Source organism: Streptomyces sp. NBC_00400 (genome assembly GCF_036048035.1).
Lineage (GTDB): Bacteria > Actinomycetota > Actinomycetes > Streptomycetales > Streptomycetaceae > Streptomyces.
Genome location: NZ_CP107940.1, coordinates 5692433 through 5750103 on the forward strand (window position 1 = coordinate 5692433; position 57671 = coordinate 5750103).

Annotated in this window: 48 protein-coding genes and 1 pseudogene (2 of these 49 running past the window's edge); 32 read left to right on the forward strand and 17 right to left on the reverse strand. The window is 71.6% G+C overall.

Annotated elements, in window-relative coordinates; translation table 11 throughout:
• The 9 genes and pseudogenes from OHS81_RS24850 to OHS81_RS24890 all read left to right on the forward strand — a co-directional run.
• Positions 1-980: the 3' portion of a S53 family peptidase gene (locus OHS81_RS24850; RefSeq protein ID WP_328386872.1), read on the forward strand. 979 nt of this gene lie to the left of the window's left edge; the window shows 980 of its 1959 coding nt (coding positions 980-1959); its start codon lies beyond the left edge, outside the window; its stop codon occupies positions 978-980.
• Between the two features lie 314 nt (positions 981-1294).
• On the forward strand, positions 1295-4192 hold the full coding sequence (locus OHS81_RS24855; protein WP_328386873.1) for a leucine--tRNA ligase: 2898 nt from the start codon (positions 1295-1297) through the stop codon (positions 4190-4192).
• Positions 4193-4435: 243 nt separating this feature from the next.
• Positions 4436-5281 (forward strand): hypothetical protein, encoded by an 846-nt coding sequence (locus OHS81_RS24860; RefSeq protein ID WP_328386874.1) that lies wholly within the window; start codon positions 4436-4438, stop codon positions 5279-5281.
• A 251-nt stretch (positions 5282-5532) separates the two neighbouring features.
• Positions 5533-6378 carry a DegV family protein gene (locus OHS81_RS24865; RefSeq protein ID WP_328386875.1) on the forward strand — a complete coding sequence of 282 codons (846 nt, stop codon included), beginning with the start codon at positions 5533-5535 and terminating at the stop codon, positions 6376-6378.
• Between the two features lie 647 nt (positions 6379-7025).
• On the forward strand, positions 7026-7757 hold the full coding sequence (locus OHS81_RS24870) for a ComEA family DNA-binding protein (RefSeq protein ID WP_328386876.1): 732 nt from the start codon (positions 7026-7028) through the stop codon (positions 7755-7757).
• A gap of 203 nt (positions 7758-7960) precedes the next feature.
• Positions 7961-10150: pseudogene (locus tag OHS81_RS24875) on the forward strand (ComEC/Rec2 family competence protein); the annotation flags it as partial.
• A gap of 601 nt (positions 10151-10751) precedes the next feature.
• Complete coding sequence (locus OHS81_RS24880) at positions 10752-11462, forward strand: winged helix-turn-helix domain-containing protein (protein ID WP_328391397.1); 711 nt, start codon at positions 10752-10754, stop codon at positions 11460-11462.
• Positions 11462-12784 carry an MFS transporter gene (locus OHS81_RS24885; RefSeq protein WP_328391399.1) on the forward strand — a complete coding sequence of 441 codons (1323 nt, stop codon included), beginning with the start codon at positions 11462-11464 and terminating at the stop codon, positions 12782-12784. Before OHS81_RS24880 ends, OHS81_RS24885 begins: the two co-directional genes overlap by 1 nt.
• A gap of 197 nt (positions 12785-12981) precedes the next feature.
• Positions 12982-13779: an arylamine N-acetyltransferase family protein gene (locus OHS81_RS24890; protein WP_328386877.1), complete on the forward strand. Its 798-nt coding sequence runs from the start codon at positions 12982-12984 to the stop codon at positions 13777-13779.
• A 73-nt stretch (positions 13780-13852) separates the two neighbouring features.
• Here OHS81_RS24890 and OHS81_RS24895 read toward each other — a convergent pair whose 3' ends face one another.
• Positions 13853-14119: a hypothetical protein gene (locus OHS81_RS24895; protein WP_093493720.1), complete on the reverse strand. Its 267-nt coding sequence runs from the start codon at positions 14117-14119 to the stop codon at positions 13853-13855.
• A gap of 96 nt (positions 14120-14215) precedes the next feature.
• Between OHS81_RS24895 and holA the strand changes: the two genes are divergently transcribed.
• Entirely contained in the window at positions 14216-15199 is a 984-nt protein-coding gene (gene holA, locus OHS81_RS24900) for a DNA polymerase III subunit delta (RefSeq protein WP_328386878.1), read from the forward strand.
• 212 nt (positions 15200-15411) lie between these two features.
• Here the strand turns inward: holA and OHS81_RS24905 are convergent, their stop codons facing one another.
• Complete coding sequence (locus OHS81_RS24905; RefSeq protein WP_328386879.1) at positions 15412-16089, reverse strand: hypothetical protein; 678 nt, start codon at positions 16087-16089, stop codon at positions 15412-15414.
• Positions 16090-17173: 1084 nt separating this feature from the next.
• Entirely contained in the window at positions 17174-17440 is a 267-nt protein-coding gene (rpsT, locus tag OHS81_RS24910; protein WP_327156985.1) for a 30S ribosomal protein S20, read from the reverse strand.
• Between the two features lie 238 nt (positions 17441-17678).
• Between rpsT and lepA the strand changes: the two genes are divergently transcribed.
• The 5 genes from lepA to OHS81_RS24935 all read left to right on the forward strand — a co-directional run bounded on the left by lepA (position 17679) and on the right by OHS81_RS24935 (position 26352).
• Entirely contained in the window at positions 17679-19553 is a 1875-nt protein-coding gene (lepA, locus tag OHS81_RS24915; RefSeq protein WP_328386880.1) for a translation elongation factor 4, read from the forward strand.
• 306 nt (positions 19554-19859) lie between these two features.
• Positions 19860-21746 (forward strand): AMP-dependent synthetase/ligase, encoded by a 1887-nt coding sequence (locus tag OHS81_RS24920; RefSeq protein WP_328386881.1) that lies wholly within the window; start codon positions 19860-19862, stop codon positions 21744-21746.
• 370 nt (positions 21747-22116) lie between these two features.
• Complete coding sequence (locus tag OHS81_RS24925) at positions 22117-24333, forward strand: ATP-binding SpoIIE family protein phosphatase (RefSeq protein WP_328386882.1); 2217 nt, start codon at positions 22117-22119, stop codon at positions 24331-24333.
• Positions 24334-24431: 98 nt separating this feature from the next.
• Positions 24432-25664: a radical SAM family heme chaperone HemW gene (gene hemW, locus OHS81_RS24930; protein ID WP_328386883.1), complete on the forward strand. Its 1233-nt coding sequence runs from the start codon at positions 24432-24434 to the stop codon at positions 25662-25664.
• Between the two features lie 109 nt (positions 25665-25773).
• Entirely contained in the window at positions 25774-26352 is a 579-nt protein-coding gene (locus OHS81_RS24935; RefSeq protein ID WP_328386884.1) for a Uma2 family endonuclease, read from the forward strand.
• On the opposite strand, the gene OHS81_RS24940 is transcribed toward OHS81_RS24935, so the two are convergent.
• On the reverse strand, positions 26330-27163 hold the full coding sequence (locus tag OHS81_RS24940; protein ID WP_328386885.1) for a DUF3097 domain-containing protein: 834 nt from the start codon (positions 27161-27163) through the stop codon (positions 26330-26332). The genes OHS81_RS24935 and OHS81_RS24940 overlap by 23 nt on opposite strands.
• 157 nt (positions 27164-27320) lie before the next feature.
• Entirely contained in the window at positions 27321-28055 is a 735-nt protein-coding gene (locus OHS81_RS24945) for an MBL fold metallo-hydrolase (protein ID WP_328386886.1), read from the reverse strand.
• Between the two features lie 193 nt (positions 28056-28248).
• Between OHS81_RS24945 and hrcA the strand changes: the two genes are divergently transcribed.
• The 6 genes from hrcA to OHS81_RS24975 all read left to right on the forward strand — a co-directional run bounded on the left by hrcA (position 28249) and on the right by OHS81_RS24975 (position 33791).
• A complete protein-coding gene (gene hrcA, locus OHS81_RS24950; RefSeq protein WP_159480823.1) occupies positions 28249-29265 on the forward strand; it encodes a heat-inducible transcriptional repressor HrcA in 1017 nt (338 codons plus the stop codon).
• The gene (gene dnaJ / locus OHS81_RS24955) at positions 29266-30402 is read left to right on the forward strand and encodes a molecular chaperone DnaJ (protein WP_328386887.1); all 1137 of its coding nucleotides are present in this window, start codon (positions 29266-29268) and stop codon (positions 30400-30402) included. It abuts the gene before it with no gap.
• Positions 30403-30498: 96 nt separating this feature from the next.
• On the forward strand, positions 30499-31587 hold the full coding sequence (locus OHS81_RS24960) for a nitronate monooxygenase (protein WP_328386888.1): 1089 nt from the start codon (positions 30499-30501) through the stop codon (positions 31585-31587).
• Complete coding sequence (locus OHS81_RS24965; protein ID WP_328386889.1) at positions 31584-32327, forward strand: 16S rRNA (uracil(1498)-N(3))-methyltransferase; 744 nt, start codon at positions 31584-31586, stop codon at positions 32325-32327. The genes OHS81_RS24960 and OHS81_RS24965 overlap by 4 nt, the downstream gene beginning before the upstream one ends.
• Before the next feature lie 192 nt (positions 32328-32519).
• Positions 32520-32879 carry a histidine triad nucleotide-binding protein gene (locus OHS81_RS24970; RefSeq protein WP_328386890.1) on the forward strand — a complete coding sequence of 120 codons (360 nt, stop codon included), beginning with the start codon at positions 32520-32522 and terminating at the stop codon, positions 32877-32879.
• A 6-nt stretch (positions 32880-32885) separates the two neighbouring features.
• Entirely contained in the window at positions 32886-33791 is a 906-nt protein-coding gene (locus OHS81_RS24975) for a ribonuclease Z (protein ID WP_328386891.1), read from the forward strand.
• 83 nt (positions 33792-33874) lie between these two features.
• Here the strand turns inward: OHS81_RS24975 and OHS81_RS24980 are convergent, their stop codons facing one another.
• On the reverse strand, positions 33875-34699 hold the full coding sequence (locus OHS81_RS24980) for an HAD family acid phosphatase (protein WP_328386892.1): 825 nt from the start codon (positions 34697-34699) through the stop codon (positions 33875-33877).
• 219 nt (positions 34700-34918) lie between these two features.
• Here OHS81_RS24980 and OHS81_RS24985 point away from each other — a divergent pair, with 219 nt between their 5' ends.
• Together OHS81_RS24985 and OHS81_RS24990 are read left to right on the forward strand one after the other, a co-directional pair.
• Positions 34919-36004, forward strand: a complete 1086-nt coding sequence (locus OHS81_RS24985) for an S-(hydroxymethyl)mycothiol dehydrogenase (protein WP_328386893.1) — start codon at positions 34919-34921, stop codon at positions 36002-36004.
• Positions 36004-36633 carry an MBL fold metallo-hydrolase gene (locus OHS81_RS24990; RefSeq protein ID WP_328386894.1) on the forward strand — a complete coding sequence of 210 codons (630 nt, stop codon included), beginning with the start codon at positions 36004-36006 and terminating at the stop codon, positions 36631-36633. The genes OHS81_RS24985 and OHS81_RS24990 overlap by 1 nt, the downstream gene beginning before the upstream one ends.
• 251 nt (positions 36634-36884) lie before the next feature.
• Here the strand turns inward: OHS81_RS24990 and OHS81_RS24995 are convergent, their stop codons facing one another.
• Complete coding sequence (locus OHS81_RS24995) at positions 36885-38225, reverse strand: 6-phospho-beta-glucosidase (RefSeq protein WP_328386895.1); 1341 nt, start codon at positions 38223-38225, stop codon at positions 36885-36887.
• A 66-nt stretch (positions 38226-38291) separates the two neighbouring features.
• Between OHS81_RS24995 and OHS81_RS25000 the strand changes: the two genes are divergently transcribed.
• The 6 genes from OHS81_RS25000 to era all read left to right on the forward strand — a co-directional run bounded on the left by OHS81_RS25000 (position 38292) and on the right by era (position 44434).
• Positions 38292-39437, forward strand: coding sequence for a carbohydrate kinase family protein (locus OHS81_RS25000; protein WP_328386896.1), 1146 nt, complete (start codon positions 38292-38294; stop codon positions 39435-39437).
• Between the two features lie 215 nt (positions 39438-39652).
• The gene (locus OHS81_RS25005) at positions 39653-40657 is read left to right on the forward strand and encodes a PhoH family protein (RefSeq protein ID WP_328386897.1); all 1005 of its coding nucleotides are present in this window, start codon (positions 39653-39655) and stop codon (positions 40655-40657) included.
• Positions 40658-40724: 67 nt separating this feature from the next.
• Positions 40725-41222 (forward strand): rRNA maturation RNase YbeY, encoded by a 498-nt coding sequence (ybeY, locus tag OHS81_RS25010; protein ID WP_088797596.1) that lies wholly within the window; start codon positions 40725-40727, stop codon positions 41220-41222.
• Between the two features lie 12 nt (positions 41223-41234).
• The gene (locus tag OHS81_RS25015) at positions 41235-42578 is read left to right on the forward strand and encodes a hemolysin family protein (protein WP_328386898.1); all 1344 of its coding nucleotides are present in this window, start codon (positions 41235-41237) and stop codon (positions 42576-42578) included.
• Between the two features lie 353 nt (positions 42579-42931).
• Positions 42932-43297 (forward strand): cytidine deaminase, encoded by a 366-nt coding sequence (locus tag OHS81_RS25020; protein WP_088802040.1) that lies wholly within the window; start codon positions 42932-42934, stop codon positions 43295-43297.
• A gap of 189 nt (positions 43298-43486) precedes the next feature.
• On the forward strand, positions 43487-44434 hold the full coding sequence (gene era, locus OHS81_RS25025; RefSeq protein WP_443058758.1) for a GTPase Era: 948 nt from the start codon (positions 43487-43489) through the stop codon (positions 44432-44434).
• Positions 44435-44499: 65 nt separating this feature from the next.
• Here era and OHS81_RS25030 read toward each other — a convergent pair whose 3' ends face one another.
• From OHS81_RS25030 to OHS81_RS25045, 4 genes are all read right to left on the reverse strand, one after another.
• Positions 44500-45762, reverse strand: a complete 1263-nt coding sequence (locus OHS81_RS25030; protein WP_328386900.1) for an MFS transporter — start codon at positions 45760-45762, stop codon at positions 44500-44502.
• Positions 45759-47132 carry a GH1 family beta-glucosidase gene (locus OHS81_RS25035; protein ID WP_328386901.1) on the reverse strand — a complete coding sequence of 458 codons (1374 nt, stop codon included), beginning with the start codon at positions 47130-47132 and terminating at the stop codon, positions 45759-45761. Before OHS81_RS25035 ends, OHS81_RS25030 begins: the two co-directional genes overlap by 4 nt.
• Before the next feature lie 105 nt (positions 47133-47237).
• Positions 47238-47504, reverse strand: coding sequence for a protealysin inhibitor emfourin (locus tag OHS81_RS25040; RefSeq protein ID WP_328386902.1), 267 nt, complete (start codon positions 47502-47504; stop codon positions 47238-47240).
• 112 nt (positions 47505-47616) lie between these two features.
• Complete coding sequence (locus OHS81_RS25045) at positions 47617-48705, reverse strand: M4 family metallopeptidase (RefSeq protein WP_328386903.1); 1089 nt, start codon at positions 48703-48705, stop codon at positions 47617-47619.
• Positions 48706-49030: 325 nt separating this feature from the next.
• Between OHS81_RS25045 and leuA the strand changes: the two genes are divergently transcribed.
• The 3 genes from leuA to OHS81_RS25060 all read left to right on the forward strand — a co-directional run bounded on the left by leuA (position 49031) and on the right by OHS81_RS25060 (position 53069).
• Positions 49031-50809, forward strand: coding sequence for a 2-isopropylmalate synthase (gene leuA, locus OHS81_RS25050; protein WP_328386904.1), 1779 nt, complete (start codon positions 49031-49033; stop codon positions 50807-50809).
• Between the two features lie 197 nt (positions 50810-51006).
• A complete protein-coding gene (locus OHS81_RS25055; RefSeq protein WP_328386905.1) occupies positions 51007-52041 on the forward strand; it encodes an SGNH/GDSL hydrolase family protein in 1035 nt (344 codons plus the stop codon).
• A gap of 329 nt (positions 52042-52370) precedes the next feature.
• Positions 52371-53069 carry a TerB family tellurite resistance protein gene (locus OHS81_RS25060; protein ID WP_311625190.1) on the forward strand — a complete coding sequence of 233 codons (699 nt, stop codon included), beginning with the start codon at positions 52371-52373 and terminating at the stop codon, positions 53067-53069.
• A 130-nt stretch (positions 53070-53199) separates the two neighbouring features.
• Here OHS81_RS25060 and OHS81_RS25065 read toward each other — a convergent pair whose 3' ends face one another.
• The 6 genes in view from OHS81_RS25065 to OHS81_RS25090 are tightly spaced (at most 28 nt apart) and all read right to left on the reverse strand, a layout consistent with a single transcriptional unit that may run on beyond the window.
• The gene (locus tag OHS81_RS25065; protein WP_328386906.1) at positions 53200-54435 is read right to left on the reverse strand and encodes a cytochrome P450 family protein; all 1236 of its coding nucleotides are present in this window, start codon (positions 54433-54435) and stop codon (positions 53200-53202) included.
• A complete protein-coding gene (locus OHS81_RS25070) occupies positions 54351-55733 on the reverse strand; it encodes a cytochrome P450 (protein ID WP_328386907.1) in 1383 nt (460 codons plus the stop codon). The genes OHS81_RS25065 and OHS81_RS25070 overlap by 85 nt, the downstream gene beginning before the upstream one ends.
• On the reverse strand, positions 55730-56308 hold the full coding sequence (locus tag OHS81_RS25075; protein WP_328391403.1) for a GTP-binding protein: 579 nt from the start codon (positions 56306-56308) through the stop codon (positions 55730-55732). The genes OHS81_RS25070 and OHS81_RS25075 overlap by 4 nt, the downstream gene beginning before the upstream one ends.
• 28 nt (positions 56309-56336) lie before the next feature.
• On the reverse strand, positions 56337-56699 hold the full coding sequence (locus tag OHS81_RS25080) for a DUF742 domain-containing protein (RefSeq protein ID WP_328386908.1): 363 nt from the start codon (positions 56697-56699) through the stop codon (positions 56337-56339).
• On the reverse strand, positions 56696-57124 hold the full coding sequence (locus OHS81_RS25085; RefSeq protein ID WP_328386909.1) for a roadblock/LC7 domain-containing protein: 429 nt from the start codon (positions 57122-57124) through the stop codon (positions 56696-56698). The genes OHS81_RS25080 and OHS81_RS25085 overlap by 4 nt, the downstream gene beginning before the upstream one ends.
• Positions 57121-57671, reverse strand: partial view of an ATP-binding protein gene (locus OHS81_RS25090; protein ID WP_328386910.1) — the final stretch only. It continues 880 nt past the right edge of the window; the window shows 551 of its 1431 coding nt (coding positions 881-1431); the start codon falls outside the window, past its right edge; its stop codon occupies positions 57121-57123. Before OHS81_RS25090 ends, OHS81_RS25085 begins: the two co-directional genes overlap by 4 nt.

The following is a 57671-nucleotide window of genomic DNA, read 5'->3' on the forward strand; positions in this document are numbered from 1 at the left end:
CCGTCCACGCGGTCGCGCCCGACGCCGACATCGTCTACGTCGGCGGCGCCTCCTGCATGGACGACGACCTGATCGACTCGCTCGGCAAGGTCGTCGACGGTCACCTCGCCGACATGGTCTCCAACTCCTGGGGCGACCTGGAGGCGAACGAGACCCCGGACGCGGCAGCCGCCTACGACCAGCTCTTCCAGCAGGGCGCGGTGCAGGGCATCGGCTTCTACTTCTCCTCCGGTGACGACGGTGACGAGGTCGCCAAGACCGGCACCAAGCAGGTCGACAGCCCGGCGAACTCCCCCTGGGTGACCGCGGTCGGCGGCACCTCCCTGGCCGTCGGCAAGCACGACGCCTACCAGTGGGAGACCGGCTGGGGCACCCTGAAGGCGGGGCTCTCGAAGGACGGCAACGACTGGACCGGATTCCCCGGTGCCTTCAACGGCGGCGCCGGCGGCGGCACCAGCAAGACCGTGGCGCAGCCCTTCTACCAGCGCGGCATCGTGCCGGACGGGCTCGCGAAGGCGAACGGCGGCGGCGCGATGCGCACCGTCCCGGACATCGCCGCGGTCGCCGACCCCAACACCGGTTTCCTCGTCGGCCAGACCCAGACCCTGCCGGACGGAAAGCTCGGCTATGACGAGTACCGCATCGGCGGCACCTCGCTGGCCGCACCGGTGATCGCCGGCGTCCAGGCGCTCGCGCAGCAGGCCCGGCACGGCGTCGCCATCGGCTTCGCCAACCCCGCCATCTACCAGCGCTACGGCACCGCCGCCTACCACGACGTCACCGACCACCCGCTGGGCGCCGGCCGTGACCTGGCCGTCGTCCGCGTCGACTACGTCAACGGCACCGACAGCAGCAAGGGCACCACGACCTCCCTGCGCAGCCTGGGCAAGGACAGCTCGCTGCACGCAGGCGTCGGCTACGACGACGTCACCGGCGTGGGCTCGCCGGGCGCCGGCTACGTGAGCTCCTACCGCCCCTGACGCGGGCGCGCCGCACCGCCTGCCCGCGCCGTCCGTGACCCCGGTGGGGCGGCGGCGGGAGTGAGGTGTCACGGGGGCGGGGCCCGTGTTGGGGGAATCCTCAGCGCGGGCCCCGTACGCCCTGCGGTACCCTGACGCCATGCGTGCCGTACGCCTTCTGCTTAGCGGGCCGCGCTGATCAGTACCGACGGATCACAGATCCCGTCGGAATCGGCGCGGCGTCCCCTCCTGTGCGAGGGGCCTTTTTGTTTCCGGAGTGCCGGGATTGTGGCGCGTTTCCGCAGGCAGAGACGATCGATGGAGCTTTGAGGACGATGAGCGAGACGACCACTGCTGCCGAGGTGGCAGCACCGCACCGCTATACGGCAGCGCTGGCCGCCGACATCGAGGCCCGCTGGCAGGACTTCTGGGAGACGGACGGGACCTACGAGGCCCCGAACCCCGCCGGGGGGCTGGCCGGCGACGCCGCGGTGGCGGCCCGCCCCAAGAAGTTCATCATGGACATGTTCCCGTACCCCTCGGGTGCGGGCCTGCACGTCGGCCACCCGCTGGGCTTCATCGCCACCGACGTCTACGCCCGCCACCAGCGCATGACGGGTCACAACGTCCTGCACACCCTGGGCTTCGACGCCTTCGGCCTGCCCGCCGAGCAGTACGCGGTGCAGACCGGCACCCACCCGCGGGTCTCCACCGAGGCCAACATCGTGAACATGCGGCGCCAGCTGCGCCGCCTGGGCCTGGGCCACGACCAGCGCCGCTCGGTCGAGACGATCGACCCGGCGTATTACAAGTGGACCCAGTGGATCTTCCTGCAGATCTTCAATTCCTGGTACGACCCGGAAGCGGACGCAGCCCGCCCGGTCGACACCCTGGTCGCCCAGTTCGAGGCCGGCACCCGGCAGACTCCCGACGGCCGGCCCTGGGCCGGGCTGAGCCCGATCGAGCGCGCCAACGTCCTGGGCGAGTACCGCCTGGCGTACGCCTCGGACGCGCCGGTCAACTGGTGCCCCGGCCTGGGCACGGTGCTGGCCAACGAGGAGGTCACCGCCGACGGCCGCTCCGAGCGCGGCAACTACCCGGTCTTCAAGGCCAAGCTGCGCCAGTGGAACATGCGTATCACCGCCTACGCCGACCGGCTGCTGAACGACCTGGACGCGCTGGACTGGCCGGAGGCCATCAAGCTGCAGCAGCGCAACTGGATCGGCCGCTCCGAGGGCGCCCGGGTCGACTTCCCCGTGGGTGACGACAAGATCACCGTCTTCACCACCCGCCAGGACACCCTGTTCGGCGCGACGTACATGGTGCTGGCGCCCGAGCACCCGCTGGTCGCCGGCTCCGACAACGGCAACGGCACCGGATCGATCGTTCCGGACGCCTGGCCCGAGGGCACCCACGACGTCTGGACCGGCGGGCACGCCACTCCGGCCGACGCCGTCGCCGCCTACCGCAAGCAGGCCGCCTCCAAGTCGGACGTCGAGCGGCAGGCCGAGGCCAAGGACAAGACCGGCGTCTTCACCGGCGCCTTCGCGACCAACCCGGTCAGCGGTGCGCAGGTCCCGGTCTTCATCGCCGACTACGTCCTGATGGGCTACGGCACCGGCGCGATCATGGCCGTGCCCGCGCACGACAGCCGTGACTTCGCCTTCGCCCGCGCTTTCGAGCTGCCGATGCGCTGTGTGGTCGAGCCGTCGGACGACCGTGGCACCGACCCCTCGGCCTGGGACGACGCCTTCGCCTCGTACGACGCCAAGATCGTCAACTCGTCGGGCGCGGCGATCTCGCTGGACGGCCTGGGCGTGACGGCGGCCAAGGCGAAGATCACCGACTGGCTGGCCGCCGAGGGCATCGGCGAGGGCACCGTCAACTTCCGGCTGCGCGACTGGCTGTTCAGCCGGCAGCGCTACTGGGGCGAGCCCTTCCCGATCGTCTACGACGAGGACGGCGTGGCACACGCGCTGCCCGAGTCGATGCTGCCGCTGGAGCTGCCCGAGGTCGAGGACTACTCCCCGCGCACCTTCGACCCCGACGACGCCGACACCCAGCCGGAGACCCCGCTGTCCCGTAACGAGGACTGGGTCCATGTCGACCTGGACCTGGGCGACGGCAACGGCATCAGGCGCTACCGCCGCGAGACCAACACCATGCCCAACTGGGCGGGTTCGTGCTGGTACGAGATGCGCTATCTGGACCCGCGCAACGCCGACGCGCTGGTCGCCCCGGACATCGAGCAGTACTGGATGGGACCGCGCGACGGCCGGCCGGCCGGCGGCGTGGACCTGTACGTGGGCGGCGCGGAGCACGCCGTGCTGCACCTGCTGTACGCCCGTTTCTGGTCCAAGGTGCTGCACGACCTGGGACATGTCTCGTCCTCCGAGCCGTTCCACAAGCTGTACAACCAGGGCATGATCCAGGCCTTCGTCTACCGGGACCGCCGCGGCATCGCCGTCCCGGCCGCCGAGGTCGAGGAGCGCGACGGCGGCTACTACTACCAGGGCGAGAAGGTCAGCCGCGTCCTGGGCAAGATGGGCAAGTCCCTGAAGAACGCCGTCACTCCCGACGAGATCTGCGCGGAGTACGGCGCGGACACCCTGCGCCTGTACGAGATGGCGATGGGACCGCTGGACGTGTCGCGGCCGTGGGACACCCGGGCCGTCGTCGGCCAGTACCGCCTGCTGCAGCGCCTGTGGCGCAATGTCGTCGACGAGGCGACCGGCGAGGTCACCGTCGTCGACACCGAGCCGGACGAGGCCACCCTGCGGGCCCTGCACAAGGCGATCGACGGTGTCGGCCAGGACCTGGCGAACCTGCGCTTCAACACCGCCATCGCCAAGGTGACCGAGCTGAACAACCACCTGACCAAGACAGGCGGCCCCATTCCGCGCACGGTCGCGGAGCGGCTGGTGCTGCTGATCGCCCCGCTGGCCCCGCATATCGCCGAGGAGCTGTGGCGCAAGCTGGGCCACACGGACACCGTGGTGCACGCGGACTTCCCGGTGGCCGACCCGGCGTATGTCGTCGATGAGACCGTGACCTGCGTCGTGCAGATCAAGGGCAAGGTCAAGGCCCGCCTGGAGGTCTCCCCGTCGATCTCCGACGCGGACCTGGAGGCCACGGCACTGGCCGAGCCCGCCGTGGTCGCGGCGCTGAACGGCGCGGGCATCCGGAAGGTCATCGTCCGGGCGCCGAAGCTGGTGAACATCGTCCCGGCGTAGGCCGCCGGCGGGCGTCCGGGACTGGTTCCGGGCGCCCGCCGGGGGGCTTGAATGTGGTGTCGCTCCGGTGGCCGGGGCTTCTGGTCGCGTGTGGTGCCGCTGCCGCGCCGACGCCATGGGTGGTTTCCCCTAAGGGCAGGTTGGGGGTTCGTTCGGAACCCGTGACCTGCCCGAGCCGTTTACCGTGGAGGGACAAGGGCGCGGGCGAAGAACCGGCGCCGCCGACACGTCTGGGGAGCGCCCATGGAAGCTGCTGTCGCCATCGTCGGGCTGCTCTTCGTGCTGTTCGTCCTGGCAGGCGTGTTCGTCACGGTCAAGGCGGTGACGGCGGCCAAGCGCGGCGTCGACCGCACGGTCGCCCAGGCCCGCAGAACCGTCGAGGACACCAGCCTCCGCGCCCGGCAGCTCGCCCAGCCCGGCGTGGTCGGCGAACTCGCACAGCTGCGGCTCTCGCTGCGTATGTCCATGCGCGCCACCCAGGAAGCGCTTCGCGGCGGCTCCTCCGACGATGCCTCCCTGAGCGAGGCGATCGGGCTCTTCGAGCGGCTGAGCGCCCATGGGCATGAGCTCGACGACGAACTCAAGCGGCTCGAACGCGAGCCCGACCGGGCCACCATTGCCGCGCGCCTCCCGGAGCTCAGGGAACGCCTGGAACGGATCACGCACTCCGCGGAGTCGCTGCGCTGGGCCGCCCGGGACCGCGCCCGCAAGTTCGCGGAAGACGATCTGGCGGCGCTGAGCGACCAGATCGATGTCGAGGCGGGGGCACTGCGCCACTGGACCCGGGTCGAGGATGCCGCGGACCCGCTGCGGGAGCCCGTACACCCGTCTGCGGACGGGCCGTCAGGGGCGCGTGCCGCCGACGGGACCCCGGACGTCGGCGTCCGGGGTGGCCGGCCTTCGGTGTCCGAGGGCGGCCACTCCACGGGGTCGGTCCCCGAGGGTCCGCAGGCGCTCACCGCCCGTGACCCGCGCACCCAGCCGTCCTACCCGTGGGAGAAGGCACCACGGACACGGCCGTCACGGACCTCACGGGCGCCACGGACGGAGGGCACGACCAACGGAGGGCACGACCAGGTGAGGCCGTAAGAAGACCTTGGTGAGGTGAGGGGTGGGTGGGGGCGGGGCGGGGCCCGGGGGAGACGGAGAGGAGAGCAGAAGCCCGGAGCGTCAGCGGCGTCACGCGGATCGCGGATTGCGGATCGCGGATCCGAAGACGCGGACGGGGGCGGGGACGGCATGCTCCGGCGCCCTCTTGGCAGAGCCTTGGGGAAACCTGGAAGATCTTGGGGAGGGGCCCGCACTGTGCGGCGTCCGGATCCCCGGATAACCTCCCAGTCATGTCCCGCCATGTCGCGATCGTCACCGATTCCACGGCCTACTTGCCGCGGACGGCTGTCGAGCGTCACCGCATCACGGCCGTTCCGCTGACCGTCGTCCTGGGGGACCAGGCCTTGGAAGAGGGCACCGAGATCTCCGCGAGATCCGTCGCCCAGGCACTCCAGAAGCGCCGGCCGGTGACCACCTCCCGGCCCGCCCCCACGATGTTCGCGGACACCTACCGCAAGGTCGCGGCGGCCGGTGCGAGCGGCATCGTCTCGCTCCATCTGTCCTCGGAGATCTCCGGTACGTACGACGCGGCGGTGCTGGCGGCCAAGGAGGCGCCGGTACCCGTACACGTCGTGGACACCGGCATGGTCGCGATGGCCCTCGGCTTCTGCGCTCTCGCTGCCGCGGAGACGGCGGAGGCGGGCGGGGACATCGACGAAGCGGTGGCCGCCGCGGAGAAGCGTGCCACTGCCACCTCCGCCTACTTCTACGTCGACACCCTCGACTATCTGCGCCGCGGCGGCCGTATCGGTGCCGCCCAGGCGCTGCTCGGCTCCGCGCTCGCCGTCAAACCGCTCCTTCAACTGGCCGACGGGCGGATCGAGCTGCTGGAGAAGGTCCGTACGGCGTCCAAGGCGATCGCACGGCTGGAGGAGCTTGCCGCGGAGCGGGCCGGCGAGGGCCAGGTCGATATCGCGGTGCACCATCTCGACGCGGCGGAGCGCGCGGATGCTCTGGCCCAGCGGCTCCGGGAGCGGGTGCCGGGACTCAACGAGCTCCTGGTGAGCGAGGTGGGCGCGGTGATCGGCGCGCATACGGGGCCGGGGCTGTTGGGGGTTGTGGTTTCGTCGCGGTGAGGGCGAGGAGTGGCATCTCCTGTGGGTGACGGAGTTGTCCACAACTCGGGCTTCGTCCACCGGAATTGCGGCACCTCAGCGAGATCTGCGCGACGTGCTTAGCGTCGATCGGTATGAACTCGTCTCGATCTGCGTGGGTGGCTTCCCCGGCCTCATCCTCTGTTTCCAGCCCGTCGCTTTCGCCGGCCTTGCCTGCCTTGTGGGCCTTGCCGCATCCGGCGTTCTCGTCCGGTCCTTCGGGCTCTTCGGGTCTGGTGCCCTCGGGCTCGGCGTCCTCGGGCTTGACCTCTTCGGCCTTGGTCTCCGGGACGGGTCCCTCTGCTCCTTCCGCTCTCTCCTCTCTTTCCCCTTTCTCCGTTGCCTCCGTTTCCTCATTCACCGCCGCTGGTTCCCTGGCCCCGTCCCGTGCGTCGGAGCGGCGGGAGGGGGAGCGCGAGCGGGTACGGGACCGGGTCGCGACAATCTTCGGTGATGCGGTCGCGGGCGCGGGTGCAGGCGCGGACGTGGGTGCGGGGTCGGTGGGGCCGGGTGCCGGGCCTGGGCCGGGCGGGGGTGGGCCTGCGATGGCCGGGGGTGGCCCGCCGCCTCCGGGGCACGGCCCGCCGCCTCCTGGGTGCGATCCGCCGGGGCCGCGCCGACGGGAACGGGTGTGGCTTGCCGTACGCGAACGGCTGCCGCTCTGGGTGCAGTTACGGTGCGGCGCCGACCCGAAGATGCTCGCCGCCCTGGTCCTGGTGCTCGTGCTGGCGCTGGGACTGGCCGTACAGCACTTCTGGGCCGGCCGCCCCGAACCGGTACGGGCCCCGGCGGCCGAACGGCCCGCGGCGTCCGGCCCCGCGCCGCATCCGCCGGCACTGCCGTCGTCGTCCGCCGCAGCGATGGCGCACGGTCCGCCGGGCGGTACGGGCCGGCAACTGGTTGTCGATGTCACGGGCAAGGTCCGGCACCCGGGCATTCACCGGATGCCCCCGGGGTCGCGGGTGATCGATGCGCTGCAGGCCGCCGGCGGGGTGCTGCGAGGGGCGAGCACCGGTGGGCTGAACCGGGCACGCCTGCTGACCGACGGCGAACAGATCGTGGTCGGCGCGGCCGGGGGCGCCGCGGGTACCGGGGGCGCTGCCGGGCCCGCCGGCCCGGGGGCATCCGGGCCGGGAAGCGGGTCGCCAGGGGCCGGAGGCGGTGCGGCCGGACCGGTCAGCCTCGGCACGGCGACCGAGCAGCAGCTCGATTCGCTCCCAGGAGTGGGGCCCGTCCTGGCCCGGCACATCGTCGAATTCCGTACCCAGCACGGCGGGTTCACCTCGGTGGACCAGCTCCGTCAGGTGACCGGCATCGGTGACCGCCGCTTCGCCGATCTGCGCCCCCTGGTCCAGCCGTGACCGGTCTCCGTGCCACCGTGCACGCCACGGCGGAGTCGTCGCACGGTGCCTCGGACCCGCATCAAGAGGGCCCGGCCGATCTGCGGCTGGTCGCGCCCGCGCTGGCCGCCTGGGCGGGGGCGGCGATCGGCCTGGGCGTCCCCGGCGGGGGAGCGGCGGTGGTCTGCGGTGCGGCCGTGGCGCTCGCGCTGTGCGCGTGGCGGATGGCTGTGGTCCGGCGCAGGGCGGAGGATGTCCCGGAGCGGGCCGGGCGGCCCTGCGCCGGACCCGAGACGGGAGCTGCCCGGCGAGGGCCGGGGCCGCTCCGGCCGCGCTCTCCCCGCTGTTGGTCCGCCGGGGCGTTCGTGGCCCTGGCCGCGGTACTGCTGTGTGGTGCGGCGGGGACCGCGGCCGCGGCGCTGCATGCGTCGGATGTGCGGCGCGGACCGCTGCCGGCCTTGGCGGAGCACTACGCGGGACTCACGGCGGAGCTGGAGGTGCGTGGTGATCCACGACTGACCCGCCCCAAGGTGCGAGGCTCCCAACGGACGCCCCCGGAGCTGGTGTTCACGGCTGACGCCGTCCGGGTCACGGCACCGGGCGGTGAGATCACGACCGTACGCACGCCGGTGCTGGTGGTCGTACAGCAGCGTGGAGGGGGAGACGGAGCGCACGGCCCCGGGGCACGCGAGAGCTTGTCGTCGGCGTGGCGCGGGCTGCTGCCGTCGACACGCATCCGGGTGGTGGCGCACGCCGTGCCACCGCTCTCGCCGGCCGACCAGGTTGCCGCCGTGCTCCGGGTCACCGCCGAGGCGCCACCGGTCAAGGTCAGTGCCCCGTCCCCCCTGCAACGGCTGGCAGGACACCTGCGTGCCGGGCTGCGCGAGGCCACCGACGGGCTGCGCCCCGATGCCCGCGCCCTACTGCCCGGCCTCGTGGTGGGTGACACCTCACGTGTGCCGCCGGATCTCGACGACGCCTTCCGTGCCACCGACCTCACCCATTTGCTGGCCGTCTCCGGCAGCAATCTGACGATTGTGCTCGCCCTGCTGATCGGGCCGCCGCACCTCGCGACGCGCGCCGAGCGCCGCGGGCTGGCACCACGCCTGGGACTGTCACTGCGCGGCACGGCCGTCATCGGCGGCGCGCTCGCCCTCGCCTTCGTCGTGGTCTGCCGCCCGGACCCGAGCGTGCTGCGGGCCGCCGCCTGCGGCCTGATCACACTTCTGGCCATCGGCACCGGACGCCGTCGCTCGCTGCTCCCCGCCCTCGCCGCCGCGGTCCTGTTGCTGGTCCTCTACGACCCTTGGCTCGCTCGTAGTTATGGCTTTCTGCTGTCCGTCCTGGCGACCGGCGCGCTGCTGCTGCTCGCGCCACGCTGGAGTGCCGCCCTTCAGCGGCGCCGGGTACCGCCCCGGATCGCCGAGGTGATCGCCGCCGCGGCCGCTGCCCAGGCGGTCTGCGCACCGGTGGTCGCCGTGCTGGCGGCCCGGGTGGGCCTGGTCGCGGTGCCCTGCAATCTGCTGGCGGAAGTGGCCGTGGCCCCCGCGACGGTGCTGGGCTTCGCGGCCCTTGCCGTCGCCCCGGTCGCGTTGCCGGCCGCCCGGGCGCTGTCGTGGTGCGCGGGCTGGCCGGCTGAGTGGATCGCCGGCGTCGCCCGTACGGGGGCGGCGCTGCCGGGGGCGGAGTTCGACTGGCCGGGCGGCTGGGGCGGCGGGCTGGTGCTGGCGGTTGCCCTGGTGGCCCTGGTGCCGGTCGTCCGCAGGGTGCTGCGCCGTCCCTGGCTGTGTGTGCTGTGCGTGCTGGCAATGATCTTGGCAGTGTGCCGCCCCGCCCCGTTCACCCGCGTCCTCACCGGATGGCCGCCGCCGGGGTGGCGGGCCGTGGTGTGTGACGTGGGGCAGGGCGACGGCCTGGTGCTGGCAGCCGGGGACGGTACGGCGCTGGTGGTGGACACCGGACCCGAGCCCCAGGCCATCGACCGCTGCCTCACCGACCTGGGTGTCCGCCGCATCCCGCTTCTGGTCCTGACACATTTCCACGCCGACCATGTGGACGGGCTCCCGGGGGCGCTCCGCGGTCGTGCGGTCGGTGCGATCGAGACCACGACGCTGCAAGACCCTCCAGGGCAGGCGCAGTTCGTACGCAGTGCGGCAGCGGCGGCACGGGTGCCGGTCCTCCGCGCCGTACCGGGGGAGCGGCGCCACCTGGGCCCACTCACCTGGGAGGTCCTGTGGCCACCGGCTCCGCCCGCCCTCCCCGGCCCCTCTGGCCCCGCCGATCCCACTGGCCAACCGGTCGGTCCCGACGACCTCGACGGTCCCAATGACGCCAGCGTCACCCTGCTCGTCCGTACGGGCGGCCTGTCCCTTCTGCTGCTGGGTGACCTCGAACCACCCGCGCAGCGCGCACTGCTGGCGGCCCACCCGGAGCTGGGCGGCGTCGATGTCCTGAAGGTGGCGCACCACGGCTCCGCCTATCAGGACCCGCCGCTGATGCATCGGCTGGCGCCGCGCCTGGCGCTGATCTCCTGCGGTGTCGGCAATCCGTACGGCCATCCGGCGCCCCGCACCATCGCGGCGCTGCGCGCCCAGGGCGCCCGGGTGCTGCGGACGGACACCGACGGAGCCATCGCGATCCTGGGCACCACGGCCAGGCTGTCGGCGACGGTCAACGGCCACCGGGGCAAGGCCGCTCCGGTCCCCGGCCGGAGAACCCGGTCCCGCCCGGCAACGGACCGGAGGGCCCCGGCACGTCCAGCCGGCGGCGGTCCACCCGGTGGTGGCCTGCCCGGCTGCCGTCGACCCGGTGGCTATCGGCCCGGCGGCCGCCCACGCCGCGGCTATCGGTTCGGTGGCCATGGAGCCGTGACGTGCCGGGCCGACCGCCGCCGCTCACCTCCCCGTCCCTGTGCTCTCCCTTCCGCCAACCGGCGGATCGGACGCCGCCACCCCGCTCCCACGGCTACCGACCGGGACTCTTGTAAAGGAACCTTTCTAAAGGTGTCTTTACTTCATGTCCCCGAGGTCGGAACGGTCCCAGCAGCAGTCCGAGTCGGTGCGGCCGGACGCGGACGGCGAACTGCGGCTGCAGTCCGATCCGTTCGCCGATTGCACACGGCTCTCCGATCCGCGTGCGCTGCGTGCCTATGCCCACCCCACCCGCATGGAGCTGGTCGGGCTGCTGCGCCGCGAGGGCCCGCTCACCGCCACCCGCGCGGCCGAGCTGACGGGGCAGTCCGTTGCCAGCTGCTCGTACCACCTGCGGATGCTCGCGAAGTACGACCTGGTGGAGGAGGCCGAGGGTGGTCGCGGGCGGGAGAAACCATGGAGGGCGACCGCACAGTTCACGGACTGGCCGGAGTACTCCGACGACCCCGAGGTCACCGAGGCTTCCACGGCCCTGAACGTCGCACTTGCCGAGAACTACTTCACCAAGATGTCGCACGCCCTGGAGCAGCGCGCCGCCCTGCCCCGCGTATGGCAGCAGGCGGAGCAGTACGGAGATGTCTCGCTCTATCTCACTGCCGACGAACTCACCGAACTCGGCGACCGGGTGATGGAGTTGCTCAGCCCCTATGCGGCACGGTTCCAGGACCCGGCGTCCCGGCCGGCCGATGCGCGGCTGGTGAGCTTCCTGCGGGTCGCTTTCGTCCGTCACGCCGAAGCACGGAGCGGCGGTACGTCCCGCACCGGGGACGGCGGCGCGGGCGGCGGCGGGGCCTGATGAATCCGGCGGCCCGAGTCCCCGTCCTCTTACGGGAGCGCACGTTCCGCCGCTACTGGGCGGCTCAGTCCGTCTCCCTCATCGGCGATCAGATCTCCCTGCTCGCCGTCCCGCTCATCGCCGTCCTCGTCCTGGGTGCCGGGGCCGCGGAAATGGGTCTGCTCAAGACCGCGGAGCTGCTCCCCGCCCTGCTGCTGAGTCTGCCCGCAGGGGCCTGGATCGACCGGCGGGCCCGGCGTCGCCGGATCATGATTGCTGCCGATCTGCTGCGCGCGCTGCTGATCATCTCCCTGCCCGTCGCCTACGCCGCGGGCGCGCTCACTCTCGCCCAGCTCTATGCCGTCGCCTTCGCGGTCGGTGCGTGCACCGTCCTCTTCGACATCTGCAACGTCACTCTCTTTGTCGCCCTCGTTCCCAAGAGTCATTTCGTCGCGGGAAGTTCCCTGCTCAACGGCAGTCGCGCGATGGCCTTTGTCAGCGGGCCCGGCGCGGGCGGCCTGCTCGTCCAGCTGCTCGCCGTGCCCCTGGTGCTGCTCGCCGATGCGCTGACCTTTCTGTACTCCGCCATGCTGCTGGCCCGTATCGCGCCGGCCGAACCGCCACCCGCGCCGCCCGCCAAGGGCTATGCCACCGAGGGAGTGCGCTGGGCGTTGCAACACCCCACCCTGCGCGCCATGCAGTTCTTCAACCTCATGTTCCACACCCTTTTCGTGCTCTACGCCACCACCGAACTCGGCCTGACGGCCGGACTCTTGGGGGCGGTACTGGGGATCGGCGCGATCGGCGGTCTCATCGGCGCGGCGGTCGCGGGCAGCGTGGTGCGCGCCCTCGGTATCGGCCCGGCCATCCTCCTCGGCTACGCCGGATTCACCCTGCCGCTCCTGCTCATCCCGCTTGCCGGCGGTGCCACTCCGCTGGTTACCGCGCTGCTCTGCGTCGCCGAATTCCTGTCCAGCGTCGGCGTGATGCTTGTCGACATCTCCTCCGGTTCACTGCTTGCCGCGCTGATACCGGACTCCTTGCGCTCTCGCGTCGCCGGTGCGTCCCGCACGCTGAACTACGGCTTCCGCCCCGTCGGCGCCATGGCCGGTGGTGCGCTCGGCACGGCGCTGGGCCTGCGTCCCACCCTCTGGATCGCCACCGCCGGTGCCACCCTCTGCCTTCTCTGGCTGCTGCCCTCGCCCGTCCCCCGAATACGCGGCCTTCCGGGGGCCGCCACGCCTCAGCAGTCTGCGTCCGGGCCGGACCGCGGCCCCTGCCTGCCTCTCCCCGAACCCAGCGGAGAAGCCACGCAGGCGGCGGCAGCGCAGAAGGCCGCGTAGGCGCGGCGGCGACCTGGGCGACCGGACGGACATGCCGATGGCATCGTGCGGCTCAGCGGGTCGGAGAAGGGCGCCGGCGGGGCTGTGTGGTGCACAAGGCCATGGGCCGAGCAGGCAGCGCAGGGCGGGGCGTAGCACGGATGCTGCTGAATCATGATCTGTAGGATCCCGATCATGAGGATGAGGACCCACCCCTGATGGACACCGCTGCCGCTGACGCCTACCTCGACCGGATCGGTGCCGCCCGCACCGCGGCCCCGGACGCCGAGGCGCTGCGTGCGCTGCACCTCAGCCATCTGCGTACCGTCCCCTTCGAAAACCTCTCCATCCACCTCGGCGAAGAGATCGTGCTCGCGGAGCAGTCGCTGCTGGACAAGATCGTCCGCGCCCGGCGGGGTGGCTTCTGTTACGAGCTCAACGGTGCTTTCGCGCTGCTCCTGGGCGCGCTCGGCTATGAGGTCGAGCTGCTTTCCGCCCGCGTGTTCGGCGCCGAAGGGCCCGGAATTCCGTACGACCACCTCGCGCTGCGCGTACGGACGCCGAGCGGGCCGTGGCTGGCGGACGTCGGCTTCGGCAGGCACAGCCACTTTCCGCTGCGCTGGGACAGCCGTGCCGAGCAGACCGATCCCGGTGGGGTGTTCCGGATCGAGGAGACGAGTGAGGGAGACCTCGATGTCCTGAGGGACGGCGACCCGCAGTACCGCCTCGAACAGCGCCCGCGTGCCTACGCGGACTTCGAGGCCGGCTGCTGGTGGCACCGGACCTCGCCCAAGTCGCACTTCACCCGGTCCCTGGTGTGCTCACGGCTGACCGGGACCGGTCGGGTCACGCTCTCCGGTCGTACGCTCGTGACCACCGGGGCGGAGGGTGCACGGGACGAGCGTGAGCTGGGCGAGGGAGAAGTCCTCACCGCCTACCGGGAGCACTTCGGGATTGTTCTGGAGCGGGAGCCCCGAGTCGGCGCGGTGCGGGTGCCCGGCGGCAGCAGCGCTTAGGCGCACGGCCCCCACGGCCTCCGGCCCCAGGGTCTCTGGCCTCACGGCTCCTTGGCTCCCGCGGGCCCCGCCGTTACTCGGCCTCGCGCCAGCCCTCGTACTCCGCCGCGAGGTCGTGCAGCCGCGCCGGGTCGTGGGCAGCGTCCGGGTCTTCGACCACCACCAGCCACTGGGCGTCCTCGGCGTCGTCCTCACCGGCCAGGGCGTCCCGTACGAGCTGGGGCTCCTCGGCGACACCGAAGCGTTCGGTCAGGGCCTCGGCCACCTCCTCCGCGGCATCGCGGTCGGGCAGTACCAGCACGTGCCGGAGGTGCGGTGGGTGTGGGGCAGCATCATTCACCCGGCCATTGTCCGGCACGGGGACGGCGCCGCTGTCAGGCAGGGGCCCGGAGCGGTCCGGGCCGGGGTGTCAGTGGGGCGTGGGATGCTGGACGCGATGGCCAGGAAGACAGCTCAAGACGACCCGCTCGCCCCCGTCACGATCGCGGTGGGCCAGGAAGACCTGCTGTTGGACCGCGCGGTGCAGCAGGTGGTGGCGGCCGCCCGGGCGGCCGATGCGGACACCGATGTGCGCGACCTCACTTCCGATCAGCTCCAGCCCGGCACCTTGGCCGAACTGACCAGCCCCTCGCTCTTCGCCGAGCGCAAGGTCGTCGTGGTGCGCACCGCACAGGACCTTTCCGCGGACACCGTCAAGGACGTCAAGGCGTATCTCGGCTCGCCCGCCGAGGAGATCACGCTGGTGCTGCTGCACGCCGGCGGCGCCAAGGGGAAGGGGCTGCTGGACGCCGCCCGCAAGGCCGGGGCGCGCGAAGTGGCCTGCCCCAAGATGACCAAGCCGGCCGACCGGCTGGCCTTTGTGCGGGGCGAGTTCCGTGCGGCCGGGCGGTCGGCGACGCCCGAGGCATGCCAGTCGCTGGTCGATGCCATCGGCAGCGATCTGCGTGAGCTGGCCTCGGCCTGTTCGCAGTTGGCCGCCGATGTCGAGGGCACCATCGACGAGGCCGTCGTCGCGCGCTACTACACGGGCCGGGCCGAGGCGTCGAGCTTCACCGTCGCGGACCGTGCCGTCGAGGGCCGGGCCGCCGAGGCGCTGGAGGCACTGCGCTGGTCCCTCGCCACCGGCGTCGCCCCCGTCATGATCACCAGCGCGCTCGCTCAGGGCGTCCGCGCCATCGGCAAACTGGCCTCCGCCCCGCGCGGCGCCCGCCCCGGCGACCTCGCCCGCGAACTGGGTATGCCGCCCTGGAAGATCGACCGGGTGCGGCAGCAGATGCGCGGTTGGTCGGCGGACGGTGTGGCCACGGCGCTGCGCGCGGTGGCAGCGGCCGATGCGGGGGTGAAGGGCGGCGGGGACGATCCTGCGTACGCCCTGGAGAAGGCCGTCGTGGCGGTTGCCCGGGCGGCCCGTTCGCGGTGACACCCGGCTCCCCGTTGTCGGTGCGGGCGTTCGGCAGCGTGATCAGATCCTGCGCGGCGACGGCGTCGGTTTCAGCGGCGGTGTCGGCGTGGGTACCGGCGCCGGTGTCGGCATCGGCGCCGGTGTCGGTGTCGGTGTTGGTGTCGGCATTGGCGTCAGCGTCGGCCCGTGGGCGGGCCGGCCACCGTCATCGAAGGCGGTCGTCGGCGTGATCAGCGCTCCGGGCGCAGTCGCCTGAGAGTCTCCGTCGCGCTGGTCTTCAGCATCGTGGCCACTTCGGTGGCGGTCGGCTGCTTGCCGCTGCCGCTGCCGCTGCCACTGCTCGACGCATAGCTCGACCACGTCGACTGGTACGTCATCCAGCCGTCCCGGACGCCGAGGATCACGTACGAACTGCTGCTCGTGCTGCCCTCGTCCTTCCGGGTCACCAGATAGGCCTCGTCGCCGATTCCCGGTACGGCCTCGACCTTGTAGCCGACCGAGGTGTCCTGCTTCTCGTACGAGCGGTAGCCGTCGGCGAACTCCGGCGTCGGGTCGGCCTCCTTGTGCAGCGTGGCGGTGTTGTAGAGCCAGGTGGAGGAGTAGGCGGAGGTGCTTGCGCCGTCCTGCTCGAACGAGATGTTGCACGTCATCGTGTCCAGTGACTTCAGCTGGGCGCCGCTGTGCTGCGGATTGGCATCCTTCGAGGCCGTTCCGGTGCTCGCCTTGGTCTTGTAGTGGGCGTCCTCGAAGGGGGTCATCGAGGTGTCCGCGCACAGATCGCTCGTGTAGGCGTAGCCCGCGGAGTCGGGGCTGGGTTCGGAGGAGAAGCCCCCGGTGGCGAACAGCAGCGAGGCCCAGATCGCGGACGCGGCGACCACCCCGCCGACGGCCCAGAGCCAGCCGGACATGCCACGGCCCGCGCCACCGGGTGCGGCAACGGGTGCACCCGCGGGTGGCCCTGTGGGCGGGGCCGGTACGCCGGGCGCCGGATAGCCGTATCCGCCGGTCTGCCCCGGAGGTATGGCCTGCTGTGGGTAGGGATTCTGCGGTGCGTAGGGATTCTGCTGTGTGGGCACCGGATTCTGGGGTGCGGGCACCTGGCCGTATGGGTTCGGCTGCGGCTGGGCGTGCGGATTGTTTTGTTCCCCCGAATGAGACATGGCCGCAGCGTAGCGGACCCGGCGGAAAGCGAACCCGGATCTGCGGTACGGAATTCCCCCGCAGGGTGAGCAGACCGAAATGCGGCCCATCCGCCCGCCATCCGCCGGCCCCCCGACCCCACCCCGCAAGCTCATGTCACCTTCGCCCCCTGCCACGACCCCGGGAGCTGCTGCCTCAACTGCCCCAAAGTGATATCCCCGCAGCGATGGCACCGCCGTAATGACGTCGCAGCAATGGCCCCACAGCGGAGCCCCCACAGCAGGAGCCCGGCGTGGGAACACCACAACACATTCCGTCGCCCACGGCTCTCTGCAACAGAACCCCACAAGAATCCCCGTAAAGAAACCTCGCGCAGAACCCTCGTGAAGGACCCTCGCAAAGAAATCTCGAAAGGGAACTCCACAACGAAGGCCCCATGGGAAAGCCCCGCACCAAAAGCCCCACGCAATCCCACCCCGGCAAAATTCCCACCGGCCAGGCCCCGACCGCAGAGGGACCCCCACCGGCAGGGAGACCCCCACCCGCAGCCCCCCCCACCGCCACAGCCCCCGCCGCCCCGCCCCCACGAAAGAAAGAAGACCCCGCCTCACCCCTGGGGAAGGGGTGAGGCGGGGCCTTCGTATCAAGCTGTTGCGGCTCGGTCGGCGGGGTGCGCCGAGTGGGCCGGGTGTGCCGCACCCGCGTGGCGAACGCAGGCCGTGTGCGGCACGGTGGTGCATCGGTCAGGGAGCGGAGAGAGGGGCCGCTGGGTCCCTGTCGACAGGGGTACTACGGGTGCTGCGGTGGAGGAAGGTCAGACCTGGACGGCCGATGACCTCCTCCGGAGGGAGGTCAGGCCTTGAGGGACGCGACCTTCTTCGCCAGCGCCGACTTCTTGTTGGCGGCGGCGTTCTTGTGGATGACACCCTTGCTGACGGCCTTGTCGAGCGTCTTGGCAGCGGCGGCCTGGGCGGTGGTGGCCTTCTGCAGGTCACCGGCCTCGACGGCCTCGCGGGTGCGACGGATCGCGGTCTTGAGAGTGGACTTGACAGCCTTGTTGCGCTGACGAGCCTTCTCGTTGGTCTTGATCCGCTTCATCTGGGACTTGATGTTCGCCACGAAAGAGCCTTTTCAGGTTCGTTGGAGTTTCGAGTGGCGCCTCGTACGAGAGAGGGCACGAAGCGCAGTGGACCAGGCTACCAGCAGGGTCTGCGGCCGCCCAAACCGGACCGCTGCCCTCGCCCGAACCGGACCGGCGCCCTCGCCCGAAACGGACCGGGCCCCTCGGTCATGGGACCATGGGGGAGACGTCATATACCCGAGTCCCGCCTACCCGCGTTCACTGAATGGACCCTGCGTGCCCGCGACCCCTACGAACGTGCCGGAGCCGAGCCGTACCGATCCGGCCCTCCTCCGTAACTTCTGCATCATCGCGCACATCGACCACGGCAAGTCGACGCTCGCCGACCGGATGCTCCAGCTCACCGGTGTCGTCGACCAGCGGCAGATGCGCGCGCAGTACCTCGACCGCATGGACATCGAGCGCGAGCGCGGCATCACGATCAAGTCCCAGGCGGTCCGGCTGCCCTGGGACCCCTCCGAGGGTGAAGAGCGAAGTGGGACGACCCACATCCTCAACATGATCGACACCCCGGGCCACGTCGACTTCACCTACGAGGTCTCGCGCTCGCTCGCCGCGTGCGAGGGCTGCATTCTCCTCGTCGACGCCGCTCAGGGCATCGAGGCCCAGACCCTCGCCAACCTCTACCTGGCGATGGAGCACGACCTCACGATCATCCCCGTCCTCAACAAGATCGACCTGCCGGCCGCCCAGCCCGAGAAGTTCGCCGCCGAGCTGGCCAACCTGGTCGGCTGCGAGCCCGAGGACGTGCTGCGGGTCTCCGCCAAGACCGGCGTCGGCGTGGCCGAGCTGCTGGACAAGGTCGTCCGCGAGGTGCCGGCGCCCGTCGGCGTCAAGGACGCCCCCGCCCGCGCGATGATCTTCGACTCGGTCTACGACGCCTACCGCGGTGTCGTGACCTACGTGAAGGTCGTCGACGGCACGCTCGGCAAGCGCGAGCGCATCAGGATGATGTCGACCGGCGCCGCTCACGAGCTGCTGGAGATCGGCACGAACTCACCCGAGATGAAGGCGGCCGACGGGCTGTCCGTCGGTGAGGTGGGCTACCTGATCACCGGTGTGAAGGATGTCCGGCAGTCCAAGGTGGGTGACACGATCACCCAGCTCAACAAGGGTGCCGAGGAGCCGCTGGGCGGCTACAAGGACCCCAAGCCGATGGTGTTCTCGGGTCTGTATCCGCTGGACGGCTCCGACTACCCCGAGCTGCGTGACGCCCTCGACAAGCTGCAGCTCAACGACGCCGCGCTGGTCTACGAGCCCGAGACCTCCGCGGCCCTGGGCTTCGGCTTCCGCGTCGGCTTCCTGGGCCTGCTGCACCTGGAGGTCATCCGCGAGCGCCTGGAGCGTGAGTTCGGCCTCGAACTGATCGCGACCGCGCCGAACGTGGTCTACCGCGTCGACATGGAGGACGGGACCGAGCACGAGGTCACCAACCCGAGCGAGTTCCCGACCGGCAAGATCGACAAGGTGCACGAGCCGGTCGTCCGGGCCACGATCCTGGCGCCCAGCGAGTTCATCGGCGCGATCATGGAGCTGTGCCAGAACCGCCGCGGCAACCTCCTCGGCATGGACTACCTCTCCGAGGACCGGGTCGAGATCCGCTACACCCTCCCGCTCGCCGAGGTCGTCTTCGACTTCTTCGACCAGCTCAAGTCCAAGACCCGTGGCTACGCCTCGCTGGACTACGAGCCCACCGGCGAGCAGGCCGCCGACCTGGTGAAGGTCGACATCCTGCTGCACGGCGACAAGGTCGACGCGTTCTCCGCGATCTGCCACAAGGACAAGGCGTACGCCTACGGTGTCCGGCTGGTCGCCAAGCTGCGGGAGCTGATCCCGCGGCAGAGCTTCGAGGTGCCGATCCAGGCCGCCATCGGCGCCCGGGTCATCGCCCGTGAGACGGTCCGCGCCATCCGCAAGGACGTCCTCGCCAAGTGCTACGGCGGTGACATCTCCCGTAAGCGGAAGCTGCTGGAGAAGCAGAAGGAAGGCAAGAAGCGGATGAAGATGGTCGGCAGCGTGGAGGTCCCCCAGGAGGCCTTCATCGCGGTGCTGTCCTCGGACTCCGACGGCGACGCGAAGGCGAAGAAGTAGGAAGAGCAAGCGGAAGAAGGCGGGAGGCAGGGTGCGGGTCCCCGAAGAGGGGGCCGGTGCCCTGTCGGCTTTCCTCCGGATCACGGCTGCCACCCGGTCCGGTCCCCGGTCCCCGGCAGCCCGCTGCGGGGGCTCGCCGCAGCCCCCTATCGGACATTGCGCGTGCTACCTACACCTATCGCACTGGTCACATCCTTAACCAGTCGGCCGTAGCCTCTTACGCGTCGGCGCCTCGCGCTCTAGTCTGATCACTGCTCAAAGGTTACTCGCGAGTCACCAGCATCGAAGCGGGCCCCGGAGGACGCCGTGACGGACACCCACACGCTGATCGAAAACCGGCCGCCTTCGGTGGCGCATCTCTTCCTGGAGCGGGTCGCGGCCACGCCCGATATCGAGGCCTATCGCTATCCGGTCCCGGCCTCGGGACCAGGACCGGACGACTGGAAGTCGATCAGCTGGGCGCAGGCCGCGGAACGGGTCTACGCCGTGGCCGCCGGGCTCATGGCGCTCGGCATACTGCCCGAGGAGCGGGTGGCGCTGGCCGCGGGCACCCGCGTCGAGTGGATCCTCGCCGACCTCGGCGTGCTCTGCTCCGGCGCCGCCACCACCACGGTCTACCCCAGCACCAACGCCGAGGAGACCGCCTACATCCTGGCCGACTCCGGTAGCCGGGTGCTGATCGCGGAGGACGCCGGACAGCTCGCCAAGGCGCGCGAGCGGCGCGCGGAGCTGCCCGGGCTGGCGCATGTCGTCGTCATCGACGAGGCGGGCGCGGAGCCCGCCGAGGGCGATCCGGAGGGCTGGGTGCTCACCCTGGCCGAGCTGGAGAAGCGCGGCACCGCCTATCTGGAGGACCACCCGGACTGCGTCAGGGAGCGGGTCGCCGCGCTGCGCGCCGACCAGCTGGCCACGCTGATCTACACCTCCGGGACCACCGGCCGCCCCAAGGGCGTGCAGCTCCCGCACGACTGCTGGGCGTACATGGCGCGGGCGATCCCGGCCACCGGCATGGTCACCGAGGAGGACGTGCAGTACCTCTGGCTGCCGCTGGCGCACGTCTTCGGCAAGGTGCTCACCGCGGGCCAGATCGCGGCCGGGCATGTGATCGCCGTGGACGGCCGGGTCGACAAGATCATCGAGAATCTGCCGGTCGTCCGGCCCACGTACATGGCGGCGGTGCCGCGGATCTTCGAGAAGGTCTACAACGGTGTCGCGGCCAAGGCCCGGCAGGGCGGCGGCGCCAAGTACAAGATCTTCCAGTGGGCGGCCGAGGTGGCCCGCGAGTACGCCAAGGTCTCGCAGGACAACTTCCGCCGCACCGGCAACGCCTCGGTGCCGTTCGCGCTCGGCGCCAAGCACAGGATCGCCGATGCCCTTGTCTACGCCAAGCTGCGGGAGGCGTTCGGCGGCCGGCTGCGCGCCGCCGTCTCCGGCTCGGCCGCGCTCTCGCCGGAGATCGGCTACTTCTTCTCCGGCGCCGGTATCCACATCCTGGAGGGCTACGGCCTGACGGAGTCCAGCGCCGCCAGCTTCGTCAACCCCGGCGAGGCCTACCGCACCGGAACGGTCGGCAAGCCGCTGCCCGGCACCGAGGTGCGGATCGCCGAGGACGGCGAGATCCTGCTGCGCGGCCCCGGCATCATGCAGGGCTACCACGGCCTGCCGGACAAGACCGCCGAGGTGCTGGAGGAGGACGGCTGGTTCCACACCGGTGACATCGGTGAGCTCTCCCCGGACGGCTATCTGCGGATCACCGACCGCAAGAAGGACCTGATCAAGACCTCGGGCGGCAAGTACATCGCGCCCGCCGAGGTCGAGGGCCAGTTCAAGGCGGTCTGCCCGTTCGTCTCCAATGTGCTGGTGCACGGCGCCAACCGGAACTTCTGCACCGCCCTGATCGCCCTCGACGAGCCGACGATCATGACCTGGGCCAAGGAGCACGGTCTGGAGGGCAAGACGTACGCCGAGGTCGTCGCGACCGATCAGGCCCGCGAGCTGATCGACGGCTATGTCGAGCGGGTCAACGAGGGGCTGCAGCGCTGGCAGCAGATCCGCAAGTTCCGGCTGCTGCCGCGCGACCTGGACATCGAGCACGGCGAGGTGACCCCCAGCCTCAAGGTCAAGCGGCCGGTGGTGGAGCGGGTGTTCAAGGACCTGCTCGACGAGATGTACGCGGGGACGCGCGAGGCGTAGCCGCAAGGGCACGGCGGTACGGGACGGGTCGGCGCGCTCCGTACCGCCGCGCTCCTACGGGCCGCTCCGTACCGCCGCGCTCCTACGGGCCGGTGTGTCGCGTCGCGCCCGTACGGGCCGGTGTGTCGCATACCGCCGCACCCGTTCGGGTGAAGACGGCGGCCGGCGGGAACCGTGGCCGCCGCCGGGGTTGTCCGTACAGGTACCCCGGGTGCCGCTTGGTGCGCGTCGGCCAACTCCCTCGGCGCGTCAGCCGAATTGGCCGCCGTGACCACCCACTTCTGTGACTCCGTGCTTATGGGTGCGCTCGTTCTGTCACTCTGTCGTTGGCGCATCCGGCGCTGTAGCGGAGCTGGTCGGGAGTTGCTCAATGCGGATGACAACTTCGTCTCCACGGGACGACGGCGTCACGGCGACGCGTATGGCGAGGGCGGGCGGGTCGCGTGGCGGACCCGTGGCCGGGCCCGGGGCCGCCGGGTCTGCGACGGGGCCCACGGCCGGTGCGGCGACCGGACCCGCGGCCGGGCCTGCCGAGGGGGCCGCGGCCCGTTCCCGGTGGGCCAGCCTGCCCGGTGATCCGCAGGCCGCTGCCGCCGCCCGCCGCTTCGTCCGGGCCGCGTTCGCCGACTGGGCCGACCAGGGGCTGGCCGGCGCGGAGAGCCTGACCGGCCGGCTCGCGGACGAAGCGGTGCTGCTGGTCAGCGAGTTGGTGACGAACGCGGTCGTGCACGCCGGTACCACCGTTGAGCTGCGCTGCCGCCTGGAGCCGGAGCGCGAACCCGGCGCGGAATCCCCGGGGAGCCGGAGCGGGGAGCCCCACGAGGGCCGGAGCGGGCAGCCGTACCCGGCGCCGCCCGCGTACGCCCCTGGCGCGGGCCTCGACGGCGCACCCGGCACCGGCCCCGACGGCGCACCCGGCACCGGCCCCGGCCTCGTCATCGAGGTCTCCGACCACCACCCCGCCCAGCCGGTCCGCGCCCACGAGGACAGCGCCGCCTCCGAGAACGGCGGCCACGGCCTCCAGCTGATCAGCGCCGTCGCCGAATCCTGGGGCATCACCTACCGCCGGGCCATGAAGACCGTCTGGTTCCGGCTGCCCGTCCGCGCCCGGGACGGCGCCGGGCCCGAGCCGGAGCTCGCCTTCGACGGCCAGTTGCTGCAGCGCGGGCTGCGGACCGCCGAGCTCCTGGCCCCGGCGCCGCGCCGCTCCGCCCGGCACGGCCACGAGGCCGGCTGGGTCGACAACGGCGCCCTCTCCTTCCTCGCCGAGGCCTCCGACCTGCTCTCCGGCCAGCTCGACGCCGATCAAGTCGCCTCGCTCGCCGCCCAGTTGATCGTGCCGCGGCTCGCCGAATGGTGCGCGGTCTGGCTCTACGACGGCGACAACGGCGCCCCCGGCCGGGGCATCGCCGCCGACGGCGAGGAACAGCGTCTCGCCCGCGTCTGGCACACCTCCGAAAGCCGGACCGACGCGCTGCGCACGGCGCTGGAGAAGCAGCCGCCGGAGCTGCCGGCCGGCGCCTCGCCCAGCGGTGCACCCGGCGCGGTCCCCTGGCCCTGGCCGTACGAGCCGGGCGGCTACGGGCCGGGCGGCGCCGCGCTCGCCTGCCCCCTGATCGCGGGAGGCCGCCGCCTCGGCACCCTGCTGCTCGGCCGGGGCGGACTGCTGCGCTTCCCCGACGAGGTGGTCGGGCTGATCGAGGACCTGGGCCGCCGGGTCGCCCGCGCCGTCGCCACCGCCCGCGCCTACAGCCGCCAGGAGCGCATCAGCCAGGTCCTGCAGCGCCGGCTGCTGCCGCGTGGGCGGGCACAGGTGCCCGGCGTGGAGTCGGCGGTGGTCTACGAACCGCGCGAGGGCGCCTGGGCGGGCGGCGACTTCTGGGATCTCTTCGACGCCGGGGACGGCCGCTGGTGCTTCGCCCTCGGCGACGTCTGCGGCAGCGGCCCCGAGGCGGCCGCGGTGACCGGGCTGGCCCGCCCGGTGCTGCGGCTGCTGGCCCGGGACGGCTTCGGGGTGGCCGCGGTGCTCGACCGGCTCAACAAGACCATGGCACGGGAGGCCGCCGACTCGGTCGCGGCGGTCGCGGCGGCGGTGGCGGCGGCCGGGGCCGGGGCGGAGGCGCCGGTCGAGATCCGCGACGAGGGCGAACAGGCCCGCTTCCTGTCCCTGCTCTACGGCGAGATCGTCCCGTACCCCGGAGGCTCCGGCGGCGCCCGCTGCACCCTCGCCAGCGCAGGACACCCGCTGCCGCTGGTGCTGGGCACGGACGGCAGGGTCCGGGTCGTCGCGGCACCGCAGATGCTGCTGGGAGTGGTGGAGGACGCCGCGTACGTCAGCGAATCGTTCGACCTCTGCCCGGGGGAAACGCTTCTGTGCGTCACCGACGGGGTGACCGAGCGGCGCTCGGGGCGGCGGCTCTTCGACGACGAGGACGGTCTGGCCCTCACCCTCGCCGCGGGCGCGGGCCTGGGCGCCACCGCCCTCGCCGACCACATCCGCAACACCGTCCACGCCTTCGGCCCGGTCCCGCCCGACGACGACCTGGCCCTGCTGGTCCTCCAGGCGGCCGGGCCGGGGGTGGCGTAGGCCCGGGTGCCGTAGCCCGGGGTGCCGTAGCCCGGGGGTGCCGTAGGGCACACCGTGTCCGGACCGGCACCGCCCCGCCATGACGGACAATGGTTCCCATGCCTTCCGCACTGCCCGATGGTGAGCCGATGCCCGAGGACGGGGCGCTGCCCGGTCATACGCCGGCGGCCGCCGCCGGCCGGCCCCTGGGCTTCTATCTGCATGTGCCGTACTGCGCGACCCGCTGCGGCTACTGCGACTTCAACACCTACACCGCGAGCGAGCTGCGCGGCTCCGGCGGCGCCCTGGCCTCCCGCGACACCTACGCCGACACCGTCGTGGACGAGATCCGCCTGGCCCGCAAGGTGCTGGGCGACGATCCGCGCCCCGTCGAGACGGTCTTCGTCGGCGGCGGCACCCCGACCCTGCTGCCCGCAGCGGATCTCGGCCGGATGCTGGCCGCGATCCGCGAGGAATTCGGCCTGGCGCCGGGCGCGGAGATCACCACCGAGGCCAACCCGGAGTCCGTCGGTCCCCGCTATCTCGACGGGCTGCTCGCGGGCGGCTTCAACCGGGTCTCCTTCGGCATGCAGAGCGCCAGGCAGCACGTCCTGAAGATCCTCGACCGTACGCACACCCCCGGCCGCCCCGAGGCCTGTGTCGCCGAGGCCCGCGCGGCCGGCTTCGACCACGTCAACCTCGACCTGATCTACGGCACCCCGGGCGAGACCGACGACGACTGGCGGGCCTCCCTGGACGCCGCGATCGGGGCCGGCCCCGACCACGTCTCCGCCTACGCCCTGATCGTCGAGGAGGGCACCCAGCTGGCTCGCCGGATCCGCCGCGGCGAGGTCCCGATGACGGACGACGACGTGCACGCCGACCGCTACCTCATCGCCGACGAACGCCTCGCCGCTGCCGGTTTCACCTGGTACGAGGTCTCCAACTGGGCCACCACCGACGCCGCGCGCTGCCGCCACAACGAGCTGTACTGGACCGGCGCCGACTGGTGGGGCGCGGGCCCCGGCGCCCACAGCCACGTCGGCGGCGTCCGCTGGTGGAACGTCAAACACCCCGGCGCCTACGCCCAGGCCCTTACCGAAGGCCGCTCCCCGGGCGCCGGCCGCGAACTCCTCTCGGACGAGGACCGCCGGGTCGAACGCATCCTCCTGGAGCTGCGGCTGGCGGACGGCTGCCCCCTGGACATCCTCGCCCCGGCGGGGGCGCGGGCGGCGGCGCGTGCGCTGGCGGACGGGCTGCTGGAGGCCGGGCCGTACGAGGCGGGGCGGGCCGTCCTGACCCTCCGCGGACGGCTGCTGGCGGATGCGGTGGTGCGGGATCTGGTGGACTGAGAAGCTGCTGTGCTCGAATGAGTGAACCAATGCGAGGGGCCCGCGGCCCCGCCTAGGCTGCTCCTAGCCTGTGCCGTATACACGGCGACGGGAAACGGAGGCCATGGAGATGACCGCTGTGGATGAACGCCGGATGACGGAGCTCTTCGAGAACCTTGAGGTTCCCGAGGGCATCAAGATGGAGCTCCTCCGGGGGGAAATCGTGATGATGGCGGGGCCTGATCTGGTCCACAACGAGATCGTCGAGGCGGTTCAGGACCAGATCCCCAGGAAACGCTGGAGGCGCCTCCAAACTCAGGACATCGCGATTCTGAGCGAGAGCAGCGAGCCCCAGCCCGACCTCGCGGTGCTGGAACGCGGAGTCGGACCGGACTCCGGACGGTTGCTGCCATCCGAAATGATCACGATGCTCGTCGAAGTCGTCTCCAAGAACAGCGTTGAGCGTGACTACGGACTCAAGCGCTCGATCTACGCTGCGGGCAAGGTGCCCGGCTACCTGATCATCGACCCCATCGTGGCCCACTGCGTCCTGCTCACCGAACCCGTCGGCGGTGGCGACGAGGCCGACTACACGGTGCAGCGGATCACCAAGTTCGGCGACCCTGTGCCGCTGGAACTGCTCGGCATGGAACTCGACACCAGCGAATTCGGGACCCTCCCCAACGTCAGGCCGCACCGCCGGCCGTGACGAAGTCGATCAGCTCCTCCACCCGCCCCAGCAGCGCAGGCTCCAGGTCCTTGTAGGAGCGCACGCAGGACAGGATCCGCTGCCAGGCGGCCCCCGTGTTCTCCGGCCAGCCCAGCGCCCGGCACACCCCCGTCTTCCAGTCCTGCCCGTGCGGGACGGACGGCCAGGCCGCGATCCCGACCGAGGACGGCTTCACCGCCTCCCAGATGTCGATGTAGGGGTGGCCCACCACCAGCGCATGCTCCCCGGTCACCCCGGCCGCGATACGCGACTCCTTCGAGCCGGGTACGAGATGGTCGACGAGGACACCGAGACGGGCGTCCGGGCCGGGGGCGAAGCCGCGGACGATCGCGGGCAGGTCGTCGATGCCCTCCAGGTACTCCACGACCACGCCCTCGATGCGCAGGTCGTCGCCCCACACCCGCTCCACCAGCTCGGCGTCGTGCCGGCCCTCCACATAGATGCGCCCGGCGCGGGCGACCCGTGCGCGGGCGCCGGGCACGGCGAGTGATCCCGACGCCGTACGCGCCGGAGCGGTGGCCGCCGGCCTGTCCTGGGGGCGTACGAGGGTGACCACCCGCCCCTCCAGGAGGAAGCCGCGCGGCTCCATGGGGAAGACCCGGTGCTTGCCGAAGCGGTCCTCCAGGGTGACCGTCGGGCCCTGCGCCGTCTTCTCGCAGCGGATCACGGCGCCGCAGAAGCCCGAGGTGACCTCCTCGACGACCAGATCGGGCTCGGCCGGCACCTCGGGGCCGGGCCGCTGCTTCTTCCAGGGCGGGGTGAGGTCGGGGCTGTAGTGCCTGTTCTGCATGGGGTGGGGCCTGTTCTTCGCGGGGGTCGGTGTTTCGGCCGGGGGTCCGGGGGGCGTCCCCCAGGGGATGCAGTCGTCGGGAGGGCGGGCGGGTGGTGTGGAGCCTGGGAGCAGCGGTGTGGAGGCGGGAAAGGGGCGGAGTGTCAGCGGGCAGTGGTCAAGAAGGCGCGACGCCGAAGCGGGCCGCCAGGGCGTCGCGTTGGGCACGGACGAAGCGGGCGTCCACCACGGCGCCATGGCCGGGAACGTACTGCGCGTCCTCGCCGCCGAGGGCCAGCAGCCGGTCCAGCGCGCCGGGCCACTGCCGGGGCAGGGCGTCGGGGCCCGCCTGGGGCTCACCGGACTCCTCGACCAGATCGCCGCAGAAGACGATCTCCGCCTCCCCGCCCCGGCCCGGTACCAGGACGGCCAGATCGTGGGCGGTGTGCCCGGGGCCGACATTGGCGAGCAGCACCTGCCGGTCGCCCAGCTCGACGGTCAGCTGGCCGTGCACATGGTGGTGCGGGGCGACGAGCAGATCGGCGGCCTCCGCGGCGGCGTCCCGCGCGACGCCCTGCCTGATCGCGTCGTGCCGCAGCTCGTCCTTGCCGCGGCGCAGCAGCTCGCCCAGGCCGGCCGCGCCGAACACCTCGACGCCCGCGAAGGCGGCCGTGCCCAGCACATGATCGAAGTGGGGGTGGGTGAGCGCGATATGCGTCACTTCCCGGCCCAGCACACCGCGGATCGTCCGGCGCAGATCCGCACCGTCGCGCAGGGTCGCACCGGTATCGACGATCATGACTCCGGTGCTCCCCGCGATCACCCCGATCGTCTCGTCCCAGCCCGGCATCCGGCGCCTGGCGACACCGTCACCGAGTCGTTCCCAACCGGCCTCTTCCCAAGCAGTGCGCATACCGAGACGCTAGCGCCATCGCGATAGCGTTGTCCGACAGATCGGCCGAACACGGTCATCGGGCGGTACTCCGCGCGCCCGCCCTTGCCGCGCCCGTGCTACCCGGCCGTACACTGGCTCAAGGTCTGGCACTCGGCCCGTGTGAGTGCCAGGAGAAACGAAGCGGCGGACGGCCGGAGTGGAGGTGCGCGGGATGCTCAGTGAACGCAGGCTGGAGGTGCTGCGCGCCATCGTCCAGGACTATGTCGGGACGGAGGAGCCGGTCGGCTCCAAGGCGCTCACCGAACGCCACCGGCTCGGGGTCTCCCCGGCCACCGTCCGCAACGACATGGCGGCCCTGGAGGACGAGGGGTTCATCGCCCAGCCGCACACCAGCGCCGGGCGGATCCCGACCGACAAGGGCTACCGCCTGTTCGTCGACAAGCTGGCCGGCGTCAAGCCGCTGTCCAGCCCGGAGCGGCGGGCGATCCAGAATTTCCTGGACGGCGCCGTCGACCTCGACGACGTGGTGGGCCGTACGGTCCGGCTGCTGGCGCAGCTGACCCGGCAGGTCGCGGTCGTGCAGTATCCGTCCCTGACCCGGTCCACGGTCCGGCACGTCGAGCTGCTGGCCCTGGCCCCGGCCCGGCTGATGCTCGTACTGATCACGGACACCGGCCGGGTCGAGCAGCGGCTCATCGACTGCCAGGCACCGTTCGGCGAGACCTCCCTGGCGGATCTGCGGGCCCGGCTCAACAGCCGGGTCGTCGGCCGCCGGTTCGCGGATGTGCCGCAGTTGGTGCAGGATCTTCCGGAGTCCTTCGAGCAGGACGACCGCGGCACGGTCTCGACAGTGCTGTCGGTGTTGCTGGAAACTCTGGTGGAAGAGACCGAAGAGCGGCTGATGATCGGCGGCACCGCCAATCTCACGCGCTTCGGGCACGATTTCCCCCTGACCATCCGGCCGGTGCTGGAGGCCCTTGAGGAGCATGTGGTGATGCTCAAGCTGCTCGGGGAGGCCAAGGACTCGGGCATGACCGTACGCATCGGGCATGAGAATGCCCATGAAGGCCTGGCGTCCACATCGGTCGTCACGGTCGGCTACGGTTCGGGCGACGAGGCAGTCGCCAAACTCGGCGTGGTCGGACCGACCCGCATGGACTACCCCGGAACGATGGGAGCGGTACGCGCAGTGGCACGTTACGTCGGACAAATCCTCGCGGAGTCGTAAGTGGCCACGGATTACTACTCGGTCCTCGGCATCGGCCGCGACGCCTCGCAGGACCAGATCAAGAAGGCCTTCCGCCGGCTGGCGCGCGAGCTGCACCCGGACGTGAACCCGGATCCGAAGACCCAGGAGCGGTTCAAGGAGATCAACGCCGCTTACGAGGTGCTGTCGGACCCGCAGAAGAAGCAGGTCTACGACCTCGGCGGGGACCCCCTCTCGCAGGCCGGCGGCGGCCAGGGCGCGGGCGGCTTCGGCGCGGGCTTCGGCAACTTCTCCGACATCATGGACGCCTTCTTCGGCACCGCGTCGCAGCGCGGACCGCGCTCGCGCACCCGCCGTGGCCAGGACGCCATGATCCGGCTCGATATCGAGCTGAACGAAGCCGCCTTCGGCACCACCAAGGACATCCAGGTCGACACCGCCGTCGTCTGTACGACCTGCAGCGGTGAGGGCGCGGCTCCCGGCACCTCGGCGCAGACCTGCGACATGTGCCGCGGCCGCGGTGAGGTCTCCCAGGTCACCCGGTCCTTCCTCGGCCAGGTCATGACCTCCAGGCCGTGCCCGCAGTGCCAGGGCTTCGGCACGGTCGTGCCGACGCCGTGCCACGAGTGCGCCGGCGACGGCCGGATCCGCTCGCGCCGCACGCTCACCGTCAAGATCCCGGCCGGTGTCGACAACGGCACCCGCATCCAGCTCGCGGGCGAGGGCGAGGTCGGCCCCGGTGGCGGCCCCGCCGGTGATCTCTATGTGGAGATCCACGAGGTGGCGCATTCGGTCTTCCAGCGGCGCGGCGACGATCTGCACTGCACGGTCACCATCCCGATGACGGCGGCTGCGCTGGGCACGAAGTGCCCGCTGGAGACGCTGGACGGGGTGGAGGAGATCGATGTCCGGCCCGGTACCCAGTCCGGGCAGTCGATTCCGCTGCACCAGCGCGGCGTGACCCATCTGCGCGGCGGCGGCCGGGGCGATCTCATCGTCCACGTCGAGGTGATGACGCCGTCCAAGCTCGACGCCGACCAGGAAGACCTGCTGCGGCGGCTGGCCAAGCTCCGCGGGGAGGAGCGGCCCACGGGGCAGTTCCAGCCGGGGCAGCAGGGTCTCTTCTCGCGTCTGAAGGATGCGTTCAACGGGCGATAGCCCCAGGTGAGCCGGGGGTCGCAGCCGTTCCGCGCGGCGGCGCGGCGGCCTCGGCCCGGGTTCGGAACGGCGCGGTGGGCGTGACACGATGTGCTCATGCCCACCGCACTGACCGATCTCTGCCGCCACCCGATCGTGCAGGCCCCGATGGCGGGAGGCGGCTCCGGACCGGAGCTGGCCGCCGCCGTCTGCGGCGCCGGCGGTCTCGGCTTCCTCGCCGCCGGCTACAAAACCGCCGACGGCATGTACCAGGAGATCAAACAGCTGCGGTCGCTGACCGACCGGCCCTTCGGCGTCAACCTCTTCATGCCGCAGCCCTCGCTGGCCGACGGCTCCGTCGTCGAGGTCTACCGCGAACAACTCGCGGGCGAGGCCGCCTGGTACGAGACCGAGCTCGGTGACACCGACGGGCCCATCGACGACGGCTACGAGGCCAAGCTCGCGATCCTGCGGGACGATCCGGTGCCGGTGGTCTCCTTCACCTTCGGCTGCCCCTCGCGCGCCGTCCTCGACTCCTTCGCCGCGGTCGGCACGTACACGGTCGTCACGGTCACCACCGCCGCCGAGGCGCAGGCCGCCCAGTGGTCGGGCGCCGACGCGGTGTGTGTGCAGGGCGTGGAGGCCGGCGGCCACCAGGGCACCCACCGGGACGATCCGCATGCGGACGGGACCGGCTCGGGGCTGGGGCTGCTGGCGCTGCTCGGCCAGGTCCGTGAGGCCGTGCAGATCCCGGTGATCGCCGCGGGCGGGCTGATGCGCGGGGCGCAGATCGCGTCGGTGCTGGCCGCCGGGGCGAGCATGGCGCAGCTGGGCACCGCCTTCCTGGCCACCCCCGAATCGGGCGCCAACCCGCTGCACAAGCAGGCGCTGACCAACCCGCTGTTCACGCATACGGAGTTGACCCGGGCGTTCTCCGGGCGGCCCGCCCGCGGACTGGTGAACCGCTTCCTGCGCGAGCACGGCCCGTACGCCCCGGCCGCCTACCCCGCCGTCCACTACCTCACCTCCACGGTGCGCAAGGCCGCCGCCAAGGCGGGCGACGCGCAGGGCATGAACCTGTGGGCGGGGCAGGGCCACCGGCTGGCGCGGGAGCTGCCCGCCGGGCGGCTCGTGGACGTACTGGCGGTCGAACTGGACGCGGCGCGCGCCGCGTTGAGCCGCCCGGGCGCCGGCGGTGCCGCATGACCGCTCCGGTGTTCCTCGTCGATTCGCTCGCGGACATACGGGCCGGCGGCACGCTGACCCTGGACGGTCCCGAGGGCCGGCACGCGGTGTCGGTGCGCCGGCTGCGGGCCGGTGAGGAGGTCGTCCTGACGGACGGCCACGGCACCGGCGCACACGGCACGGTCGCCGCCGTCGAGGGCAGGGACCGGCTCACCGTCGCGGTCGCCGAGCTGCGCACCGAGGCGTCGCCGGACCCCACCATCACCGTCGTCCAGGCGCTCCCCAAGGGCGACCGCGGCGAGCTGGCCGTCGAGACGATGACCGAGACCGGTGTGGACGCCATCGTGCCCTGGGCGGCGGCGCGTTGCGTCACCCAGTGGAAGGGCGAGCGGGCCGCCAAATCGCTGGGCAAATGGCGTGCCACGGCCCGTGAGGCGGGCAAGCAGTCGCGCCGGCTGACCTTCCCCGAGGTCGCGGACCCGCTGACGACCAAGCAGGTGGCCACCCTGCTCGCCGACGCCGACTTCGCCGCCGTCCTCCACGAGGAGGGCAGTTCCCCGCTCGCCACCGCCGAACTTCCCGCCGAGGGCCGGATCGTGCTCGTCGTCGGGCCGGAAGGCGGGGTCTCCCCGGAGGAGCTGACCCTCTTCGCCGAGGCGGGCGCCAGGCCCTACCGCCTGGGGACGACCGTGCTGCGCACGTCCACGGCGGGCACCGCGGCCACGGCGCTGCTGCTGGGGCGCACGGGGCGCTGGAGTTAGGGAGCCACATTCCAGGGCCGGTCTTCCGGCCCGGGGCGGGGCCGGCGGAGCACGAGGCCGGCAGAGCGGACCGGCCCGGCCGGCGGGGACCGCGCGGCGTGGGGTGGGGTGGACGCCCGGGTACGGCCCGCCCGGTAGCATCCGAGGCCGTGCGCACCGTGCGCAGGACGGATGACCCGGGAGGAGCCACCGGTGGCGGGAGAACCGCAGGCGGACTGCCTGTTCTGCAAGATCGTGGCGAAGGAGGTTCCGGCGACGATCGTCCGGGAGACCGACACCACCGTCGCGTTCCGCGACATCAACCCCCAGGCGCCCACCCACGTCCTGGTGATCCCCAAGGTGCACTACCCGGACGCGGCGAGCCTGGCCGCCGCCGAACCGCAGATCATCGCCGACATACTGCGCGAGTCCCGCGAGGTCGCCGCCGAGGACAAGGTCGAGGACCGGGGCTACCGGGTCGTCTTCAACACCGGCGCCGGCGCGGGCCAGACCGTCTTCCACGCCCACCTGCACGTGCTCGGTGGCCGCGGCCTGCAGTGGCCCCCCGGGTAACGCACCGTGTCCGTACGTGAATTGGTGGTTCTCGGCACCGCGAGCCAGGTCCCCACGCGGCACCGCAACCACAACGGCTACCTGCTGCGGTGGGACGGCCAGGGGCTGCTCTTCGACCCCGGCGAGGGGACGCAGCGGCAGATGCTGCGCGCCGGGGTCGCCGCCCACGACCTCCACCGGATCTGCATCACGCACTTCCACGGCGACCACTCGCTCGGCCTGGCCGGGGTGATCCAGCGGATCAACCTCGACCGGGTGCCGCACCCGGTCACCGCCCACTACCCGGCCAGCGGGGAGCACTTTTTCGACCGGCTGCGCTATGCCACCGCGTACCGGGAGACGGTCCGGCTGGTCCAGCGGCCGGTGGCCGTGGACGGTGAGCTGGAGCGCTCGGCGGCGTACGTCCTGGAGGCGCGCAAGCTCTCGCACCCGGTCGAGTCCTACGGCTACCGGCTCATCGAACCGGACGCGCGCCGGATGCTGCCCGAGCGGCTGGCGGCGCACGGCATCGCCGGACCGGACGTCGGGCGCCTGAGGCGGCTCGGCGAGCTGAACGGCGTCACCCTCGACGAGGTGAGCGAGCGGCGCCCCGGCCAGCGCTTCGCGTTCGTCATGGACACCCGGCTGTGCGACGGCGTCCATGCGCTCGCCGAGGGGGCGGACCTGCTGGTGATCGAGTCGACGTTCCTCGACGAGGACGTCCAACTGGCCACCGACCACGGACACCTGACCGCCGGGCAGGCGGCGCAGGTCGCGGCGTCGGCGGGGGTGCGGCACCTCGTGCTGACGCACTTCTCGCAGCGCTACGACGACCCCATGGAGTTCGAGCGGCAGGCCCGCGAGGCGGGCTTCACGGGCGAGCTGACCATCGCCAAGGACCTGATGCGGGTGCCGGTGCCCAAGCGGCGCTGAACGCCCGGCGGAGTTCCGTCCGCCGGGCGTGCGCCGTGCTTCCACGGGCGTGCGCCGTCTTTCTACGGGTGTGTGCCGCGCGTCTACGGCAGGAAGTACATCGGGTTCGGCAGCTTGAACGTCCGGTCCCCGGCGCCGCCGTTCAGGTCGCTGTACTGGTCCCCGAAGTTGGCGACGAGGCGGTAGCCGAGGGATTCGATGTGCTTGCGGGTGCCCGACTTGTACTCGACCGTCGTGCAGGTGGCGCCGCAGGGCAGGTAGGCCGGCGGGTGCTCCTTGTTCTTCAGGTAGACGTGCCGGGTGTCCAGGGGCACGTCGTAGCCGACGTTCTTGAGGTTGCGCACGCTCCAGTCGCGCTGCGCCTCCTTGCGGCCGGTCAGGAAGAACACCTCGGCGCCCTTGGCGTGCGCCCAGTTGACGAGCCGGTTCATGCCGAAGACCGGGTCCATGTCGTGGTGGGCCAGGTACTTGTCCTGGCTCTCCTCGGTGTAGTGGAAGCCGACCTGGAGCTCGTAGTTGTAGGTGAGCAGGGTCGTGTCGTCCATGTCGAGGACGATGGCGGGCTTGGCCTGCTTGCCCTGCTTCCCCGTCCGGCTGTGCTGCGCAAGGGCCGTGGACAGGTAGCTGCGGGCCTTGGCCTCGATGCCGCGGACCTGGCGGGCGTAGTTGCTGTGCGGGGAGGCGTAGTGCTCGCCGTCCGCCGTCACGGTGTCGCCGTAGTACGCCTTGATCTTGTCCTGCACCTGCGTGAGGTTGGGGACCTCTTTGTCGGTGCGCGGCACGGAGTGTTCGGCGGTGGCCTGGCCTATGCCGAAGACGGCGGTGCCGGTGACGAGAGCGGCGACCGTCGCGGCGCCGAGCCGGGCCCTGCGGGTGAGGGCGGGGCGGAAACGGGAGGGGCGGGGCATGCGCGGCTCCTTGGGAGACATCAGTGGACTTCGTAGGTCTAACAGAGCCTCAAGTCGGTCTCTACGCGCGAAGATTCAACCCTTGGTAAAGGCTCATGGGAGATCACGGACCCGGCCGTGGTCCTGTGCGGGGTGGCCCGGCACGCGTACGGTGAGGCACGGATCGGTGGCGGTGCGCCACAGTGGTCCCGTACGTGATCTTTGAAAGGGGCTGTTCCGATGGCACAGGAAGTGCGCGGCGTGATTGCGCCGGGGAAGAACGAACCGGTCCGGCTGGAGACCATCCTGGTGCCGGATCCGGGCCCCGGCGAGGCCGTGGTGAAGATTCAGACGTGCGGGGTGTGCCACACCGATCTGCACTACAAGCAGGGCGGCATCAACGACGACTTCCCGTTCCTGCTCGGACACGAGGCGGCCGGCGTCGTGGAGTCGGTCGGCGCCGGCGTCACCGATGTGGCGCCGGGGGACTTCGTCGTCCTGAACTGGCGGGCGGTGTGCGGCCAGTGCCGCGCCTGTCTGCGGGGCCGCCCCCAGTACTGCTTCGACACCCACAACGCCCGTCAGAAGATGACGCTGAAGGACGGCACGGAGCTGTCCCCTGCGCTGGGCATCGGCGCCTTCGCCGACAAGACGCTGGTCGCCGCCGGACAGTGCACCAAGGTCGACCCCCGGGTGGCGCCCGAGGCGGCCGGGCTGCTGGGCTGCGGGGTGATGGCGGGCATCGGCGCCGCGATCAACACCGGGGGCGTCGGGCGGGGCGACTCGGTCGCGGTCATCGGCTGCGGCGGCGTCGGCAACGCGGCCGTGGTGGGCGCGCGGCTGGCCGGCGCGGTCACGATCATCGCCGTGGACATCGACGACCGGAAGCTGGAGACCGCGCGCTCCATGGGCGCCACCCACACGGTCAACTCCCGTAACGCCGACCCCGTCGAGGCGGTCCGCGAACTGACCGGCGGCTTCGGCGCCGACGTCGTCATCGACGCGGTCGGCCGCCCCGAGACCTACCGGCAGGCGTTCTACGCCCGCGATCTGGCCGGGACCGTCGTCCTGGTCGGCGTCCCCACCCCGGACATGACCCTGGAACTGCCCCTCCTGGACGTCTTCGGCCGCGGCGGCGCGCTCAAATCCTCCTGGTACGGCGACTGTCTGCCCTCCCGCGACTTCCCGATGCTGGTCGATCTGCATCTGCAGGGCCGGATCGACCTGGGGGCGTTCGTCACCGAGACCATCGGCATCGAGGACGTGGAACAGGCCTTCGCGCGGATGGAGTCGGGCGATGTCCTGCGTTCGGTGGTGACGCTCTGATGGCGGCCCGTATCGACCACCTGGTCACCTCCGGAACCTTCTCGCTCGACGGCGGCACCTGGGACGTCGACAACAACGTATGGATCGTCGGCGACGACGAGGAGGCGATCGTCATCGACGCCTCCCATGACGCCGACGCCATCCTCGAAGCCCTCGGCGGCCGGACGCTGCGCGCGATCGTCTGCACCCACGGGCACGACGACCACATCGACGCGGCCCCGGCGCTGGCCTCCCGCACCGGCGCCCGGATCCATCTGCACCCCGCCGACCTGCCGTTGTGGAAGATGACCCATGCGGACACCGCGCCGGACGCGGAGCTGGCGGACGGCCAGGTGCTGACCATCGCCGGTACGGATCTGACCGTGCTGCACACCCCGGGCCATGCGCCCGGCGCGGTCTGCCTCTACGCCGCCGACCTGGGCACCGTCTTCACCGGCGACACCCTCTTCCAGGGCGGCCCCGGCGCCACCGGCCGGTCCTTCTCGGACTTCCCGACGATCGTGACCTCGATCCGGGACCGGCTGCTCACCCTGCCGCCCACGACCCAGGTCCGTACCGGACACGGCGACCCGACGACGATCGGGGCGGAGGCCCCGCACCTGGACGAGTGGATCAAGCGGGGGCACTGAGGGGCGCGCGGGGCCGCTGAGGCCGCGCGGGGCCATTAACGCGCGGGGCCATTAAGGGGAGGGGCGGCCGCATCCCGTAAGGGTTGCGGACGCCCCTTGCGGGCCACAACGCGGCGTGGGCGGAGGGTATTCCGGCGGTGGGCGGTGGGCGGTGGGCGGTGGGCGGAGGGCGGAGGGTGTTCCGTTCCGGGGCTCCGCTACCTCACACCTCCTTACGACGCCATCTCAGGAGGCCTCTTCAGGAAGCCTCCTCACGCCTCCCCGGCCGCCCGCTCCAGGATGCGGGCGGCCACCGCGGGGGAGTCCACCAGCGGATGCAGCGCCAGCGCCCGCAGCGCGGCGTCCCTGTCCTTGTAGACCGCTGCCTCCACCGTCGCCCGCTCCACCGCCTTGACCTGCAGCATCAGCCCCAACTGGTCCTCGGACAGCGGCGCACACGGCAGCGGCCCGGCGCCCTGCGACGTCACCTCGCACACCGTCTCCACGATCGCGTCCGGCGCCAGCTGCGGCACCGTCGTCCCGTTGCGGACATTGAGGATCAGCCGGGTCCCGCTGTCGCCCACGATGGCGTGCATCAACGCCAGCGCCACCCGGTCGTAGCCACCGCCCTCCAGGTCGTGGCTGTCGCGCTGCCAGCCGCCACTGGCCTCCCTGCTGTGCGCCATATACGTCTCCTCGCGCTCCAGCCGGGTGCGCTCCCACAGCTCGTACGCCCCCTTCGGGCCGCCGGCCGACGCGGCCCGCTCGAAGAAGCCGCCCTGCTGCTGATCGAGGAATTCACCGCGGGTCTCGGTGGTGTCCCGTACGGAGCCGAGGGTTTCGCGGCGGAAGTAGTAGTAGTGCAGATACTCGTTGGGCAGCACGCCCAGGGTCCGCAGCCAGTCGGCGCCGAAGAGCCGGCCCTCCTCGAAGGAGCCCAGCGCGGCGTCGTCGGCGAGCAGCCCCGGCAGCAGCTCGGTGCCGTCCAGCGTCAACGACCGCAGCCAGCCGAGGTGGTTGAGCCCCACATAGTCGTAGCCGACCCGGCCGGTCTGGTCGAAGGCCGCAGGGTCCACGCCGGCCGCCCGTGCCGCCCGGCGCACCAGCCCCACCGGCGAATCACAGATCCCGATGACACGGTCGCCCAGCACCTGGGACATCGCCTCGGTGACCGTGCCCGCCGGGTTGGTGAAGTTGATGACCCACGCCCCCGGGGCGAGAGCCGCGATCCGCTCGGCGATGTGCAGGGCCACCGGGACCGTCCGCAGGCCGTAGAGGACACCGCCCGCGCCGACCGTCTCCTGGCCGAGCACCCCCTCGGACAGCGGGATCCGCTCGTCGCGGATCCGCCCTGCCGTGCCGCCCACCCGGATCGCCGAGAAGACGAAGCCGGCCCCGGCCAGCGCGTCGTCCAGCCGGTTCTCCACCCGTACGGGCACCGGCGCCGGATGCCCCCGCGCCAGCCGCGTCAGCACCTCGGCGATCACCGCCACCCGGCGCGGATCGCTGTCGTGCAGCACCACCTCGGAGACGGCGTGCGCCGGGTCGTCCAGCAGCGCGCGGTAGACCAGCGGCACCCGGAAGCCGCCCCCGCCCAGAATCGTCAGCCTCATGGGGCGGAACGTACCTCAGCATCAGGCACACTGGCGGCACGTGCCGATACGAGAGGAGCGAGCACGGTGAGCAGCCGACGCGATGACCTTCTGCCCGCGGGACCGGCCGCAGTGCCACCGGCCCTCGATCCGCTGGCCGCGGTGCGCGCCGACGGCGATCCGTACACCGACGTCTACCTCACCGGCACCGTCTTCCTGGACATCATCTTCACCGGCCTGGACAGCGCCCCCGTCCGCGGCACCGAATCGTGGGCCCGCGGCATGGGCTCCAGCCCCGGCGGCGTCGCCAACATGGCCACCGCGCTGGCCCGGCTCGGCCTGCGCACCTCCCTGGCCGCCGCGTTCGGCGACGACCACTACGGCGAGTACTGCTGGGAAGCGCTCGAACAGGGCGAGGGCATCGACCTGGCGCTGTCCCGCACCGTCCCCGGCTGGCACTCCCCGGTCACCGTCTCCATGGCGTACGAGGGCGAGCGGACGATGGTCTCGCACGGCCACGAGGCGCCGCCGCCCGACTTCGCCTTCGACGGCAAGCACGCCCCGGGCTGCCCGCCGCCGTCCCGCGCCTGCATCGCCTCGCTGGTGCCGGGCCGCCGGGAGGGCTGGCTGGGCTGCGCGGCCGGCCGCGGCAGCCGCATCTTCGCGGACGTGGGCTGGGACGACACCGGCCGCTGGGACCCGGCCGACCTCGCCGACCTCGAACACTGCGAGGCGTTCCTGCCCAACGCCGAGGAGGCGATGCGCTACACCCGTACGGACTGCCCGCGCGATGCCGCCCACAAGCTCGCCGACCGGGTGCCGCTCGCGGTGGTCACGCTGGGTGCCGAGGGCGCCTACGCGGTGGACGGGCGGACCGGTGAGAGCGCCGAGGTGCCCGCCATCGCCGTGGAGGCACTGGACCCCACGGGCGCCGGGGACGTCTTCGTCGCCGGATTCGTCACCGGCACGCTCGCCGACTGGCCGCTCGCCGACCGGCTCTCCTTCGCGGGACTGAGCGCCGCGCTGTCCGTACAGGAATTCGGCGGCTCGCTGTCCGCACCGGGATGGGCCGAGATCGCCGGCTGGTGGCAGCAGGTGCGCGCCTACGAGGCGGGTGCGCCGGGCGCACTGCGCCGCCAGTACGCCTTCCTCGACGAGGTGCTGCCCGCGGCCTACCGGCCCGCTCCGCTGGCCCGGGCCGTCCCCACGATCGGCTTCCGCCGCCCGGCCTGAGCGGCCCCCGGGCCGGACCGGACGCGCACCGGCCGCCCCCCGCCAGGGCACCGGCCGCCCCCCGCCAGTGTCCGGCCGTCCCCGGCAGGAAAAGACCTCGGGCTTGTCGGTGCCCCGTCGTACTCTTGTATCCCAAGGAGTCGAGTGCAGGTCATTGCAGGCAGGCACCTCTTACGAGCAAAGGATGGGGGTTGAGCAGGCCACCGAGCCGCCCCATGACGCAGACACCCACGCAACCGCAGGCGCGCGCCCAGTTCACCGTCCCGGCCAAACACCCGATGGTCACGGTCCTGGGATCCGGAGACTCCCTTCTGCGCGTGATCGAAAAAGCCTTCCCGGCGACCGACATCCATGTCCGGGGCAACGAAGTCAGCGCTGTCGGCGACGCCGGCGAGGTCGCCCTCGTCCAGCGCCTCTTCGACGAGATGATGCTGGTGCTCCGCACCGGACAACCGATGACGGAGGACGCAGTGGAACGCTCCATCGCCATGCTGCGCGCGGCGGAGGACGGCGAGGGAGCGCTGAGTGAGACACCCGCCGAGGTGCTCACCCAGAACATCCTGTCCAACCGCGGCCGCACGATCCGGCCCAAGACCCTCAACCAGAAGCGCTACGTCGACGCCATCGACGAGCACACCGTGGTCTTCGGCATCGGCCCGGCCGGCACCGGCAAGACCTACCTCGCGATGGCGAAGGCCGTGCAGGCGCTGCAGGCCAAGCAGGTCAACCGCATCATCCTGACCCGCCCCGCGGTCGAGGCCGGCGAACGCCTCGGCTTCCTGCCCGGCACCCTCTACGAGAAGATCGACCCGTATCTGCGCCCGCTCTACGACGCGCTGCACGACATGCTCGACCCCGACTCCATCCCGCGCCTGATGGCCGCGGGCACGATCGAGGTCGCTCCGCTGGCATATATGCGCGGTAGAACGCTCAATGACGCGTTCATCATCCTCGACGAGGCGCAGAACACGAACCCCGAGCAGATGAAGATGTTCCTCACCCGCCTCGGCTTCGACTCGAAGATCGTCATCACCGGCGATGTCACCCAGGTCGACCTCCCCGGCGGCACGAAGAGCGGTCTGCGCCAGGTCCGGGACATCCTGGACGGCGTCGACGATGTGCATTTCTCCCTGCTCACCAGCCAGGACGTGGTCCGCCACAAGCTGGTCGGCCGTATCGTCGACGCCTACGAGAAGTACGACAGCCGCAACGGCAAGTGAGTGCGGGCCGGCCGGGACCACCGGCCGGCCCGTCGCCCGGCACACAGAAGTGAGAACCAACTCCCCCATGTCCATCGACGTCAACAACGAGTCCGGCACGGCCGTCGACGAGCAGGCCATCCTGGATGTCGCCCGCTACGCCGTCGCCCGGATGCGTATCCACCCGCTCTCCGAGCTGTCCGTGATCGTCGTGGACGCCGAGGCCATGGAACAGCTCCATCTCCAGTGGATGGACCTGCCGGGACCGACCGATGTGATGTCCTTCCCGATGGACGAGCTGCGTCCGCCGGCGAAGGACGACGAGGAGCCCCCGCAGGGGCTGCTCGGTGACATCGTGCTGTGCCCCGAGGTCGCCAAGAAGCAGGGCGAGGAGGCCCCGACGGGGCACAGCATGGACGAAGAGCTCCAGCTGCTCACCGTCCACGGCGTGCTCCACCTCCTCGGCTACGACCACGAAGAGCCGGACGAGAAGGCCGAGATGTTCGGCCTGCAGGCGGCGATCATCGACGGCTGGCGGACCGAGCAGGGCCTGACCGGCCCCTCGCCGGCCCCCACCGTGACCTGACGGGACGCTGCGATGACCACCCAGCTGATCGCGGTCGCGGTCCTGCTCGTCGTGATCGCCTGGCTCGCCGCCTGCGCGGAGGCCGGTCTGGCCCGTACGACGAGCTTCCGGGCCGAGGAAGCCGTCCGCTCCGGCCGCCGCGGCAGCGCCAAGCTCGCCGCGGTCGCCGCCGACCCCACCCGCTACCTCAATGTCGCCCTGCTGGTGCGGGTCGGCTGCGAGATGGCCGCCGGTGTGCTGGTCACCTACGCCTGTCTGCGCTCCTTCGACAAGACGTGGCAGGCGCTGACCGTCGCCATCGCCGTGATGGTGCTTGTCTCCTATGTCGCCGTCGGCGTCTCGCCGCGCACCATCGGCCGCCAGCATCCGCTGAACACCGCGACCGCCGCCGCTTATGTGCTGCTGCCGCTGGCCCGCATCATGGGCCCCGTTCCGCAGCTGCTGATCCTCCTCGGCAACGCCCTCACCCCGGGCAAGGGCTTCCGTAAGGGCCCGTTCGCCTCCGAGGCCGAGCTGCGCTCGCTGGTCGACCTCGCGGAGAAGGAGTCACTGATCGAGGACGAGGAGCGCCGGATGGTGCACTCCGTCTTCCAGCTCGGTGACACCCTCGTCCGCGAGGTGATGGTGCCGCGCACGGACCTGGTCGCCGTCGAGCGCTTCAAGACCATCCGCCAGGCGCTCACCCTGGCCCTGCGCTCCGGCTTCTCGCGCATCCCGGTGACCGGCGAGAACGAGGACGATGTCGTCGGCGTGGTCTACCTCAAGGACCTCGCCCGCAAGGTCCACATCAGCCGCGACGCCGAGAACGAGCTGGTCTCCACGGCCATGCGCCCCGCCGTCTTCGTCCCCGACACCAAGAATGCCGGTGATCTGCTGCGTGAAATGCAGCAGGACCGCAATCATGTCGCGGTGGTCATCGACGAATACGGCGGCACCGCCGGCATTGTCACCATCGAGGACATCCTGGAAGAGATCGTCGGCGAGATCACCGACGAATACGACCGGGAACTGCCACCCGTCGAAGATCTCGGCGACGGGCGCTATCGCGTCACCGCCCGGCTGGACATCGGCGACCTCGGTGAGCTGTACGGGCTGGCCGAGCTGGACGACGAGGACGTCGAAACGGTCGGCGGACTGCTCGCCAAGCTCCTCGGCCGGGTCCCCATCGCCGGTGCCACCGCCGAGGTCGACCTCTCCGAGGACGCGTCCGACCCGGGTCTGAAGGCGCTCCGGCTGACCGCGGAGTCCCCGGGCGGCCGCCGCAACAAGATCATCACGGTGGTCTGCGAGCCGGTGCGCGGCGAGGGTGCGAGCGCGTCCGAGGAGCCTTGGGCGGGCGGCCGCTCCGCCGGCTGAACGGACGCGGAATTCACCGCGTAATTCTTTGTGGCGGCGGGAATTATTTTCGCCACCGAACTCCACAAGGCTACTTATCTCCAGTGCACCGGAAATGTTCTGCAAGTCATTTCCGGTGGGGCTGGATTCTTTCGTGTGCCGCATGGAAAGATCTTCGGGCGGTCGCCGGGAGCGCGGCCGCCGTGCGTGAGAGAAATCGTCACAGAGATCTTCCCGCGCAGGCTGCCCCGGAGCGGGGGACCGGGGCAGCCACCTCTCCCTGCCGCCGCGGCGCCGCGCACGCATCGTCCGCGGCGCCGGACCGGCCGCCCCCTTTCCCGCCGGCGTCCGCGGCCCCGCATATGCTCGCCCGTATGAGCGAAGCCGCACCGCTGGACCCGGAAGACCGCAAGATCATCACGCTTGCCCGCTCGGCGCGGGCCCGCAACGGCGTGCCCGAGGGCGCCGCCGTCCGCGACGAGACCGGCCGCACCTACGTCGCCGGCACCGTCGCCCTGGACTCGCTGCAGCTCAGCGCGCTGCAGACGGCCGTGGCGATGGCCGTCGCCAGCGGGGCCACGTCCCTGGAGGCCGCGGCCGTGGTCACCGACGCCGAGCGCGCCGCCGACGCGGACCGTGCGGCCGTACGGGACCTCGGCGGGCCCGCGACGCCCGTCCTGGTCGCCGGCCCCGACGGCACCCTGCGCAGCACCGTCCCGGCGGGCGACGCACCGGCCTGAGCGCGGGAGCCGTACGGGCGGACGGTGCTCGGGTGTCGCACGGACGGCGTGCGGGGGCGGCCCCCCCGGATGCGGCCCACCGGCCGCGGCGGGCCGCCCCGTCCCGGCCGCCCCGTCCCGGCAGTCCCGGCCGCCCCCGGACCGGCCGCCGCGACCGTTTGGTCGGAGCCGCGCCCGGCATCGGGGAGAATGGGCGCCATGAGCGTTCGTACAGAGTCCTCCGCCGCGCACCGCGCCGGCTTCGCCTGCTTCGTCGGCCGCCCCAACGCGGGCAAGTCCACCCTCACGAACGCTCTCGTCGGCACGAAGGTGGCCATCACCTCCAACCGCCCGCAGACCACCCGCCACACGGTCCGCGGCATCGTGCACCGCCCCGAGGCGCAGCTGGTCCTCGTCGACACCCCCGGTCTGCACAAGCCGCGCACGCTGCTCGGCGAGCGGCTGAACGACGTCGTGCGGACCACCTGGTCCGAGGTGGACGTGATCGGCTTCTGCCTGCCCGCCGACCAGAAGATCGGCCCCGGCGACCGCTATATCGCCGCCGAGCTGGCCGACATCAGGAAGACCCCCAAGGTCGCCATCGTCACCAAGACCGACCTCGTCGACTCCAAGGCGCTGGCCGCCCAGCTGATCGCCATCGACCAGCTCGGCAAGGAACTGGGCATCGAGTGGGCCGAGATCATCCCGGTCTCGGCGGTCGGGGACACCCAGGTGGCGCTCCTCGCTGACCTGCTCGTGCCGATGCTCCCGGAGAGCCCGCCGCTCTACCCCGAGGGCGACCTCACCGACGAGCCCGAGCAGGTCATGGTCGCCGAGCTGATCCGCGAGGCCGCGCTGGAGGGCGTCCGCGACGAGCTGCCGCACTCCATCGCGGTGGTCGTCGAGGAGATGCTGCCGCGCGAGGACCGCCCCGCCGACAAGCCCCTCCTCGACATCCACGCGAATGTCTACATCGAGCGCCCCAGCCAGAAGGGGATCATCATCGGCCCCAAGGGCAAGCGCTTGAAGGAGGTCGGCTCGAAGTCCCGCAAGCACATCGAGGCGCTGCTCGGCACGCCGGTCTTCCTGGATCTGCACGTCAAGGTCGCCAAGGACTGGCAGCGCGACCCGAAGCAGCTGCGCAAACTGGGGTTCTGAGCCCGGCCCGGCTCCCGGCCGCGGGGCGCCGCGACCCTCACCACGCCCCGGATGCAGCGCAGCCCTCAGGCCACGCCCCGGATCCGCCGTACCAGCAGCGCCCCCACCAGCCCGACCGCCGCCGCGACGGCGTACAGCATCCGGTAGCCGCCCAGGTGATGGACGATCGGCGCGGCCAGCGCGGGGGCGGCGACCTGCGGCAGCGCGTTGGCGATATTGATGATGCCCATGTCCTTGCCGCGGTGCGCGGCGGCCGGCAGCACCTGCGTCATCAGCGCGAAGTCGACGGAGGTGAAGACGCCGAACCCCACCCCGAGCAGCGCCGCGGCGCACAGCGCACCCGGCCAGGTCTGCCACCCGGCCAGCAGCCCGGTCGCCACCGTCATGATCACCCCGGACCACAGCACGAACGGCTGCCGCCGCCCGGCCCGGTCCGACCAGAACCCCCCGACCACGACCGTGCCCAGCAGGGTCACGCCGTTGACCGCGGTCAGTACCAGCACCCCGCCGCCCGGGTCGGGACGGTGCAGCACATCGCGCAGGTAGTACAGCAGGTACAGCAGGGCCAGTGCGTTGCCCAGGTTGATCAGGAACCGGGTCAGCCAGGCCCACCCCAGATCGGGATGGCGGCGCGGACTGATCCAGAACCCGGCGGCCAGCGCCCGCAGGCTCAGCGCCGGGCGCCGCCCGGCCGGCAGCACCGGGTCCCGGTGCCACAGCACGTACGGGAGGGTGCCCAGCACCACGAAACCGGCGCAGGCCAGATAGCCCGCGGCCACCCCTCCCGCCGCCACGCCCCCCGCGGCCGTCGCCAGGCCCGTCCCGGCCACCACGCCCAGGATCTGCGCGGCACCCAGCCAGCCGCCCACCGCCCCGCGCTGCCGCCGCGGCACCCGGTCGGGCACCGCAGCGGTGATCGCCGCGAAGGCCGCATTGAGGGTGAGCTGCACCAGGCACCACCCCAGCACCATCACCGCCACCGTGCGCGCCCCGGCCAGCAGGACGAGCGCGCCGGCCCCGCCCGCGACCCCCGCGGCGATCCACGGCGTACGCCGCCCGAACCGCGAGGCCGTACGGTCCGACAGCGCCCCGAACAGCGGGTTGGACACCATCGAGACGACGGCCCCCGCCCCCGTCACCCACGCCAGCACCGATTCCTTCGGCGTTCCCGGCGGCGCGAGCTGCGCGGCCTGCAGCGCCAGCAGGATCTGCAGCGGCCCGTACCACCCGACCCAGATCGCCCCGTTGGCCAGCGACAGCGCGGCGGTCCACGCCCGCCCGGCCTGCCGCGACGGCTCCGCAAGCGCCTCGGGAGCCGGGCCGCTCATCCCCGGGCCTGCTCCCGCAGCACGCCTTGCAGCCACCGGTACGAGGCCTTGGGCGTCCGCTCCAGCGACGCGTAGTCCACGTGCACCAGCCCGAACCGCCGGGCGTACCCCTCCGCCCACTCGAAGTTGTCCATCAGCGACCACACGAAGTAGCCCCGCACGTCCACCCCGGCCGCCATCGCCGCATGCAGCGCCCGCAGATGCCCGTCCAGGAACGCGATCCGCTCCCGGTCCTCGGTCCCCTCGTACGAGCACCCGTTCTCGGTGATCACGACGGGCGGCAGCCGGTCCCCGTACCGCTCCCGGAACGACACCAGCAGCTCGGTCAGCGCCCCGGGCACCACGGGCCACCCGAAGTCGGTGCGGGGGTAGCCCTCGATCTCCCGGGGAGCGAAGGGCAGTTCGGGCGGCAGCCGGATCCCGCCGAAGTCGGCCCCTGCGGCCTCTTCCGCCCCCGGGGCACCCACCAGCGTCGGCTGGTAGTAGTTGATCCCGTACCAGTCCACCGGCTCCGCGATGATCTTCAGATCCTCCGCGACCGGCCCCGGCAGCAGCGCGGCCAGCTCCTCGTCCGGATACCGCCCCAGCAGCACCGGCTCCGCGAACAGCCGGTTGAGCAGCAGGTCGTAGAGGCCGGCCGCCTCGGTGTCCGCCTCCGACGCGCTCGCCGTCCAGGTCGGACCGTGGGAATTGGCGATCCCGATGCTCCGCGCCCCGCGGGCCCGCAGCGCCTGTACGGCCAGCCCGTGTCCCAGCAGTTGATGGTGCGCGGCCGGCAGCGCGTCGAACAGCAGCTGCCGCCCCGGCGCGTGCTGTCCCAGCCCGTACCCCAGCAAGGTCACCTCGGCGGGCTCGTTGAGGGTGATCCACCGCTCGACCCGGTCCCCGAGCCGCCCCGCCACCACGTCCGCATACGCCGCGAAGCGCTCGGCGGTCTCCCGCCGGAGCCAGCCGCCGCGCTCTTCCAGCGCCTGCGGGGTGTCCCAGTGGAAAAGCGTCGGCACCGGTGCGATGCCCGCCGCCAACAACGCGTCCACCAGCCGGTCGTAGAAGTCCAGCCCCGCGCCGTTGACCGCCCCGTCCCCGTCCGGCACCACCCGCGGCCAGGCCACCGAGAACCGGTACGCCCCGACCCCGAGTTCCGCCAGCAGCGCCACGTCCTCGCGGTAGCGGTGGTAGTGGCCGGTCGCCACCCGCGGATCCGACCCGTCCTTGATCCGCCCGGCCCGCGCCGCGAAAGCATCCCAGGCGGAGCGCCCCCGTCCGTCTTCTTCCACCGCCCCCTCGATCTGCGCGGCGGACGTGGACACCCCCCATAAGAAGTCACGGGGGAAGCGGGGCAGCGGGGCGGGCACCGGTTCGGTCGTCATGGGCCGGATCTTTGTAACCGGTGGTAACGGTGTCAAGGGGCGGGTGGCGACGGGAAGTTGGGGCGCTGCACAGACCGCCCCCGGCAGGTGGTGACGCCCCGGCCGCTAAGCCCCTTCCTTCATCACCTTGGTGATCAGCTTGCGCTGTTCGTCCGTGAGCCGGGGGTCGGAGCAGTAGACTGTCCGGCCGTCGACCGTGATCTGGTAGCTGAAGCCGTCCGGCACTCCGACGGGGGGCTCGGTGCGGCCGGTGGCGACGGCGTCCTTGGCCAGGGTCTGCCAGTCCTCGGCGTCCGCGCGGCCCGAGGTGTCGACCTCGGCGCGGCGGTCGACGCCCGCAAAACCGCCGGTGCGATGAACGTGAATGCGCATAACGACTCCTCCGACGTCCTCCGACGGACTTCTACCCCGTACGGCCACGCTAACCGCGCGCGGGGCGGGCGCGCCTGCCGGCGGCGCCCGCCCCGCGGACCTCGTGGCGCCGCTACTTCGGGGTCACACCGACCTGCGTCCAGGCCTTGACCACGGCCTCGTGCTCGTCGCCGGCCCCGAAGCGGGCCTGGGCGGCCTTGATGGTGAGGGCGGCGAAGTCGGCGAACTGCGCGTCGGCGGAGAGCTTGCCGCCGGTCAGGACGTCGTACCAGACCTGCCCCGCCCGCTCCCAGGCCTTGCCGCCGAGGGCCGTGGCGGCCAGGTAGAAGGCGTGGTTGGGGATACCGGAGTTGATGTGGACGCCGCCGTTGTCGTCGGTGGTGCGGACATAGCCCTTCATCGTGGCGGGCTGCGGGTCCTTGCCCAGGACGTCGTCGTCGTACGCGGTGCCCGGGGCCTTCATCGAGCGCAGCGCCGTGCCGGTGACGTTCGGGCCGAGGAGGTCGGCGCCGATCAGCCAGTCGGCCTGGTCGGCGGTCTGGCCGAGGGCGTACTGCTTGATCAGCACGCCGAAGACATCGGAGACGGACTCGTTGAGGGCGCCGGGCTGGCCCTCGTAGGTGAGGTTGGCGGTGTACTGGGTGACGCCGTGGGTGAGCTCGTGGCCGATGACGTCGACGGGGATGGTGAAGTCCTTGAACAGGTCGTTGTCGCCGTCGCCGAAGACCATCCGCTCGCCGTCCCAGAAGGCGTTGTCGTACTTTTGGCCATAGTGGACGGTGGCGTTGAGCGGCAGGCCGGCGCCGTCGATGGACTTCCGGCCGTAGACCTTGAGGTAGAGCTCGAAGGTGGCGCCGAGGCCGGCGTGGGCGCGGTTGACGGAGGCGTCCTTGACGGGGCCGTCCTTCTCCGCGTGCACCTTGTGACCGGGCAGGTTCTCCTGGTGCCGGGCGTCGTAGACGGTGCGGTTCGGCTTGTCGGGGGAGGCGCCGGGCTCGCCCGGGGTCAGCCCGCCGCGGGCGGCGAGCTCGCGGCGCTCGGTGCGCCGTGCGTGGTCGTGCTCCAGGGTGCGGCGGGCGGGCTCGTGCCGCTCCGGGTCGTCGGACTGCGCCAGGTTGTCGAGGATGTGCGGCGGGATGATCGTGCAGAAGACGGGCGTGTGGCCGGTGGCGGGATCTGACTGCGCGTCGTTGAGGTCCATGGACAAACGGTGGCACTGTGTAATGCGGCTGTCACTGCCTGCGGCTGAAATTCCCGAAAAAGTGTGGTTGGTCGCATTTGGGGAACAAAGTCCGCCCGGTCCCGCATACTGATACGCGACCGCCCTCCAGGGCCGACCTCGGCTAAGGTGCTGTGCATCATGCGTTTCGGGCTGCTTCTCCTTAGCTGCCGCGGTGAGGGCCTGTAGTCGTAGGCCGACCCCCTCCCCGCGGAGTTCGGTGTTGCGATCTTTTCGCCCCGTCGGCCCTCCCTGACTCCCCAGGAGCAGGGGGACCCCAGCGGACACACGAGGAGCCCCACGCACCATGACGAATCCGTCGAGCCCCGCAGGTCATCCCGTCGGCCGGCCCACCCCGGTCACCAACGCGACGCAGCTGCAGCGGCCCTCCGGTATGCCGGTCCACAAGTACGGCAGCTACGAAGCCGTCGACATCCCCGACCGCACCTGGCCCGACAACCGCATCACCGCCGCGCCCCGCTGGCTCTCGACCGACCTGCGGGACGGCAACCAGGCGCTGATCGACCCGATGTCGCCGGCCCGCAAGCGCGAGATGTTCGATCTGCTGGTACGCATGGGCTACAAGGAGATCGAGGTCGGCTTCCCGTCCTCCGGCGAGACCGACTTCGCCTTCGTCCGCTCGATCATCGAAGAGGGCGCGATCCCCGAGGACGTGACGATCTCCGTCCTGACGCAGGCCCGCGAGGAGCTGATCGAGCGCACCGTCGAGTCGCTGCGCGGCGCCCACCGGGCCACCGTGCACCTGTACAACGCCACCGCGCCCACCTTCCGCCGGGTCGTCTTCCGCGGCTCGAAGGAGCAGGTCAAGCAGATCGCCGTGGACGGCACCCGGCTGGTCATGGAGTACGCCGACAAGATCCTGGGCGACGAGACGGTCTTCGGCTACCAGTACAGCCCGGAGATCTTCACCGACACCGAGCTGGACTTCGCGCTGGAGGTCTGCGAGGCGGTCTGTGACGTCTGGCAGCCCGAAGAGGGCCGCGAGATCATCCTGAACCTGCCCGCCACCGTGGAGCGTTCGACGCCGTCCACGCACGCCGACCGCTTCGAGTGGATGTCGCGCCACCTGTCCCGGCGCGAGCACGTCTGCCTGTCCGTGCACCCGCACAACGACCGGGGCACCGCCGTCGCCGCCGCCGAGCTGGCCATCATGGCGGGCGCCGACCGTATCGAGGGCTGCCTGTTCGGCCAGGGCGAGCGCACCGGCAATGTCGACCTGGTGACGCTGGGCATGAACCTGTTCTCCCAGGGCGTCGACCCGCAGATCGACTTCTCGCAGATCGACGAGATCCGTCGCACCAGCGAGTACTGCAACCAGATGGAGATCCACCCGCGCCACCCCTACGCGGGCGATCTGGTCTACACCGCCTTCTCCGGCTCCCACCAGGACGCCATCAAGAAGGGCTTCGACGCCATGGAGGCCGAGGCCACCGCCGCCGGCAAGACCGTGGACGACATCGAGTGGGCGGTCCCCTACCTGCCCATCGACCCCAAGGACGTCGGCCGCTCCTACGAGGCGGTCATCCGCGTCAACTCGCAGTCCGGCAAGGGCGGTATCGCCTACGTCCTGAAGAACGACCACCACCTGGACCTGCCGCGCCGGATGCAGATCGAGTTCTCCCGGATCATCCAGGAGAAGACCGACACCGAGGGCGGCGAGGTCACCCCCACCGCCATCTGGTCCGCCTTCCAGGACGAGTACCTGCCCAACCCGCACAACCCGTGGGGCCGTATCCAGGTCAAGAACGGCCAGACCACCACCGACAAGGACGGCATCGACAGCCTCACCGTCGAAGCCGAGGTGGACGGTGCGGAAACCGTGCTGGTCGGTACCGGCAACGGCCCGATCTCCGCGTTCTTCCACGCGCTGCAGGGCATGGACATCGACGCGCGGCTGCTCGACTACCAGGAGCACACCATGAGCGAGGGCGCCTCCTCGCTGGCCGCCTCGTACATCGAGTGCGCGATCGGTGACAAGGTGCTGTGGGGCATCGGCATCGACGCGAACACCACGCGCGCCTCGCTGAAGGCCGTCGTCTCCGCCGTGAACCGCGCGGGCCGCTGACCCGGGGACCCGGCAGCCGTACCGTCCCGCACGCGCCCCCGTCGCTCTCCCCGAGCGGCGGGGGCGCCGTTGTGCGACCCCGCCACCTGAAGGTGGGGTTTGAATCCCCGGCACGTCACGGTCAGTAAACGCATCAGTACTTTTGGTGACCGGCGCTCGTCGGACACGCCGCGACGCCGGACACCAAGGACGTGCAGATGACCAGACACGGCATGCCCGCACTCTCCCGGCTCCTCGTGGCGGCGGCCGCCTCGCTGGCCGTGGTGGCCGCCGCCCTCGCCCCGACGGCCTCGGGCGCACCGGCCCGGGCGGCGGACCGTCCGGAGTATGTGGCGCTCGGCGACTCCTACAGCGCCGGGGTGTTCGTCCGCCCCTGGGAGGAGGACGACGGCTGCGGCCGCTCCGCGCGCAACTATCCGCACCAGGTCGCCCGTCAGCTGGGATTCCACCTGACGGACGTGACCTGCGGGGCCGCCGAGGTGGTCGACGGGGTTCTGGGACCGCAGCCGGCCGCCAAGATCTACGGACCGCCGTCGGTCCCGCCCCCGGGCGGCTGGACCGATCTGCCCCCGCAGGTGGAGGCGCTGTCCCCCGACACCGACTACGTCACCGTCGGCATCGGCGGCAACTCCCTCGGCTTCGGGTCCATCGTGAGCACGTGCCTCGAACTGGGCATCACCAAGCCCCTGCAGACCAAGCCCTGCACCAACCACTACACCGGCGGCGGCGAGGGGGCGAGCTGGCTGGAGGAGCGTTTCGCGCAGCTCGACACCGACTTCGACCGCATGATGACGGTGATCCACCGGCGCGCGCCGCACGCCAGGATCGCCGTCGTCGGCTACCCCGCCATCGTCCCGGACAGCACCGGCTGTTCGTTCCTGCACTGGAACCAGCTCGGCAGCGTCAAGAAGGGCGACATGCCCTGGCTGGACGGCCTCGAAAAGCGCCTGAACGGGCTGCTCCACCGGCACGCCGAGGAGCACGCCGCGCTCTACGCCGACATCTACGGGCCCAGCGTGAACCACGGGGTGTGCAAGACCGGCGACGCGAAGTGGATGTACGGCGTCCGGGACAACCTCACCGGTGACGGCGATCAGACCGATACGCCGTCGGAGCTGTGCAAGGCCATCCCCGGATCCGGCGAGGCCTGCACCTTTGTCCACCCCAACGCCCGCGGCCTGGACAACCAAACACACCAGGTGACCCGGGCCCTGATGACCTCGATGGGGTGACGGGGAACCCGGTGCGCTCCCGCCGCACCCTCACCGTTTTGGCCAAGCCCGGCCCGCGGCGCCACCGGGACCCGCGACCGCCTCACCCGCCGCCCGCCTCCTGACAGCCACGCAGTTCACCGCGCCCACAGGCCTCTGCCCCGCCCGTGCGAGGGGGCAGAGGCCTTCGTCATCCGGCCAGTTGTCCGGTACGAGGTGCTGACGCCACATCACGTATGTGGCTAACATCACGTCCCATACGGCGAGGGCGCCATGGGGTACTCCCTGGGACCCCCACCCGTACCCGGAGGGCTACGGGGGAGTTACGGAGGGCTGACGTGAGGCACAAGATGTGTGTGATGGGTGTGCGCACGTCCTGGCGCACCGTCGCCGATGGCGAGTTCTTCTGTCCGGACTGCGGCGGGGACCGCAACTACCTCCGCCGGACCGGCCGCCGCCGCCTCACCGTCCTCGGCGTCCCGCTCGTGCCCCGCGGCGCCACCGGCCCGGTCCTGGAGTGCTCGGCCTGCCACGGCCACTTCGGCCCGGACGCCCTCGACCACCCCACCACCGTCCGCTTCTCCGCGATGCTCAGGGACGCCGTCCACACCGTCACCCTCGCCCTGCTGGCCGCCGGGGGCACGTCCTCCCGCGCCGTCCGTGACACCGCCGTCGACACGGTCCGCGCGGCCGGCTTCGCGGACTGCTCCGAGGACGAGCTGCTGACCCTGCTCGCCGCCCTCGCCGCCGACACCGGCCGGCTCACCGGCACCTACGACGCGGTGACCGGCGGCCACTGCGCGCCCCAGGGCCTGGACCCGTGCGGCACCGCGCTGGCCATAGAGCTCCACGAGGCGCTGGAACCGCTCGCCCCGCACCTCGCCCCCGCCGGCCGGGAAGCGATCCTCCTCCAGGGCGCCCGTATCGCTCTCGCGGACGGCTCCTACACGCCCGCGGAGCGCGAGGTGCTGAGCACCGTCGGCAGCGCCCTGACGCTCCGCCCCGCCGACACCAACCGGCTGCTGGCGGCGGCGCGTACCCCGTCCTGAGGGGCGGGACGGCCGCCCGGATGCGCCGGAACCTACGTGACGGGCCCGCGGCGCGACGGCTGCACGGGAACCGGAACGACCCCGCCACCACAAGGGCGACGGGGCCGGACACCGGCAGCGGCCGGGCGCTTCAGGCCGGCGCCAGACGCACCGGCAGGCTGCGCAGACCGCCCGAGATGAAGCCGTCCGTCGGCGCCAACTCCCCGGGCGGCAGCGCCAGGTGAAGCCCCGGGAAACGGGCGAAGAGGGCCGGCAGCGCGATCCGCGCCTCCATGCGGGCCAGCGGGGCACCCAGGCAGTGGTGGACGCCGTGGCCGAACGCCAGGTGCTCCTGATGGCTGCGCCGGATGTCGAAGTCGTCGGCCGTCCCGCCGTGGAACGCGGGGTCACGGCCGGCCGCCGCGTACGCCGGGAGGATCGCCTCGCCCTTGCGGATGGTGGGGCCGTCCGGGATCTCGATGTCCGCCACGGCGAAGCGGAGCGGGAGCGCGGCGATGCTGGGGGCCCAGCGCAGCGTCTCCTCGATGACGTCGTTCCAGGGAACCTCGCCCGACAGCACCAGTTTGAGCTGTTCGGGGTGGGTGAGCAGGGCGTGCACGGCGTTGCCGAGGAGGTCGACGGTGGTCTCGTGGCCGGCGCCGATGACGAGCAGGAGGGTGTCGAGCAGTTCCTGCTCGGTCATCCGCTCGCCCTCGTCGTCCCGCGCGGAGACCAGCAGGCTCGTCAGGTCGTCGGCCGGGTGCTCGCGCTTGGCGGCGACCAGCCCTGACAGCAGCGCATGGACGGCCGCGCCGGTGGCGGCGGCCTGCTCCGGGGTGGCCGTGGTGTCCATGATGGCCGCGACGAGGCGGGCGAGTTCGCCGCGCTGCTCGCCCTCCGGGAAGCCGAACAGCTCGCAGATCACCTGCATCGGCAGCGGATGGTTGAAGCGGGCGCGCAGGTCCACGGGTTCGCCCGCGGGGTGCGCGGCCAGGTCGTCCAGGAGGGCCGCGGTGATGGCCTCCACGCGCGGGAGCATGGCGTCGGTGCGCCGCGCGGTGAACGCCGGGGCGATCAGCTTGCGCAGCCGGCGGTGGTCGGCACCGTACGCCGTGAACATGTTCGTGACGCCGATCCACGACTGCAGCCAGCTGCCGCGGATGTCGTCGCGCTGCCACAGGGGCCAGTGCTCCCGGGGGTTCTTGGAGACCCGGTCGTCGGTCAGCAGCTGCTTGAGCAGGGTGTGGCTGGTGACCGACCAGGCCTCGATGCCGCCGGGGAGCTCGGTGCGCGCCAGCGGGCCTAGCGCGCGGAGACGGGCGGCCTCTCCGTGGATGTCGCTTCCGACCGGGTCGATGACGTAGGGCTGCTGTCCCTGTTGTGCCATGGAGTGGCTCCTGCCTGGTCGGGGGTGATCGGGGTGAAGCGGGCCGGGAGCGCGGCCAGGGCCCGGTGGAACGCACCGTTGCGCCACTCCAACTCGCGTGCGTCCACGGCGAGTTCGATGTCCGAGAGCCAGGCGGTCAGCCGCTCGATCGCGGTGGTGGCGATCAGCAGCGCATGCCGCTTCACGGGGCAGGCGTGCGGTCCTGCCGCCCAGGACAGGTGCGAGCCGCCGCCCGAGCCGGGGCCCGTCTGCCCGGTGGTGTCGAACTGGCTGTTGGCGGCCGCGTACGACACCATCACCAGCTGCCCCTTGCGCACCCAGGTGCCGTGGAAGAAGACGTCACGGACCGGGAAGTGCGCGGAGTAGTTGGTCAGCGGCGGGTCGTTCCACAGCACCTCGTTGATGGCGTCGTGTGCGGTCAGCGCGCCACCGGAGAGGGTGTGGTAGTAGCGGTCGTCGGAGAGCATCCGCGACAGCGCGTTGCCGATGAGGTTGGCGAGCGGTTCGTTGCCCGCGCCCATCGTGAGGATGACGTTGTGGATCAGCTCCTCGTCGTTGAGCGCGTTGGGGTGGTCCATGAACCAGGAGGTCAGGTCCGGCCCGCGCTCGGCCTTCTTCATACCGACCAGCTCCATGATGTAGCTGGTGTAGGCCTCGTTGGCGGCCGCGGCCTCCTCGGGGGAGTTGCCGTCCAGCATGCCCCCGATGGCCGTGATGAGCCGGTCGCTGTACGAATCCGGCATCCCGAAGAGGTTGTTGAACATCAGCAGCGGGATCAGCCGCGCGTAGTCGGCGATCAGATCGACCTCGCCGTGCGCGCCGAAGCGCCGGATCAGGGAGTCCGCGGCGTGGTGGACCCGGGCGCGCAGCTCGTGCGGCTCGACGAGCTTGAAGCTGTCGACGACGACGTCCCGGTAGCGGACGTGCGCCGGCCCGTCGGCGTAGAAGATATTGGGGCGCCACATCAGCATCGGCATGACCGGCGAGTCCGGCGGGACCGTGGTCATCCACTCCCGCGAGTCCTTGGACCAGGTGGCGTCGTCGTGCAGCAGATCGAGGGCGGCCCGGTAGTCGGTGACCAGCATCGCGGTCACCTCCGGTGCGATCTCGACCGGGGCCAGCGCACCGAACTGCCGTAGCCGGTCGTAGATACGGTGCGGATCGGCGGCGAAGTCCGGTCCGTAGAGCTTCACCGGGGTGTGGGCGTCGGGCCGGCCCGGCGCCTGCTGGTACGGGGTGGCGGCGTGCGCCGGGCAGCCCGGTGGCGGTGCGGCTCCCGGCTGGTGCGGGGAAGTCACGGGTTCGGGTTCTCCTCGGGAGTGTGGGCCAGGACGTGCCCGACCAGCGAGATCAGCGCGTCGACGGACTGCTCCCGGTCGCGGGCGTCGCACAGCACCAGCGGCGTCTCGGGGTGCAGATCGAGCGCTTCGCGGAGCTTTTCGACGTCGTACTGGGGCGCGTCGGGGAAGGTGTTGACCGCCACCGCGTAGCGCAGCCCGGCCTCCTCGACGATGTCCATGACCTCGAAGGAGTCCGCCAGGCGGCGGGTGTCGGCGAGGACGAGGGCGCCCAGCGCGCCCCGGGCGATGTCCTGCCACAGAGGGCGGAAGCGTTTCTGCCCGGGGGTGCCGAACAGATACAGCACCAGGTCGCCGGGCAGCGTCAGACGCCCGAAGTCGATGGCGACGGTGGTGGTGGTCTTCTCCCGGACGCCGGCGAGATCGTCGATGATCGCGCCGGTCTGGGTCATGACCTCTTCGGTGTGCAGCGGCGGGGTTTCGGACAACGCGCGGATGAGCGTGGTCTTGCCGACGCCGAACGGCCCCGCCACCAGGAGTTTGACCAGGGTCTGGTGCTCGCCGGAGAGGTACATGCTGCCGGTGCTCGCGTCGGCGTGGGCGCTAGGACTTGAGAGAGCGGAGTCCATCGAGAACCCTCTCCAGGATCTGTCGGTCGAATTGCTCGGCTTCGGGAATGGGGGCACGGGCATTCAGCCGCCCGGCATCGACGAGGTCGGCCACCAGCACCTTCACCACGCTCACCGGCAGGTGAAGGTGGGCGGCGACCTCGGCCAGAGACAGCGCCCCGGGCTGCAGCAGCTCCAGGATGCGGTGCTCCTCCGGGCGTACCTCGCTGGTGATCGGCATCCCGACGCTGTGCAGCAGGGTGAGCCGGTCCAGGGTGTTGCGGCTGGGACGGGCGCGTCCGCCGGTGGCCAGATAGGCCGGGACGAGGCGCCTGCCGCTGCTCTGGCGCGGGGTCATACGGGGTTACCCGTATCCCGGGCCGGGCTGTTCATGACCTTGTTGCCCAGGGTCGTCACCTGGATCTGCATGTGGTGGGCGACGACGCCCATGTTCACCTCCGGACCGGCGAAGACGGCGAGGCAGGTGTTCTCGCCGGCGGGTATTGCGAAGACGAAGCCCTCGTCGGACTCGATGACCGTCTGCCGCAGCCGGGTGTCGTCCTTCTCGGCGAACGCCGCGGTCACGGCACGGCCCGCGCCCTGGAGCGCGGACATCATCGCGGCGACACCCTCGCCGGAGTCACGCTTCAGGCCCGGCGAGGCGCCCTCGATGAAACCGTCACCGGAGATCACGGCTGCGTGAATCACATGCGGCAACTCCATGAGGGGCGCCAGCACCCAGGACTTGTCCTCGGCGACACGGCGGCGGGTGGGGCTGTTCATGACTGTGCGTTCCCTTCGGGACTGCGAGGGGGTTCTGACTGGGCGGCTGCCCGGCCGGTTTCGGTACCGCGCTGGAGTGCGGCCCAACGGGATCCGGTCTCTTCCGGGGAGCGCGGGGGAAGCGATGCGGTGCGCTCGGCACCCTCATCGAGTTCGGAGACGGGCTTGCGGCGGCGCCGGCGCGGCAGCTCGCCCTCGGCCTGCGGGGCGGGCGCCTCGTACGAGGCCGCGGACGGTGCGGCGGGCGCGGCGGGTGCGGCGGTTGCCGGGGACGGCGTCGTGGCGCCGGTCGGCAGCGCGGAGCCGGCCCGGTCCGGCACCCCGGAACGGTGCGGCAGAGGGGCCATCACGGACATCGGCTGGGCGCTCTCGTCGAGGACGGTGAGAAGGGGGTCACCCGGGATGTACACGACCGCACGCACACCGCCGTACGGCGACGGCTCGACGTGCACCCCGAAGCCGTACTGGCGCACCAGCTGTCCGGCCGCCGCGAACCCGGACCGCGGCGGGTCGCCGAGCTGGGTGAGCAGCAGGCTGTCGTCACCCG

Coding starts and splice junctions, on each gene's coding strand:
- OHS81_RS24855 (WP_328386873.1), top strand. CDS start 1,295: ATGAGCGAGACGACCACTGCTGCCGAGGTGGCAGCACCGCACCGCTAT.
- OHS81_RS24860 (WP_328386874.1), top strand. CDS start 4,436: ATGGAAGCTGCTGTCGCCATCGTCGGGCTGCTCTTCGTGCTGTTCGTC.
- OHS81_RS24865 (WP_328386875.1), top strand. CDS start 5,533: ATGTCCCGCCATGTCGCGATCGTCACCGATTCCACGGCCTACTTGCCG.
- OHS81_RS24880 (WP_328391397.1), top strand. CDS start 10,752: ATGTCCCCGAGGTCGGAACGGTCCCAGCAGCAGTCCGAGTCGGTGCGG.
- OHS81_RS24885 (WP_328391399.1), top strand. CDS start 11,462: ATGAATCCGGCGGCCCGAGTCCCCGTCCTCTTACGGGAGCGCACGTTC.
- OHS81_RS24890 (WP_328386877.1), top strand. CDS start 12,982: ATGGACACCGCTGCCGCTGACGCCTACCTCGACCGGATCGGTGCCGCC.
- holA (WP_328386878.1), top strand. CDS start 14,216: ATGGCCAGGAAGACAGCTCAAGACGACCCGCTCGCCCCCGTCACGATC.
- OHS81_RS24905 (WP_328386879.1), bottom strand. CDS start 16,089: ATGTCCGGCTGGCTCTGGGCCGTCGGCGGGGTGGTCGCCGCGTCCGCG.
- OHS81_RS24925 (WP_328386882.1), top strand. CDS start 22,117: ATGCGGATGACAACTTCGTCTCCACGGGACGACGGCGTCACGGCGACG.
- hemW (WP_328386883.1), top strand. CDS start 24,432: ATGCCTTCCGCACTGCCCGATGGTGAGCCGATGCCCGAGGACGGGGCG.
- OHS81_RS24935 (WP_328386884.1), top strand. CDS start 25,774: ATGACCGCTGTGGATGAACGCCGGATGACGGAGCTCTTCGAGAACCTT.
- OHS81_RS24940 (WP_328386885.1), bottom strand. CDS start 27,163: ATGCAGAACAGGCACTACAGCCCCGACCTCACCCCGCCCTGGAAGAAG.
- OHS81_RS24945 (WP_328386886.1), bottom strand. CDS start 28,055: ATGCGCACTGCTTGGGAAGAGGCCGGTTGGGAACGACTCGGTGACGGT.
- hrcA (WP_159480823.1), top strand. CDS start 28,249: ATGCTCAGTGAACGCAGGCTGGAGGTGCTGCGCGCCATCGTCCAGGAC.
- OHS81_RS24960 (WP_328386888.1), top strand. CDS start 30,499: ATGCCCACCGCACTGACCGATCTCTGCCGCCACCCGATCGTGCAGGCC.
- OHS81_RS24965 (WP_328386889.1), top strand. CDS start 31,584: ATGACCGCTCCGGTGTTCCTCGTCGATTCGCTCGCGGACATACGGGCC.
- OHS81_RS24980 (WP_328386892.1), bottom strand. CDS start 34,699: ATGCCCCGCCCCTCCCGTTTCCGCCCCGCCCTCACCCGCAGGGCCCGG.
- OHS81_RS24985 (WP_328386893.1), top strand. CDS start 34,919: ATGGCACAGGAAGTGCGCGGCGTGATTGCGCCGGGGAAGAACGAACCG.
- OHS81_RS24990 (WP_328386894.1), top strand. CDS start 36,004: ATGGCGGCCCGTATCGACCACCTGGTCACCTCCGGAACCTTCTCGCTC.
- OHS81_RS24995 (WP_328386895.1), bottom strand. CDS start 38,225: ATGAGGCTGACGATTCTGGGCGGGGGCGGCTTCCGGGTGCCGCTGGTC.
- OHS81_RS25005 (WP_328386897.1), top strand. CDS start 39,653: ATGACGCAGACACCCACGCAACCGCAGGCGCGCGCCCAGTTCACCGTC.
- ybeY (WP_088797596.1), top strand. CDS start 40,725: ATGTCCATCGACGTCAACAACGAGTCCGGCACGGCCGTCGACGAGCAG.
- OHS81_RS25015 (WP_328386898.1), top strand. CDS start 41,235: ATGACCACCCAGCTGATCGCGGTCGCGGTCCTGCTCGTCGTGATCGCC.
- OHS81_RS25020 (WP_088802040.1), top strand. CDS start 42,932: ATGAGCGAAGCCGCACCGCTGGACCCGGAAGACCGCAAGATCATCACG.
- era (WP_443058758.1), top strand. CDS start 43,487: ATGGGCGCCATGAGCGTTCGTACAGAGTCCTCCGCCGCGCACCGCGCC.
- OHS81_RS25030 (WP_328386900.1), bottom strand. CDS start 45,762: ATGAGCGGCCCGGCTCCCGAGGCGCTTGCGGAGCCGTCGCGGCAGGCC.
- OHS81_RS25035 (WP_328386901.1), bottom strand. CDS start 47,132: ATGACGACCGAACCGGTGCCCGCCCCGCTGCCCCGCTTCCCCCGTGAC.
- OHS81_RS25040 (WP_328386902.1), bottom strand. CDS start 47,504: ATGCGCATTCACGTTCATCGCACCGGCGGTTTTGCGGGCGTCGACCGC.
- OHS81_RS25045 (WP_328386903.1), bottom strand. CDS start 48,705: ATGGACCTCAACGACGCGCAGTCAGATCCCGCCACCGGCCACACGCCC.
- leuA (WP_328386904.1), top strand. CDS start 49,031: ATGACGAATCCGTCGAGCCCCGCAGGTCATCCCGTCGGCCGGCCCACC.
- OHS81_RS25055 (WP_328386905.1), top strand. CDS start 51,007: ATGACCAGACACGGCATGCCCGCACTCTCCCGGCTCCTCGTGGCGGCG.
- OHS81_RS25060 (WP_311625190.1), top strand. CDS start 52,371: ATGTGTGTGATGGGTGTGCGCACGTCCTGGCGCACCGTCGCCGATGGC.
- OHS81_RS25065 (WP_328386906.1), bottom strand. CDS start 54,435: ATGGCACAACAGGGACAGCAGCCCTACGTCATCGACCCGGTCGGAAGC.
- OHS81_RS25075 (WP_328391403.1), bottom strand. CDS start 56,308: ATGTACCTCTCCGGCGAGCACCAGACCCTGGTCAAACTCCTGGTGGCG.
- OHS81_RS25080 (WP_328386908.1), bottom strand. CDS start 56,699: ATGACCCCGCGCCAGAGCAGCGGCAGGCGCCTCGTCCCGGCCTATCTG.
- OHS81_RS25085 (WP_328386909.1), bottom strand. CDS start 57,124: ATGAACAGCCCCACCCGCCGCCGTGTCGCCGAGGACAAGTCCTGGGTG.